Source organism: Mesorhizobium sp. CO1-1-7, assembly GCF_020164885.1.
Taxonomy (GTDB): Bacteria; Pseudomonadota; Alphaproteobacteria; order Rhizobiales; family Rhizobiaceae; genus Mesorhizobium; species Mesorhizobium australicum.
The window spans coordinates 509321-566238 of sequence record NZ_JAIUHA010000002.1; the positions used below are offsets into that span (position 1 = coordinate 509321).

50 protein-coding genes, 1 tRNA gene and 1 pseudogene (1 of these 52 cut by a window edge) are annotated in these 56918 nt (G+C 62.7%); 29 read left to right on the plus strand and 23 right to left on the minus strand.

Features of this window, described 5'->3' with window-relative positions; translation table 11 throughout:
• Positions 1-78 precede the first annotated feature (78 nt).
• Positions 79-975, minus strand: coding sequence for a LysR substrate-binding domain-containing protein (locus LB516_RS05985; RefSeq protein ID WP_015318635.1), 897 nt, complete (start codon positions 973-975; stop codon positions 79-81).
• A gap of 76 nt (positions 976-1051) precedes the next feature.
• On the opposite strand from LB516_RS05985, the gene LB516_RS05990 reads away from it, so the two are divergent.
• The 6 genes from LB516_RS05990 to LB516_RS06015 all read left to right on the plus strand — a co-directional run bounded on the left by LB516_RS05990 (position 1052) and on the right by LB516_RS06015 (position 8751).
• Positions 1052-2638: an amidohydrolase gene (locus tag LB516_RS05990; RefSeq protein WP_224719118.1), complete on the plus strand. Its 1587-nt coding sequence runs from the start codon at positions 1052-1054 to the stop codon at positions 2636-2638.
• A 41-nt stretch (positions 2639-2679) separates the two neighbouring features.
• The gene (locus LB516_RS05995; protein ID WP_224719119.1) at positions 2680-3612 is read left to right on the plus strand and encodes a dimethylarginine dimethylaminohydrolase family protein; all 933 of its coding nucleotides are present in this window, start codon (positions 2680-2682) and stop codon (positions 3610-3612) included.
• Positions 3613-3835: 223 nt separating this feature from the next.
• On the plus strand, positions 3836-5989 hold the full coding sequence (locus LB516_RS06000; protein WP_015318638.1) for a transglycosylase domain-containing protein: 2154 nt from the start codon (positions 3836-3838) through the stop codon (positions 5987-5989).
• 109 nt (positions 5990-6098) lie between these two features.
• Positions 6099-6683 (plus strand): DUF1214 domain-containing protein, encoded by a 585-nt coding sequence (locus LB516_RS06005; protein ID WP_015318639.1) that lies wholly within the window; start codon positions 6099-6101, stop codon positions 6681-6683.
• A complete protein-coding gene (locus tag LB516_RS06010) occupies positions 6676-7245 on the plus strand; it encodes a DUF1254 domain-containing protein (protein WP_224719120.1) in 570 nt (189 codons plus the stop codon). Before LB516_RS06005 ends, LB516_RS06010 begins: the two co-directional genes overlap by 8 nt.
• Before the next feature lie 480 nt (positions 7246-7725).
• Positions 7726-8751, plus strand: a complete 1026-nt coding sequence (locus LB516_RS06015) for a hypothetical protein (RefSeq protein WP_224719121.1) — start codon at positions 7726-7728, stop codon at positions 8749-8751.
• Here LB516_RS06015 and LB516_RS06020 read toward each other — a convergent pair.
• The 3 genes from LB516_RS06020 to LB516_RS06030 form a co-directional block, all read right to left on the minus strand.
• Positions 8729-9076: a DUF1491 family protein gene (locus LB516_RS06020; RefSeq protein WP_224719122.1), complete on the minus strand. Its 348-nt coding sequence runs from the start codon at positions 9074-9076 to the stop codon at positions 8729-8731. The two genes, LB516_RS06015 and LB516_RS06020, sit on opposite strands and share 23 nt — an antisense overlap.
• Before the next feature lie 71 nt (positions 9077-9147).
• Complete coding sequence (locus tag LB516_RS06025) at positions 9148-9930, minus strand: peptidoglycan-binding protein (RefSeq protein ID WP_140788184.1); 783 nt, start codon at positions 9928-9930, stop codon at positions 9148-9150.
• Complete coding sequence (locus tag LB516_RS06030; RefSeq protein ID WP_140726664.1) at positions 9905-11656, minus strand: sensor histidine kinase; 1752 nt, start codon at positions 11654-11656, stop codon at positions 9905-9907. Before LB516_RS06030 ends, LB516_RS06025 begins: the two co-directional genes overlap by 26 nt.
• A gap of 533 nt (positions 11657-12189) precedes the next feature.
• Between LB516_RS06030 and LB516_RS06035 the strand changes: the two genes are divergently transcribed.
• Both LB516_RS06035 and LB516_RS06040 read left to right on the plus strand, forming a co-directional pair.
• Positions 12190-12537, plus strand: a complete 348-nt coding sequence (locus LB516_RS06035; RefSeq protein ID WP_015318646.1) for a DUF5330 domain-containing protein — start codon at positions 12190-12192, stop codon at positions 12535-12537.
• A gap of 100 nt (positions 12538-12637) precedes the next feature.
• Complete coding sequence (locus LB516_RS06040; RefSeq protein ID WP_015318647.1) at positions 12638-13066, plus strand: SufE family protein; 429 nt, start codon at positions 12638-12640, stop codon at positions 13064-13066.
• Positions 13067-13152: 86 nt separating this feature from the next.
• Here LB516_RS06040 and LB516_RS06045 read toward each other — a convergent pair whose 3' ends face one another.
• Entirely contained in the window at positions 13153-13581 is a 429-nt protein-coding gene (locus tag LB516_RS06045) for a MucR family transcriptional regulator (RefSeq protein ID WP_015318648.1), read from the minus strand.
• A 450-nt stretch (positions 13582-14031) separates the two neighbouring features.
• The gene (locus LB516_RS06050) at positions 14032-14400 is read right to left on the minus strand and encodes an SH3 domain-containing protein (RefSeq protein WP_140618729.1); all 369 of its coding nucleotides are present in this window, start codon (positions 14398-14400) and stop codon (positions 14032-14034) included.
• A 113-nt stretch (positions 14401-14513) separates the two neighbouring features.
• On the opposite strand from LB516_RS06050, the gene LB516_RS06055 reads away from it, so the two are divergent.
• From LB516_RS06055 to LB516_RS06065, 3 genes are all read left to right on the plus strand, one after another.
• Positions 14514-16613, plus strand: coding sequence for a S9 family peptidase (locus LB516_RS06055; protein WP_224719123.1), 2100 nt, complete (start codon positions 14514-14516; stop codon positions 16611-16613).
• An 18-nt stretch (positions 16614-16631) separates the two neighbouring features.
• Complete coding sequence (locus tag LB516_RS06060) at positions 16632-17258, plus strand: LysE family translocator (protein WP_140618579.1); 627 nt, start codon at positions 16632-16634, stop codon at positions 17256-17258.
• 149 nt (positions 17259-17407) lie between these two features.
• Positions 17408-17809, plus strand: a complete 402-nt coding sequence (locus tag LB516_RS06065; RefSeq protein WP_015318651.1) for an SET domain-containing protein — start codon at positions 17408-17410, stop codon at positions 17807-17809.
• Here LB516_RS06065 and LB516_RS06070 read toward each other — a convergent pair.
• The 4 genes from LB516_RS06070 to LB516_RS06085 all read right to left on the minus strand — a co-directional run bounded on the left by LB516_RS06070 (position 17806) and on the right by LB516_RS06085 (position 21014).
• On the minus strand, positions 17806-18756 hold the full coding sequence (locus LB516_RS06070; RefSeq protein WP_224719124.1) for a cytochrome c: 951 nt from the start codon (positions 18754-18756) through the stop codon (positions 17806-17808). The two genes, LB516_RS06065 and LB516_RS06070, sit on opposite strands and share 4 nt — an antisense overlap.
• 9 nt (positions 18757-18765) lie before the next feature.
• Positions 18766-19203 (minus strand): c-type cytochrome, encoded by a 438-nt coding sequence (locus LB516_RS06075; protein ID WP_015318653.1) that lies wholly within the window; start codon positions 19201-19203, stop codon positions 18766-18768.
• 157 nt (positions 19204-19360) lie between these two features.
• On the minus strand, positions 19361-19963 hold the full coding sequence (locus LB516_RS06080) for a superoxide dismutase (RefSeq protein WP_224719125.1): 603 nt from the start codon (positions 19961-19963) through the stop codon (positions 19361-19363).
• A 172-nt stretch (positions 19964-20135) separates the two neighbouring features.
• Entirely contained in the window at positions 20136-21014 is an 879-nt protein-coding gene (locus tag LB516_RS06085) for a branched-chain amino acid aminotransferase (protein ID WP_015318655.1), read from the minus strand.
• Between the two features lie 155 nt (positions 21015-21169).
• Here LB516_RS06085 and LB516_RS06090 point away from each other — a divergent pair, with 155 nt between their 5' ends.
• Together LB516_RS06090 and LB516_RS06095 are read left to right on the plus strand one after the other, a co-directional pair.
• A complete protein-coding gene (locus tag LB516_RS06090) occupies positions 21170-21832 on the plus strand; it encodes a haloacid dehalogenase type II (RefSeq protein ID WP_015318656.1) in 663 nt (220 codons plus the stop codon).
• A 171-nt stretch (positions 21833-22003) separates the two neighbouring features.
• Complete coding sequence (locus LB516_RS06095; RefSeq protein WP_140726655.1) at positions 22004-22831, plus strand: L,D-transpeptidase; 828 nt, start codon at positions 22004-22006, stop codon at positions 22829-22831.
• Positions 22832-22884: 53 nt separating this feature from the next.
• Here LB516_RS06095 and LB516_RS06100 read toward each other — a convergent pair whose 3' ends face one another.
• A complete protein-coding gene (locus tag LB516_RS06100) occupies positions 22885-24432 on the minus strand; it encodes a helicase HerA-like C-terminal domain-containing protein (RefSeq protein WP_224719126.1) in 1548 nt (515 codons plus the stop codon).
• A 341-nt stretch (positions 24433-24773) separates the two neighbouring features.
• On the opposite strand from LB516_RS06100, the gene LB516_RS06105 reads away from it, so the two are divergent.
• The 4 genes from LB516_RS06105 (at position 24774) to LB516_RS06120 (ending at position 29015) form a co-directional block, all read left to right on the plus strand.
• Positions 24774-26216, plus strand: coding sequence for a methylmalonyl-CoA mutase subunit beta (locus LB516_RS06105; protein ID WP_224719127.1), 1443 nt, complete (start codon positions 24774-24776; stop codon positions 26214-26216).
• Complete coding sequence (gene scpA / locus LB516_RS06110; RefSeq protein WP_224683634.1) at positions 26213-28333, plus strand: methylmalonyl-CoA mutase; 2121 nt, start codon at positions 26213-26215, stop codon at positions 28331-28333. The genes LB516_RS06105 and scpA overlap by 4 nt, the downstream gene beginning before the upstream one ends.
• 74 nt (positions 28334-28407) lie before the next feature.
• On the plus strand, positions 28408-28629 hold the full coding sequence (locus LB516_RS06115) for an AbrB/MazE/SpoVT family DNA-binding domain-containing protein (RefSeq protein WP_135863661.1): 222 nt from the start codon (positions 28408-28410) through the stop codon (positions 28627-28629).
• Entirely contained in the window at positions 28626-29015 is a 390-nt protein-coding gene (locus LB516_RS06120) for a type II toxin-antitoxin system death-on-curing family toxin (protein WP_224719128.1), read from the plus strand. Before LB516_RS06115 ends, LB516_RS06120 begins: the two co-directional genes overlap by 4 nt.
• Here LB516_RS06120 and greA read toward each other — a convergent pair.
• On the minus strand, positions 29012-29485 hold the full coding sequence (gene greA / locus LB516_RS06125) for a transcription elongation factor GreA (RefSeq protein WP_140663181.1): 474 nt from the start codon (positions 29483-29485) through the stop codon (positions 29012-29014). The genes LB516_RS06120 and greA overlap by 4 nt on opposite strands.
• Before the next feature lie 117 nt (positions 29486-29602).
• Here greA and LB516_RS06130 point away from each other — a divergent pair, with 117 nt between their 5' ends.
• Positions 29603-30979 carry a TIGR03808 family TAT-translocated repetitive protein gene (locus LB516_RS06130; protein WP_224719129.1) on the plus strand — a complete coding sequence of 459 codons (1377 nt, stop codon included), beginning with the start codon at positions 29603-29605 and terminating at the stop codon, positions 30977-30979.
• Between the two features lie 9 nt (positions 30980-30988).
• Here the strand turns inward: LB516_RS06130 and LB516_RS06135 are convergent, their stop codons facing one another.
• A complete protein-coding gene (locus tag LB516_RS06135) occupies positions 30989-31993 on the minus strand; it encodes an asparaginase (RefSeq protein WP_224719130.1) in 1005 nt (334 codons plus the stop codon).
• A 27-nt stretch (positions 31994-32020) separates the two neighbouring features.
• Positions 32021-33187 (minus strand): acetyl-CoA acetyltransferase, encoded by a 1167-nt coding sequence (locus LB516_RS06140; protein ID WP_224719131.1) that lies wholly within the window; start codon positions 33185-33187, stop codon positions 32021-32023.
• 194 nt (positions 33188-33381) lie between these two features.
• On the opposite strand from LB516_RS06140, the gene betI reads away from it, so the two are divergent.
• From betI to betB, 5 genes are all read left to right on the plus strand, one after another.
• Entirely contained in the window at positions 33382-33972 is a 591-nt protein-coding gene (gene betI, locus LB516_RS06145; protein WP_224719132.1) for a choline-responsive transcriptional repressor BetI, read from the plus strand.
• Entirely contained in the window at positions 33969-35498 is a 1530-nt protein-coding gene (betC, locus tag LB516_RS06150) for a choline-sulfatase (RefSeq protein ID WP_224719133.1), read from the plus strand. Before betI ends, betC begins: the two co-directional genes overlap by 4 nt.
• Positions 35495-36499, plus strand: coding sequence for a threonine/serine dehydratase (locus LB516_RS06155; protein WP_224719134.1), 1005 nt, complete (start codon positions 35495-35497; stop codon positions 36497-36499). Before betC ends, LB516_RS06155 begins: the two co-directional genes overlap by 4 nt.
• Positions 36492-38144 carry a choline dehydrogenase gene (betA, locus tag LB516_RS06160; protein WP_015318670.1) on the plus strand — a complete coding sequence of 551 codons (1653 nt, stop codon included), beginning with the start codon at positions 36492-36494 and terminating at the stop codon, positions 38142-38144. The genes LB516_RS06155 and betA overlap by 8 nt, the downstream gene beginning before the upstream one ends.
• An 81-nt stretch (positions 38145-38225) precedes the next feature.
• Positions 38226-39689 carry a betaine-aldehyde dehydrogenase gene (gene betB / locus LB516_RS06165; protein WP_140726631.1) on the plus strand — a complete coding sequence of 488 codons (1464 nt, stop codon included), beginning with the start codon at positions 38226-38228 and terminating at the stop codon, positions 39687-39689.
• A 6-nt stretch (positions 39690-39695) separates the two neighbouring features.
• On the opposite strand, the gene LB516_RS06170 is transcribed toward betB, so the two are convergent.
• Positions 39696-41930, minus strand: coding sequence for a mannose-1-phosphate guanylyltransferase/mannose-6-phosphate isomerase (locus tag LB516_RS06170; RefSeq protein WP_224719135.1), 2235 nt, complete (start codon positions 41928-41930; stop codon positions 39696-39698).
• Between the two features lie 10 nt (positions 41931-41940).
• A pseudogene (locus tag LB516_RS06175) lies at positions 41941-43460 on the minus strand (phosphomannomutase/phosphoglucomutase).
• Positions 43461-43659: 199 nt separating this feature from the next.
• Here LB516_RS06175 and LB516_RS06180 point away from each other — a divergent pair.
• Positions 43660-43736, plus strand: a tRNA-Pro gene (locus LB516_RS06180).
• A gap of 661 nt (positions 43737-44397) precedes the next feature.
• Here LB516_RS06180 and LB516_RS28995 read toward each other — a convergent pair.
• Positions 44398-44724 (minus strand): hypothetical protein, encoded by a 327-nt coding sequence (locus LB516_RS28995; protein WP_318011807.1) that lies wholly within the window; start codon positions 44722-44724, stop codon positions 44398-44400.
• Positions 44725-45246: 522 nt separating this feature from the next.
• On the opposite strand from LB516_RS28995, the gene LB516_RS06190 reads away from it, so the two are divergent.
• From LB516_RS06190 to LB516_RS06200, 3 genes are all read left to right on the plus strand, one after another.
• Positions 45247-45462, plus strand: a complete 216-nt coding sequence (locus LB516_RS06190; RefSeq protein ID WP_015318676.1) for a hypothetical protein — start codon at positions 45247-45249, stop codon at positions 45460-45462.
• A gap of 2 nt (positions 45463-45464) precedes the next feature.
• Positions 45465-45902, plus strand: a complete 438-nt coding sequence (locus LB516_RS06195; protein ID WP_140717825.1) for a hypothetical protein — start codon at positions 45465-45467, stop codon at positions 45900-45902.
• Positions 45903-46047: 145 nt separating this feature from the next.
• Positions 46048-46383 carry a hypothetical protein gene (locus LB516_RS06200; RefSeq protein WP_224587694.1) on the plus strand — a complete coding sequence of 112 codons (336 nt, stop codon included), beginning with the start codon at positions 46048-46050 and terminating at the stop codon, positions 46381-46383.
• A gap of 39 nt (positions 46384-46422) precedes the next feature.
• Here LB516_RS06200 and LB516_RS06205 read toward each other — a convergent pair whose 3' ends face one another.
• From LB516_RS06205 to LB516_RS06220, 4 genes are all read right to left on the minus strand, one after another.
• Positions 46423-48042: an ABC transporter ATP-binding protein gene (locus LB516_RS06205; RefSeq protein ID WP_224525909.1), complete on the minus strand. Its 1620-nt coding sequence runs from the start codon at positions 48040-48042 to the stop codon at positions 46423-46425.
• 17 nt (positions 48043-48059) lie between these two features.
• Positions 48060-49181: an ABC transporter permease gene (locus LB516_RS06210; protein WP_015318680.1), complete on the minus strand. Its 1122-nt coding sequence runs from the start codon at positions 49179-49181 to the stop codon at positions 48060-48062.
• Positions 49174-50097 (minus strand): ABC transporter permease subunit, encoded by a 924-nt coding sequence (locus LB516_RS06215; RefSeq protein ID WP_015318681.1) that lies wholly within the window; start codon positions 50095-50097, stop codon positions 49174-49176. Before LB516_RS06215 ends, LB516_RS06210 begins: the two co-directional genes overlap by 8 nt.
• A 166-nt stretch (positions 50098-50263) precedes the next feature.
• Positions 50264-51856, minus strand: a complete 1593-nt coding sequence (locus LB516_RS06220; protein ID WP_015318682.1) for a peptide ABC transporter substrate-binding protein — start codon at positions 51854-51856, stop codon at positions 50264-50266.
• A gap of 282 nt (positions 51857-52138) precedes the next feature.
• Between LB516_RS06220 and LB516_RS06225 the strand changes: the two genes are divergently transcribed.
• Positions 52139-52585: a TadE/TadG family type IV pilus assembly protein gene (locus tag LB516_RS06225; RefSeq protein WP_140618623.1), complete on the plus strand. Its 447-nt coding sequence runs from the start codon at positions 52139-52141 to the stop codon at positions 52583-52585.
• Positions 52586-54340 (plus strand): TadG family pilus assembly protein, encoded by a 1755-nt coding sequence (locus LB516_RS06230; RefSeq protein WP_224719136.1) that lies wholly within the window; start codon positions 52586-52588, stop codon positions 54338-54340.
• A gap of 28 nt (positions 54341-54368) precedes the next feature.
• On the opposite strand, the gene LB516_RS06235 is transcribed toward LB516_RS06230, so the two are convergent.
• Both LB516_RS06235 and glgX read right to left on the minus strand, forming a co-directional pair.
• Entirely contained in the window at positions 54369-56003 is a 1635-nt protein-coding gene (locus LB516_RS06235) for an alpha-glucosidase family protein (RefSeq protein ID WP_224719137.1), read from the minus strand.
• On the minus strand, positions 56003-56918 hold the final stretch of the coding sequence (gene glgX, locus LB516_RS06240) for a glycogen debranching protein GlgX (protein ID WP_224719138.1). It continues 1082 nt past the right edge of the window; 916 of the gene's 1998 nt are visible here — the last part of the coding sequence; the start codon falls outside the window, past its right edge — the gene reads right to left on this strand; the stop codon is at positions 56003-56005. The genes LB516_RS06235 and glgX overlap by 1 nt, the downstream gene beginning before the upstream one ends.

Sequence of the window (56918 nt, forward strand, 5' to 3'; positions counted from 1 at the left end):
AAGCTCACCGCAACCGAATAGTTTTCGCCTGATCGGCAAATTTCATTCATCTATGGCGGGCTGGCGCCACGCTGCCTCTCAATAGGGCTGAATGCGGTTCTCGGAGAGAGTAGACCTCAGCCATCCCGCGAACGCTTCCAGGACCGGGTGCGAGGCCTTGGCGTGTTCGGAGACCAGAAAATAGGAGCGCGGCGATTTGATCGCGATGTCGAAAGGCCTGACCAGACGGCCTTCGCTCAGCGCACGGCGGCTGGTCAGTTCGTCACCCATGGCGATCCCCTGCCCGGCAATCGCCGCCGAGAAGACGAGGTTCATGTCGGAAAAGAAGATGCCGCCTTCGGTGTCCGGGTTTTCGACCTTGGACAGCGCCAGCCAGCGTGCCCAATCCTCGGTGTCGTCGAGATGGAGCAGATTGGCGCGCAGTACGTCCGCCGGCCGGGAAAAGCCGCCGACCTTGTTGAGCAGCGTCGGGCTGCAGAGCGGCGTGAACGAGATTTCGCACAACAGCTCGGCCATGCGGTTCGGCCAGTTACCCACGCCGAACGCGATGAAGGCGTCTGCGTCGGCATTGCTGACATCGTCGAGCCGTCGGGGCGTCAGGATGCGCAGCGCGACATCGGGGTACATCTGCCGGAACTCGCCGATATGGGTGCACAGGAACAGCGAGGCGAAGCCCGGTGTACAGGAGATGGCGAACGAGCCGCCGACGCCAGTGCCGGCATCGCGCGTCACCGCGTCACCCAGCACGGTCAGCGCCTTGCGCACGTCGCTGGCATAGCGCTGCCCACGCGGGGTGAGCGCCACCCCCTTGCCGATCCGCTCCAGCAGATCGAAGCCGAGATCTCGCTCGAGCAGCCGCAATTGGTGGCTCACCGCGCTGCGGGTCAGGTGCAGTTCGTCGGCGGCGCGCCAGACGCTGCCATGTCTGGCAAAACTGTCGAGCGCGCGTAGCGCCTGTGTCGATGGGATTCTCAAGAGGTGAACCGAATTTGCATGAACCAGGAAAACATATCACTTTTTGGCGAGCCGCTTCACTGCTTTCTTCTAGAGCATGGAGAAACCGGTGACGACATCGGCGCAAGAGACCGCGCTTGCCTGCCTGGGCGGCATCCAGCCCCTGCTGTCGGCATGGACACGCACCATTTTCGATTTCGGCGAGACCGCCTGGCGCGAGTACCAGTCGGCCGCCTGGTATGTCGATCGACTCAAGCGCGAGGGATTTTCGGTCGAGGAAGGCTCGGGCGGCATGCCGACCGCCTTTTGCGCCCATTGGACGAACGGTGCCGGACCGACAGTGGGCATGTATGCCGAATATGATGCCGTGCCCGGCAATTGCCAGGACGCCGTGACGGTGAGGCAGCCGCGACCTGGCCTTGGCGCCGAGGCCGGCGGCCATACCGACCCGCATTCGGGGCTCGGCATAGCAAGTCTCGGCGGCCTGCTCGCCACCAAAGCCGCCATGCAGCGCCACGACATTCAAGGCACTCTGCGCTTTACCGGCGAGCCGGCCGAAAAAGTGCGCGGTTCGAAGCCGATCCATGCGGCAAAAGGCTACTATGACGGCCTTGCCGGCATGATCTCCTTCCATCCCTTCTACATGCTGCCGCTCTGCAATACCGCGCGCTGGGATACGCATTGCGGCGCGGCCTACGCGATGATCTATCGCTTCGTCTGCGACGAACCCGAAAATTGGGTTCGCGCAAGCGACGGCGCACCGATCCCGCAGGCGCATTCGGCGGTCAGGGCACCGGGCGCCAACGATGCACTGATGACCATGTACATGGCTTCCAAGGCGTTGCGCGATTCCATGCTGCCACACCAGGGCGGCTGGTCGATCAGCGAGGCGATCCTGACGGCCGGCCAGGCCACGGCCGACAATCTGCCGGCGGGACTGGCCGAGATCCAGTACATGATCCGCGTGCCCGCCATCGGCATGGCCGAGCAGGTAACGGCGGTGCTCGACCGCAACGCCGCGGCCGCGGCCGCGATCAGCGGCTGCCGCTACGAGCGGCACTGGGTATCGAAGTCACGGCCTGGGCTCGCGAACCACGCCATGGCTGGGATTGCCCATGAAGCCCTGTCGACTGTCGGGCCGCCACGCTGGGACCAACTGGCCAGAACAATCGCGCGGGAAATCCAGGTCAATGCCGGCGGCACTGCTACCGAAAACCCCTTTATCGATGAGCTTGAGCGGCTGATTTCGCCACAAGAGGCTGAGGCGATCCTGCGCCGCGACCTGCCACCGTCCCAGGTGAACTCGACCTCCGACGACTACACCGACATGAGCTGGCACGCGCCGACCGCCCGCTTCTATGTCGCCCGCCCAGCGCTCCGCTCGGCGAATGGCGGTGCCTATCCCTCCTGGGTGATGAATGCGCTGGGTGGCATTCCCGCGACGATCGACCCGATGGTCATCTGCGCCGCCAAGACGGTCGCGCTGGCGGCGCTGCGCCTGCTCGAGGACCAGACCGCCCGCGACGCGGCAAAGGACGAGTTCATCACCCGTACCGGCGGTGGCGTCGGCGGCTCCAACTGGATCGCGCCGCTCTGCGACTACGAACCGCCGATCAACTTCCGCTGGCCGGAATATGTCACCACCGCGCGCGGCCGCGACTGGTGGATCCCAAGCAATGCATGACCTGACCAACCCTTTAGAACGAGCCCACGAGGAGAACCCGCATGACCGTCCATGACCGCATCATCGCCGAGCCGTTTTCGCTTCAACGCCGCAACCCCGCCGGTGGTACCAAGCCACTGACCGTCTGGGGCTTCGCCAACGAAACCGACGTGTTGACCGACGTGCTGCTCGGATCGCCGAATTTCCTGCGCCACCTGTCGACCAGTTCGCTGTCGCGCAAGCACCTGCGTGAAGCCCCTTGCAACGTTCAGATCGCGCAGGCACAGCACAAGGATCTTGTCGCGGCCTACGAGCATTTCGGCGTCAACATTCACTGGCACGAGCCGACGCCGGAACTGCCGATGCAGGTCTATTCCCGCGATTCCAGCGTGATGACGCCTTATGGCGCCATCATCACCGCCATGGCCAACTGGTGGCGGCGCGGCGAGAACTACGCCGCCATCCGCACCTATGAAAAGCTCGGCATCCCGATCTACGACATGGTTACGGCCGGCACTTTCGAGGGCGGCGACTTCAATGTCATCGAGGACGGCGTGGTGCTGATCGGCTGCGGCGGCGCCCGCACGCAGGAGGAAGGCGCCCGGCAGGTGCAGGCCTGGTTCGAGAAGGAAGGCTGGGAGACACGCATTGCCTTCATCGACGAATATTACGTCCATATCGACCTGATGGTGGTGCCGATCGCCGAAAAGCTCACCGCCGTCTGCCTCGCCTGCACCGAGCCTGGAATCGTCGACTGGCTGAAGGGCAAGGGGCACGAGATCATCGACGTTCCCTTCCAGGACACGATGGCACTCGGCTGCAACTTCATGTCGCTGGGCAAGGACCGGGTGATCGCGCCGACGTCCAGCAAGATGCTGATCGAAAAACTCAAGGCGCGCGGCTTCGAGGTCGCGGCCGTCGACATGAGCGAAATCTCCAAGACCGGCGGCGGTATCCATTGCATGGCACAGGCGCTGAAACGCGAGGCGGCCTGATAGTCGGGAAAACGGCAAAACTGCTCCCGCTCGCCGGATCGAGTACCTGGCGGGCGAGGAACCGGCCGCCGGGTACCTGGTTCTTCCATCAACAAACCGTGCCCCTGTGTCCTCCCCGCCCTTGTGAGTGTCCGTAAATGGATGAATAGTCGCACAGGGCGCCGCCCTGAAATTGCCCGCTTGCGGTTTTCAGGTCGCGCCAGAACCGAGCCGGGTTTTTTGAATGGTCAGCCCTGAACCACGCAAGAGAAGAGGTCCGATCGCCGCCTGGTTGCTGGCGCTGGACGCGTGGCTCGATTCCTCGCTCTATGAGATCGGGTTCAAGGCACGCCAGTTCTGGGAGGCCGCGACGATCTTCTCGCGGCGCTTCCGTCTCAAGGGTTGGCGCCGCGGCTTCATCGAACTTTTGAGCGAAGGTTTTACACTCGGCGCCGGCGGCATGGTGGTGATGCTGGCGCTGGCGATACCCGCTTTCCAAGACACCACCGGCGACTGGCGTGCCCAGGGCGACTTCGCCGTCACCTTCCTGGACCGCTATGGCAACGAGATCGGCCAGCGCGGCATCATCCAGCGCGATTCCGTGCCGGTCGACGAGATGCCGGACCATGTCATCAAGGCGGTCCTCGCCACCGAGGACCGCCGGTTTTTCGACCATTACGGTATCGATGTGCTCGGCCTGTCGCGCGCGATCTTCGAGAACGTGCGGGCGAATTCGGTCGTCCAGGGTGGCTCGAGCATCACCCAGCAGCTGGCCAAGAACCTGTTCCTGACCAATGAGCGCACGTTCGAGCGCAAGATCAAGGAGGCGTTCCTGTCGCTGTGGCTGGAGGCCAATCTGTCGAAGAAGGAAATCCTGCAGCTCTATCTGGACCGCGCCTATATGGGCGGTGGCACGTTCGGCATCGAGGCGGCGGCGGACTTCTATTTCGGCAAGAGCGTCAAGGACCTGAACCTTGCCGAGGCGGCGATGCTGGCCGGCCTGTTCAAGGCGCCGACCAAATATGCGCCGCATATCAACCTGCCGGCGGCGCGCGCGCGGGCCAACGTGGTGCTGTCCAACCTCGTCGATTCCGGCTTCATGACCGAGGGCCAGGTGCTGCAGGCCAGACTGCACCCGGCCGACGTCGTCGACCGCGGCGAACAGAAGAGCCCCGACTACTACCTCGACTGGGCCTTCGATGAGGTCAAGAAGATCGCCAAGCCAGGCCAGCACTCGCTGGTTGCCCACACCACCTTCGACGCCAACATCCAGAAGGCGGCGGAGGAGTCCGTCGAGTTCCACCTGCGCCAGTTCGGCAAGGAGTACAACGTCACCGAAGGGGCCGTGGTGGTGATCGAGACCAATGGCGCGGTGCGGGCGATCGTCGGCGGCCGCGACTACGGCGCCAGCCAGTTCAACCGCGCCACCAAGGCACTGCGCCAGACCGGCTCATCGTTCAAGCCCTATGTCTACGCCACGGCGATGGAACACGGCTTCACGCCGAACTCGATCATTTCTGGCGGGCCGATCAGCTGGGGCAACTGGTCGCCGCACAATTACAGCGGCGAGTCGGCGGGCAACATCACGCTGATTATGGCGATGGCCAAGTCGATCAACACCGTGCCGGTGCGGCTGGCCAAGGACCATCTCGGCATCGCGCCGATCAAGGCATTGGCGGAATCGTTTGGGGTGGAATCGCCGCTCGAAGGGCACAAGACGATGGTGCTCGGCACCTCGGGCATGACCGTGATGGACCAGGCGACGGGCTACAGCGTGTTCGCCCAGAATGGCTTCGTCGGTTCCCGGCACGGCATCACCCAGCTCGTAACCCGCACCGGCGACGTGGTGTATGACTGGACCAAGGACGCGCCGCCGCCGCATCGCGTCCTGTCCGAGCAGGCCCTGAAATCCATGAACACCATGCTGGCGGCCGTGCCGGTGATGGGCACGGCGCGGCGGGCGCAAATTCCCAACATCGTCGTCGCCGGCAAGACCGGCACCACGCAATCCTACCGCGATGCCTGGTTCGTCGGCTTTACCGGCAACTACACGGCAGCCGTGTGGCTGGGCAATGACGATTTCACCCCGACCAAGAACATGACCGGCGGCTCGCTGCCGGCGATGGTGTGGCAGCGGTTGATGGTCTACGCGCACCAGAACATCGACTTGAAGCCGATCCCGGGGATAGACAAGCCCTTCGTCGACGAGGAGGTCGCGGCAAAGGCCGCCGAGGCACAGAAGAAGAGCGAGGAGCAGGCAGCGGCTGACGCCGCCGCCGAGCGGCCGCCGGTGCTGTCCAGTCGAACCACACAGACGTTGCGGGACATGAGCCAGATGTTCCAGGCGGCCCCCAAACTCGACGCCCCCGCTTCACCCGAAACGTTGTCGGCACTGTGATATCCGCCCGCTGAGACAAGACCGACTGGCAAATCCATCACGCCTGCTTGCCACAAGGCCCCGCGCCGCGATATCCCCGAACGGCAATCCTGCGCGCACCTGGCCCTTCATGCTCAAGAACGCCTTCCTGATGCTGATTTCGCTTGCCATAGCCATTGGCGGAGGCGGTGCCAGCGTCTGGTATGCGCTGAAGATCCAGGACGGTGTCGGCGCAATCAGGATCGGCCAGTGGACTGCCTTCCCCGACATCGGCACACCGGCCGCGGACCCCTATTCCAAGGCCCGCGTGGCGCGCGAGGGCGTGCTGGCGCTTGGTCGCGCCGAGGGCCTGTCCTTCGTGGCGGAAAAGGATGCCGCCGGCGACCAGCTCAAGCGGGAATGCACCTACAGGATCGAGGGCGGATTTCCGACAGCGCGGTTCTGGACGCTTTATGCCGCCGATCAGTCGCTCGGCGTCGTCGAGACCGGCAAATCGCGGCTTGCGGCTCTTCAGTCCTACGAGGTGCTACGCCAACCGGACAATTCCGTGATTATATCCGTGGGCCATCACCCGATGCCGGGCAACTGGCTGCTGACCGACGGTTCTGGACGGATGTATTTCGTCCTGACCCTCTACGACACGCCGATCGCCAGCAGCACCGGCCTGTCAGACGTTTCGCTGCCCAGGATCGTCAAGGCGGGCTGCGATGCGTAGTTTGCGTGCCGCATTGCGCAGGCTTCTCCATGCCATCCTGCTCGGCCTCGTCGGCGCCGGCATCGTCCACATTGTCGTCCTGCTTCTGGTGCCGGAATTTTCGGAACGCGACGCCTGGTCGCGTCTCTCCATGGCTTCGGATCTCTACAAGATGAACCGGCTCGATGCCGAAGCGGGCGGCGCACCGGTGGTGAAATCGGTTGACCCGCTGTTCTACGCAACGGCCTGCCGCTTCGACCTCAAGGAAGGAATGGTCCGGATCAAGGCGCCGGGAGACGTCCCGTTCTGGTCGGTGTCGGTCTATGACCGCAGCGGTCACAACATCTATTCCTTCAACGACCACACGGCGGCGGGCGGCAAGCTGGATGCCGTCGTGCTGACGCCGGCGCAGATGATCGACGTGCGCAAGGACCTGCCCGAGGATCTTCAGGGAGCGATCTTCGTCGAGGCGCCCATCGATGAAGGCATCTTCGTCATCCGCAGCTTCGTACCCGACGAGAGCTGGAAGCCGATCGTGTCGCGCTTTCTCGATCAGAGTTCCTGCGAGTTGCAGGATTTCTAGGCCGCGATCCTCGATCGCGGATCCGGAGCAGAGGGCCTGACGGACCACACCATGGCTTCAGCAAAGCTCAGTGGTGGGGGACTGCTCAGTGATGGGGGACTGGCGTCCGTGGCGATCCCGGCTTGTCCGGCCCTGCAGGCCGGGCTTCGCCGGTGCTGGACCGCTCATAACGGATGCCGGGAAATATGATCACCGCCGCCGGTATTTCGGTGGTTTGCTTGGCTCGATTGGCCGGTGCCGCACGCGGCACGAAAGACAGTACCATGCCCATGATTCGCGCATTCCTCTCGGTTTCCCCGGAGCACAACGCAACGCCTCCAAATATCATTAAGGCCGGCAGAGGGTTAACGGAGCGCTAACGGATCGCGGCTAAATTGATCTTTGTTCCCGGGTCAGTGAGTTCTGACCGAGGCAATCGCGAAACCGACATAGTCCCGGTGCGCGAGGTCGAGTGTGTATCTGGTGTCAGGCGTATCCTTCGTGTCATCTTCGGATTTCAGGCAAATCGCGATAAGGACGCAATCGGGAAAAGCCGAAAGGCTGTTCCGCGCCGCCGTTTCCGCGTTCTGCTCGCTGACGCGGCCGTCGCGCCGGGAGATCGGCCAACTCGAAGACCTGACGCTGCCTCTGTTCGATGATGTATCCGTCGAATCGCGGCGCTACGTGGCAGCCGCCCTTTCCGAATGCGAATCCGCACCCGCGGCCCTGGTGCGGCGCCTCTGCGAGGAACCGGTCGACATTGCCGCTCCACTGCTCATCCGCTCGCGCGCCGTCAGCGACATCGACCTGATCGCGCTGATTGGCCGGCATGGGCTGCCGCATGCGCGCGCCATAGCGCGGCGCAAGGACCTGAACCCGACCATCGCCGATCTGATCAGGGCGCTCGAAAGGCCAACCCTGGTGCGGACGCGGGATCCGGAAGCAGCCCCGGCGCAGAGCCTTGTCGTGAAGGCGCAAGCGACGGCGGACAGCGCGGAAACTCAGCAGACACCCGGCGTTGCCGCCGAGAGCGCGCGGCGCAAGCTGCGCTCCATGATGCGCACCGGCGACCAAGCCTTGGCGGCGAAGGTCGACGCGTTCCCCGGCGCGGACACCTTTGTCAAACTGCGCGAGACGGCACTGACGGGAAACGCCGCGTTCTTCCACACCGCGCTGGCGGACGCTCTCGACATTGATTTTTCGATTGCGCAATCGCTGACCGCCCACCAGAACTATGCGCCGCTGCTTGCGGCGCTGCGTTCGCTCGACTTCAGCGAGGACCGGGCATTCCTGATCACTGTCGCCGTCTATCCCGGCCTGTTTCCGCATCCCCAGGCCATCCGCGCCTATCTCGACCGCTACCGCCTGCTGCATCGCGACGCGGCCCTGGATAAGGTGCGGGAGTGGAAGGCCGAAACCCTGTCCAAGACGGTTCGCGGCAAGCCACCGGCAAACGGCGACAGCCGCAGGGCCTCCAACAGCGACGAAGCCGACGCCCCCGGCCTCAGGGCGTCTTCACGGAAATAAGTTCCTCGATGGGAACGCTACCGGCCTCGATCTCGACCACCCAGATGTCGGGATCGAATTTTTTCTCGCGCTCCAGTCTCGCATCCAGCACGGCGGCATCGTTGCCGGCGGCGAGAAGGCTGAAAAAACGGTCTTCGGGCTTGGCCGAATCGTAGCTTGTCTGCGGTGCCGGCCCGTAGAGAGCCGTTTCACCCAGCCTGCCCCGCGCCAGGATGAACACGGCCCCGGCCTCCGTCGCGCCGCGATTGACCACGGCGGCAAATCCGCCGGCGCTGAAAACCCGGCGCAACAGGGCCGAGACCCACAGATCAGTGGTTACGCGCATGGAAGACTCCCGACGACATGCGGGCTCTCTACCGAAATTTCCCGTGGAGGGCGAGCCGTCGTTTTCGGCCGTCAGTTGGTGAGGCCGATCTCGCGCATCTTGACGTAGACGATCTCGTCGGGCTCGCCGGTCTGCGGCAAGCCGAACAGTGACTGGAACTCCTTGATCGCCGCCTTGGTGCGTGCTCCGACGACGCCATCCAGTTGCATGTCGTCATTGCCGAAGGCCTTCAGCCCGGCCTGGATCTTGACGATGCGGGGGTCAGGCCCCTGCAAGGCGGCATTCGCCTGTGCCTCGTTGGTCTGCAAGGACACGGGAACTGCGGCCGGCGGCATGTCAGGACGAGGTTGCGGTTTCGGCACGGCAGCCGTCTTCGGCGTTGCACCCAGTTGATCCAGGAGCAGTGCGTCGATCTCGCCCGAGGCGTTCAGCCCGACCTTCTGTTGATAGGCCTGTATGGCCTTGCGCGTGTTGGGGCCGGAAATGCCGTCGACGGTGCCGGAATAGAAATCAAGGTCCTTCAATATGCCTTGCACCTGCTCGACCACCGGGTCACCCTTGATCGGGGCGGGCGCGGCATTGGACCGCACGATGTTGATTGTCGTCTCGGGCTCGTCGGCGGCGGCGTGCGGAACGCCCTGGAAATTGCGTGTGGCGAAAAACGCCCCGGCGTGCGGGAAAGGCTGATACCATAGCGCATTCGCCGAGACATAGAACAGCGTCACCAGGAATGCGGTCGATCCTCCCACCAGGACGGGATTGCGCGAAATCATGCCGCCGACGGCGATGGCGCCGTCCTGAAAGGCATTGCCGCGGCGTTTGACCGCCTTAGCCTGTTTTGCGGAGCGAGCCATTTCCGTCCCCTTTCGCCCTCGTCACCGGCATTGTCAGCACTCCGGTCGGGTTGGCGGGGCGCCCCTTCGGCCCGCCGACCGGCAGGCTGATGGTGACCGTGGTGCCCTCGCCCGGCATGCTTTCGATCGACATGGTCCCTTCATGCAAGGCCACCAGCCCCTTCACCAGGGAAAGGCCAAGACCCGTGCCCTCAAAGCGGCGGGTATAGTCGTTCTGGATCTGCGTGAAGGGTTTGCCGAGATTGGCGAAATCCTCCTCGGCGATGCCGATACCGGTGTCCCTCACCCAGAAATGCAGACGTGAGCCGATCCGCTTGGCGCCGATGACGACATCGCCGCCGTCGGGGGTGAACTTGATCGCGTTGGAAACGAGGTTGATGAGCATCTGCTGTACGGCGCGGCGATCGGCATTGATATCGCCGGCGTCAGGGGCGATCTGCGTCTGCAGGTCGATATTCTTGGCCTGCGCCTGCAGCCGCATCATCGACTGGCACATGTCTGCGGCTTCCACGAACCGGAACGGCTCCGGCTCGGTGGCGTAAACGCCCGATTCGATCCTCGATACGTCGAGTATGGATGTCACGACTGCCAGCAGATGCTGGCCCGAGTCCCGCACCAGACCGACATATTCCTTCTGGCGCGGATCCTTGAAGGTGCCGAACATCTCGTGCAGCAGCATGTCGGAGAAGCCGATGATGGCGTTCAACGGCGTGCGCAGTTCATGGCTCACGACTGCCAGGAACCGGCCCTTGGCCACTTCGGCGGCGGCCGCCGTCTCATTGGCTTGCGCCAGTTCTTCGCGCAGTCGCGCGGTCTCGTCATTCTGGCGCAGGACAAGCGTGAAGACGTCGCCTTGTTTCTCGCCACGCACCAGTTCGAGCGCGAATGGCTGGTAATTGTCGGCCACAAAGCCACTTCCGTTGTGGGCGCCGTTGCCACTCTGGGGCAGCCTGATGCGCAATTCGAGGCGGCGCGACCGTGCGCCGTCACGCATGTCGGCCAGGGCGCTGAGATAGGAGACACGATCCGACAGGTGGACCCGATCGAAGAGGCCCGTTCCGGACAACAGCTCAGGCGGCAATTTCAGAAGCGTACGCGACTTGGCGGATGCATCCACGACCTCGCCGTGGCGGGCGACCCGCAAGACCACCGCGTCGATGATGTCTTCCAGTCGATCACCGGCATCGAGCGTATCGGCCGCGCCGGCGGTGCCGCGAAAAGCCGATATCCGCGGGATGAGGGCCAGCGCCCAGGCCAATGGCACCAGCCAATGCCAGGCGGCGATGTGCGCATCCGCCAATGGAAGGAAGGCGGCCGACAAGGACTGAAGGGCGATGGCGATGACGGCTGTCGCGCCCCCCCACAATGCCGCACGCCGTGACGCGCCGATCCACCAGGCTTCGAATGGCAGCGCCAGGGTAAGCATGGCGACAGGTGAACTCAATCCGCCGGCGGCACCGATGAGACCGGCAAGGGCAAGCGCCGCCATCGCCAGGGCGATCGGCCCCGCGGCAGCCATCTTGCCGGTAGCGGCTACCAGCAGGGCGACGAACCAGCACAGGCCGAAGGCCGCGAAAATGGCGGCCATGGTCACCGCGGCGCCCATCCCCGATGTAACCAGCGTGACCGCGGCACCCGCTGCAAAAAATGGCGCGGCCAGCATCACGCCGATGAAACGGCGCTGGCGCTCGCGGTCGCTCCGTTCGAGAACGCTGGGATGAACCATGCGCTCACAACCGGCCGCTATTGCACCAGGCAATTCAGCGTATCTGGCCTCGATCGGCATCAATTCAACGCACTCGCACTCGTCGTGAACAGCTCTGCTTTTGCAGATTGTCTTGGTTGGCTTTGAAACTCGCATCCAGCGTTTAAGGAATGGATAAGGCAGGGCCGACCAAGGCCCGCCCTGCGGCAAATATCGGGATGACGGCGGCCGAAAACCCGGTCAAATGCAGCCATAGTAAACGGAGGGTTATCCTGGCGGCCCTGTCGTCGGACCGCGGGCCAAGTCGTCGAAGCCGCTTTATTTCCTCGAAGACACAATTCATTCAACGGGATAGATGGTTATCGAATGGTGAGAAGAATCGTTCCGATATGAAACAAATCGACAGCAAAACGCTTCGTTTCGAATTTGCCTAAAATTTGAGGAAAATTCTCGGCGATCGTGCAAGCCGTCCTTTGTGCCTGTGTGTCAACATCCTGCCCATAAAAGAGGTCATGCCATATGATGCATGATCCGGTCACGACGAGAGGCAAGGCATGTTCTTCCTGATAAGAATGGCTTTCTGGTTTTCACTGGTGCTGCTGGCGCTGCCGCTGGGTGTCGGGTCCGATGAAACGGGCCAGGAAAGCGTCGGGCCGATCCAGGCCCTGTTCGCGGCGCGAGACGCCGTCGGCGACATCGCCGGTATCTGCGAACGCAAGCCCGATGTCTGCGAGACGGGCAAGTCGGCGATGCACACCATCACCGCACGCGCCAAGGAAACCGCCAAGATCGCGGCGGCCATGCTGGACGACAAGTCCGCCGGCCCCGATACCTCGACAATGACGGGCAGCGTACCGGAAGTCGTCCTGCCTGAAACGGTCAACCTGCCGATAAACAATTAAGCCGTCTCGACGGCGCACCGCGGGCAGTCTGCCCTCTCGACGCCCGCGGTGTCCTTGTTTTTTCCGTGACGCGGCGCCGCCGCGTGACTATATCCGGGTCATGACGACCACGATCCAGACGATCCGCGACGACTTCTCGTTCCTTGACGAATGGGAGGATCGTTATCGTTACGTCATCGAACTCGGCGAAGCGCTGCCGCCCTTTCCCGATGCGGAGCGCAACGCCACCAACAAGGTGCCAGGTTGCGTCAGCCAGGTCTGGCTGACCACCGAACGGGGTCCGGGCGCCGACCCCGTCATCACTTTCACCGGCGATTCGGACGCCCATATCGTGCGCGGACTGGTTGCGATCATGCTGGCGCTGTTTTCCGGAAAGACGGCCAGCGAAATCCAGAAAATCGATGCGGAAGCGACGCTGAAGGCACTCGGCCTCGACGAGCACCTGTCGCCCCAGCGTGCCAACGGTCTTCGCTCGATGGTCAAGCGCATCAAACGCGATGCCGAGATGGCGCTCGCCCAGACTGCCTGATCGACCTGTCGATCTTCCGCCCACCCCTGAAATCAAACGGCGCCCGAAGGCGCCGTTTGATTTCAATCCAATCTGGCAAGCAGCGACTACCGCGCCGCCTTGCGCTTGCGGCCGAGGCCCATCTTCTTGGCAAGCTGCGAGCGGGCCGCCGCGTAATTCGGGGCAACCATCGGATAGCTTGGGTCCAGGTTCCACTTTTCGCGATACTGATCGGGCGTCAGATCGTAGTGGGTCATCAGGTGACGCTTGAGCGACTTGAACTTCTTGCCGTCTTCGAGACAGACAATGTAGTCGTCATGAACCGAGCGCTTCGGGTTGACAGCCGGCTTCTGCTTGTCGGCAGGCGCCTGTTCGACGGTTCCGCCCACACGCCCGAGGGCGGCATGGACATCGGATATAAGGTTCGGCAGTTCGCCGACCGGCACCGGATTGTTGCTGACATAGGCAGCCACCACGTCGGCGGTGAGCTCGATCAGCGCATCATTGTTTCTGGAAGGTGTTTCGACAATATCCATGGTCTTCAGGCCCCAACAAGAGTTACGTCGGTCTGTGCCCCTTTTTACAGGCAGGGCATTGCACGAATTTGCGCAGATAGAGCTGCCGCGATTCGTGTCACGGGGACATCAATGCGGCCGCAGGTCAAGTAAGTCAATTCGTTGCGCGCATTATATTTATGAATCTTGATCAACTATTCCGCGATCAGCTTCAATCTTTCGTGCATCATGTAATTTTTCGATATTTCGCCCGCCAAACCGATAAAGCCTGACGTAAGGTCAGTTCACCGTTACATTCGCGATAACTCACAAATCAGGTTTCAATGCTCTCGTTTGCTTTGCCGTCGCTTCGGCAAACTTGGTTGTTCGCATCTGTCCTCAAAACCACAGGTTGCCGCTCCTCTCTGTCGGGCAGGCAACCAGGCGACATGCCCGTCGGTCGAACCCGTCGGGGCCAAAATCGATGGTCGTTCAATACGGGATGATATATCTGCCATAGGCCCAGCCGGTCACGAAGGTGCCGTTCTTGGCCGGCTCATGCCAGACTTCGCACCAGCGATAGCGAACCGTCTGCTGCTGTTTCCATGCCGGTTGATTGGCGATATCGAGCAGGTTTATGCCGCCGGTGCATCGTCCGGTCATCTGCAGGACGGTCCCGTTCGGGTATGCGACCTGCTTCTGGGATGTTCCCGACGGATATTTGCGCACATTGAGCGTGTCGCCGAACGGCACATTGGCCACTTGCCAAGCCGAAAATACGGTCGCATGAGACTGGCCGGCAAAGACCAGACTTAGCGAAGCGACGGCGAAAGCCGCAGCAATACGAGACCGAATAGTCATCTTCTCTCCCCCGGCCGTCGCATGGGCCGACACCAACTCTACGCCACAGCTCTTGAACCTGCCCTGATCGGCGTGTTCATTCGTCATTCAAGATATTTCCAGAGCGAGACGCAATGACCAGGACTTCCCGATTTCCAATCGCCAGCGCCCCTGCCCCCGAGAAAAGGCCCGTCTCGGACACGCATCACGGCATCACGCGAACCGATGAATATGCCTGGCTGCGAGCGGATAACTGGCAAGAAATGTTCAGGGATCCTTCCTTGCTCGATCCAGGTATCCGCGCCGAACTCGAAGCCGAGAATGCCTATCAGTCGACGCTGATGGCCGACACGTCAGATCTGCAAAAGCAGCTTTTCAAGGAAATGAAGGGCCGCATCAAGGAAGATGATTCTTCCGTTCCCATGAAGGACGGGCCTTATGCCTACGGCTCTTCCTTCAAGCTCGGCGGCGAGCAGCCGCGCTATTTCCGAACGCCGCGCGGCGGCGGACCCGAGCAGATCCTGCTCGACGGCGACGCCGAGGCCGAGGGCAAGGCCTATTTCCGGCTTGGCGGCGTCGATCATTCGGCCGATCATAGCAAGCTGCTATGGGCCTTCGACGACAAGGGTTCGGAATTCTACACGCTGCGTGTGCGCGACCTTGCCGACGGCAAGGAACTGGCGGACCAGATACAGGCCACCGGCGGTTCGGGCGTCTGGGACGCGGGCAATGACGGGTTCTTCTATACGCGTCTCGACCCAAACCACCGGCCGTCGAAGGTGCTGTTTCACGCACTGGGGCAGGCCCCTGAAACCGACCGGCTGATCTACGAGGAAACCGACCCCGGCTTCTTCATGAACGTCGACGGGACCCGCAACAATCAATGGATCATGATCGGCATCAACGATCACGAGACTTCGGAATATCGCCTCTTAAGCGCCAGCGATCCATTTGCCGAGCCGAAGCTGGTTTCGGCGCGCGAGACCGGCCTTCAATATGAACTTGAGGAAGGCGGCGATATCTTCTTCGTCCTGACCAACGCGGACGGTGCCAAGGACTTCAAGATCATGACGGCGCCGGCGAGCGACCCGGTCCGCGCCAACTGGCAGGAACTGGTGCCGCATGAACCCGGCCGGCTGATCCTGTCGGTGATCGGCTTCAAGGACCACATGGTGCGGCTCGAGCGCAAGGAAGGCCTGCCGCGCATCGTCGTGCGGGATCGGGCCAGCGGCGAAGAGCATCTGATTTCCTTCGATGAGGAAGCCTTCTCGCTCGGCCTTTCAGGGTCCCTGGAATACGACACCGAGATGATGCGTTTTTCCTACTCGTCGATGACGACACCGTCGCAGATGTTCGACTACAATATGCGCACTCGTGAGCGTGTGCTGCTCAAGACCCAGGAAGTGCCGTCCGGCCACGATCCGCACCTCTACGTCACGAGGCGGCTGATGGCGCCGGCGGCCGATGGCGAACTGGTGCCGATCTCGCTTCTGCATCACCGCGACACGCCGCTGGATGGCTCCGCGCCATGCCTGCTCTACGGTTACGGCTCCTACGGTATCACCGTGCCGGCCGCCTTCAACACCAACTGGTTCTCGCTGGTGGACCGTGGGTTCGTGTTTGCCATCGCCCACGTGCGCGGCGGCAAGGACAAGGGATATGGCTGGTACGACGACGGCAAGCGGGCGCACAAGATGAACACCTTCACCGATTTCATCGCCTGCGCCCGCCACCTCGTTGCCGAGCGCTATACCGCGCATGACCGAATCGTCGCGCAAGGCGGCTCGGCCGGCGGTATGCTGATGGGCGCCATCGCCAACATGGCGCCGGATTGCTTCGGCGGCATCGTGGCCGAGGTTCCCTTCGTCGATGTACTCACCACCATGCTCGACTCAACGCTGCCGCTGACCCCGCCAGAATGGCCAGAATGGGGCAATCCGATCGCGTCGGCCGACGATTACCTGACGATCGCCGCCTATTCGCCATACGACAATGTCGCCGCGCTCGACTATCCGCCGATCCTGGCGCTCGCCGGTCTCACCGATCCGCGCGTCACCTATTGGGAGCCGGCCAAATGGGTTGCGCGGCTGCGCGACCGCAAGAGCGGCGACAATCCGGTACTGTTCAGGATCAACATGGATTCCGGCCATGCCGGTGCCTCCGGCCGGTTTTCACGCCTGGAGGAGATCGCCTATACTTATGCCTTCACGCTGAAGGTGACGGACAAGGCATAGCTCACGGAGGACGCTGCGATGATCGATCTGGCCACAGCGATAGCTTACATCGCGGTTGTGCTCGGCTTTGTCTTCATTCCTGGCCCGGCCACATTGTTGACGATCGCCCGCGCAACGAGTTCGGGGACGAGAGTCGGAATCGCCACAGGCGGCGGGATCGCGGCCGGCGATGTGTTTCATACCGCCATGGCGATGGTTGGGATATCGGCGATCATCGCCACATCGGCGACGCTGTTCAGCATCGTAAAGTATATCGGCGCGGCCTACCTCGTTTACCTCGGCATTCGGGCCATCATCGAGAAAGCGCCAACCGATCCGACCGCCGGCGCGCTTGCAAGCTCCGCCGGCAAGGCGTTTCGACAGGCTGTCCTGACCGAGGTGCTCAACCCCAAGACCGCGCTTTTCTTCCTGGCGTTCCTGCCTCAGTTCGTGCGGCCCGAAAACGGATCAGTGATGGTTCAATTGGCCGTATTGGGGATCATCTTCGTCATGCTGGGGCTTTTCAGCACGGTCGTGTTTGCCGTGAGCGCAGGTCGGCTCGGCAGTTTCCTGCGCCGAAATCCGACAGTGCTGAAATGGCAAGGCAAGGTTGTCGGCGGCATCTACTGCGCCCTGGGTGTCCGCCTCGCCTTGCAAGAGCGCTGAGGCCAGGCGACCCACTCTGCTGGCAGGCCTGATGATCATCACTTTTTGAATTCCGCGCGGCTCATTTCCGCTCGCAATTGCGACGGTCGCGCGCTACCCAAGGCACGGTTTTCCCGGGCACGAAGTCCGCACTTGCACAAGGGTCCATTATGCTGCTCGTCGACGTCTATCTCGACAAATCGCCGATCCAGGGCATCGGTGTGTTTGCCAAGAACCATATTGCCAAGGGCACGCTGGTCTGGAAGCTCGACCCCCGGTTCGATCGGATCATCGACGTCGAGACCTATGAGAGCGAAACCGGGCCGGTGAAGAACTACCTCGACCGCTATTCCTACCCCGACCGTCGCGATCCCGCCTATATCGTCTTCGAAGCCGACGATGCCCGCTACATGAACCATGACGACGAGCCGAATTGCGATGTCTCGTCGCCCGAGGAGACCTACGCCTTGCGCGACATCGCGCCTGGCGAGGAGATGACCTGCAACTACAACCTTTTCTTCGAAACGGGCTTCGATTTCCTCGGCGATCGCCACCTGCAGTCCGAGGATTAGTTCGTACTTTTCTTGGGCGCCGGATAGCCGTTGGGATGCGGCGGCACCGCCTTCAGATAGGCAGCAATCGCCACACGGTCGTCCGCCGTCAGCTCGGCCATGTTGCGCTGCACATCGACCATGGCGCCGCCGACGGAATCGAAATCCGGTGTGAATCCGGTTTCGAGGTAGTTTGCGATGTCGGACGCGGACCAGCTGCCGATACCTCCCTCGCCCGAAGTGATGTTCGGCACGACGCCCGAGCCCTCGGCGGCCACCGCACCGGCCAGCCATTCGCTTTTCCTGGTTCCGCCAGCGAGGTCGCGCGGCGTATGGCATTCGCCGCAATGGCCCGGTCCTTCGACCAGGTAGCGGCCCGCCATCACGGGGTCTGGCGCGCCATCAGGCAGGGGCACGACAGGCTTGTCACTGAGATAGAGCCGCTTCCACAGGCCAATGCCGCGCCGGATGCTGAACGGGAACGCCAGCGAATTGCCGGGCGCCTTGCCGGCGACGGCGGGAAGCGTCTTCAAGAAAGCGTAGAGGTCGGCGACATCTGACGGTTTCATGCGAGCATAGGAGGCATAGGGGAATGCCGGATAGAAATGCTCGCCCGAAGGCGACACACCTTTCAGCATGGCGTTAGCGAGATCCCCGGCCGACCATGCGCCGATGCCGTCCTTAGGATCTTGCGAAATATTGGGCGGAACAAAGATCCCGAATGGCGTCTTGAGTTCGAGCCCGCCTATGAGCTGAAGCCGTGCATCGCCCTGCGACCCGGGCTTGGCATGGCAGGAGGTGCAGCCGCCGGCATAGAAGATGCGCTTGCCCCGGGCAACATCGCCTGGGCCGAGTTGCGCCAGAGTCGCCGCATCAAGCGTGACCGGTGCCGACAGCAGCCACCCCGCCGACGCGCCGGCGACGCCCAGGACGAGGGCCGCGCCGACGAGCTTCTTCAGCCATGCCATGGCTGGCGATCAGCCCTTTTTGACCCTGTAGCCCTGGTGGCAGGTACCACAGTCCGAGCCGATGGTGCCGATCTGCGTCTTCAGCGCATCGACGTCGGCCGGAGCCGCCGCGACCGCAGCCTTGACATCGGCGAGATACTTGTCCTCGGTCGCCTTGAAGCCGGCCATGTCTTCCCAGATTTTTGGCGCCGCCGTGGTGTCGCCGGTGTCGGTGCCCTTCGGGAACAAGGCCTCTACGTCGAACTTCTCGGCATTTGCCTGCAGTGCCTGCAACTGCGTCAGCACCGCGGCGGCATCAAAGGGCTCCTCGCCCTTGACCACTTTCGACAGGCCGCCGACGATCTTTCCGCGTTCCTTCATCAGAGCCTGCCGATCGAGGATCGGATCGGCAAAGGCCGCCGATGCGGCGAGTGCGAGCATGGAGATGGCGATGACAAGCTTTCTCATTCATTTGGCTCCGTGGTGAAGGCATTTCAGGACAGGACGTTAACGGATGCGGGAGGTGGAATATTCCCATTCTCCCGCATGAAATTGCATGACCCTAGCCGTGGGGTTCGAGACGAAAAGAAAAGGCCCGGGAGTGCCGGGCCTTTCGGAAGATTGATCAGGCATTCGCCTTTTCGTAGAGTTCAAGCACGTGATCCCAGTTGATCAGGCTATCTACGAAGGCCTCGAGGTATTTCGGCCGGGCGTTGCGATAATCGATGTAGTAGGAGTGCTCCCAGACGTCGACGCCGAGGACCGGCGATGCGCCATGAACCAGCGGGTTCTCGCCGTTCGGCGTCTTCGATATCGCCAGCTTGCCGTCCTTGACCGAAACCCAGGCCCAGCCCGAACCGAACTGCGTTGTGCCGGCGGCAATGAAATCAGCCTTGAACTTGTCGTAACCGCCGAGATCGCTGTCGAAAGCCTTCTGCAGCGCGCCAGGGAGCTTGTTGCCGCCGCCGCCCTTCTTCATCCATTTCCAGAAATGGATGTGATTGTAGTGCTGGGCAGCATTGTTGAAGAGACCGGCATTCTTGCCGAACGATTGCTTGACCACCTCTTCGACCGAAAGATCGCCAAGGCCGGCTTCGGCGGCGAGCTTGTTGCCGTTGTCGACATAGGCCTTGTGATGCTTGTCGTGGTGATACTCCAGCGTCTCTTTGGACATATAGGGCTGCAGGGCCTCATAGTCGTAGGGCAGAGCGGGCAATTCGAAAGCCATGGGTAGTACTCCCTCGTGGAAAATCCGGTGTGGATACCGGAGTAAGATAGGTCGGGATTGAGCTGGAGCAACTCCGGAAGTGAAGCGCCGGTTCCCTTTCTAAGCGGGTTCCCGGGAACTGTCACACGCTTTTCCTGTGACCAGCCGCGCGGCGACAAAAAGGCCGGCTATCTCAGCCAGCCGAGGTCGAATGCGCCCACTCCCAATAGAGTTCACGTGCCTTCTTGGCCACCGGGCCGGGTTGCAGATCACGGCCCTCCATGCGGGTGACCGGCACCACCTTGGAGTGGTTGCCGGTCGAGAAGATTTCGTCCGCTTCGAGGAAATCCCGCACCGACAGCGTCTTTTCAGTCGTCGTGAACCCATAGTCGCCAAGCAGCGTCATCGTGCGCGCGCGGGTAATGCCGGACAGGAAGGTTCCGTTCGGCGCCGGCGTCAGCACATGGCCGTCCTTGACCAGGAAGATGTTTGAGCTTCCGGTCTCCGCGACATTGCCCAGCATGTCGAGCACAAGCGCGTTGTCGAAGCCGCGCGCCTTGGCCTCGAGGATGGCGCGGCCGTTGTTGGGATAGAGGCAGCCGGCCTTGGCGTTGGTCGGCATGGTTTCGATAGTCGGGCGCCGGAATGGCGACACGGTCACCGAAAAGCCGGTCGGTGAGATCATCGGCGATTCATAGAGGCAGAGGCAGAAACGGGTCGAGGCGGGATCGGCCGGCACGCCCATGTAGCCGCCATGCTCGGCCCAGTACATCGGCCTGATGTAGACCGCCGTCTTGCCGTCGAATTTCTTCAATCCGTCCCAGGTCAGCCCGACGATCTGCTCGGGCGTCATGTTCGGCGCCAGCCCAAGCGCGATCGCCGAGGCATTGACGCGTGCGGCATGAAGTTCGAGATCGGGCGCCACGCCTTCGAACCACCGCGCGCCGTCGAACACGCTGGTGCCGAGCCACATGGCATGGCTGCGCGGCCCCAGAATGGCGACATTGCCTTCGTACCAATCGCCATCGACGAAAGTCCATGTCGCGGATTGCGCCGCCGCCGCCAGTGTCATCGCGTTTTCCCGTTCCGGTCAATCTTGTGTGACAACATTGGATGATGCTTTGACCGCCGCCGTCAACCAGCATCGGGGAGTTTTGTTGAGGCCAGCGACGGGTGCGCTGCAATCAAGGCTTGCACCTTGTCCCGCCTCGCCTCAAAACTGTTGCCATGCAATACGCCGCCTACGTGTTCGACGCCTATGGCACGCTGTTCGACGTGCACGCCGCCGTGCGCCGCCATGCGGACGCGATCGGCCCGGACGGCCAACTCCTGTCCGAAATCTGGCGCGCCAAACAGCTCGAGTATTCCTGGGTTCGCACGCTGATGGGCGCCTATGCCGATTTCTGGCAGCTGACCGAACAGGCGCTGGACTTCGCCTTGCGCAAGGTCCCTTCGGCCGATCCGAGCCTCAAGGCGAAACTTCTGGAAGCCTACTGGCGGCTGGACTGTTATCCCGAAGTGCCGGCCGTGCTGAAAGCGCTCAAGGCTTCGGGCGCCAGGCTGGCGATCCTCTCCAACGGTTCGCCCGAAATGCTGCAGGCAGCAGTCAAGTCGGCGGCACTCGACCAGGTCCTGGACGACATCTATTCGGTCGATGCGGTGCGTCGCTTCAAGACCGATCCTATTGTCTACGACATGGTCGCCACGGGATGGCGCCTCTACCCCGGCGCGGTCTCCTTCCAGTCCTCCAACCGCTGGGACATTGCGGGCGCCACCAAATTCGGCTTCCGCACGGTCTGGATCAACCGCTCCAACCAGCCGGAGGAATACCAGGACTTGCCACCGGCCCTGATCCTGCCATCGCTGGAGGCCCTCGTATCCGGCGCCTAGCTGACCTGTGGCCCCAACGCCACAGTGGCGGCGCAGTCACAGCTTCGCCTTTGTTTGTCCACGTTCGAGCCAGAATCGGAACCGCCTATCGCCTCAGGTGTTGTCAGGCACCCGCAGCGAACGTCCGCGTGTTGACGCTTTGTTGCGATTTGAGTCTTAAAGAAGGCAGCCATGTCCATAACCGAAATCGAATCCTATCGCCTGAGCCGTCGCGGCTTCCTCAACGCCGCAGCCCTGGGCGCCGCCTCGATCGCGGTTTCCGCATGCGCCACCACCGGACCGGGACCAGCCGAGCCGCCGCCGCCACCAACCTATGTCGAACCTCCGCTCGCCGACTATGCGTCGATGTACGCTGCGGTCAACGATGGCGGTTTCGATCTGCCGGCCATCCCCGTCGACAGGATCGATCCGCAGTTCCTGCGCCAGATCGTACCCGACCCGACCGGGCAGAAGCCGGGAACCATCGTCGTCGATACGACAGGCCACTTCCTCTATCTGGTTCGCCCGGGCGGCCAGGCCATTCGCTATGGTGTCGGCCTTGGCCGCGCCGGCTTCGAATGGTCGGGCGACGCTGTCGTCCAGTGGAAGCAGAAATGGCCGAAGTGGACGCCGCCGGATGAGATGATCGCCCGCCAGCCGGAATTGAAGCAGTACAGCGCCGACAATGGCGGCATGCCCGGCGGCCTAAAGAACCCGCTCGGCGCACGTGCGCTCTATCTCTTCCAGGGCAATGTGGACACGCTCTATCGCCTGCACGGCTCGCCGGAATGGCGCTCGATCGGCAAATCGGTGTCGTCGGGCTGCGTGCGCCTGATGAACCAGGACATTATCGACCTTTATGACCGCGTGCCCTCGAAAACGCCGGTCATCGTGACCAGCGACGCTCGCCAGCCGATGGTGGCGACGGCCAACCACAAGGCGATCCCGATCGATGCCGGCGTGCCGGATGGATCGGTGCTGCTCGGCCCAGTCAAAGCGGTCACGAACGCGATCTTCTGAGTTTCAGGGGCTTCTGAGTTTCAGGGGGCAGTGGCGTTGCGGCTGCCCCGATCCTACCGTCCCCGCGACAAACTACCCAGAATCCCGCGCACAATGGCACGTCCAACCGACGAGCCGACCGAGCGGACTACCGACTTGATCGCGGCCTCGGCCACCGTCTGGCGATTGGAGGGGCGCGGCGCCGGCGCGCGCCGGCCACCGGACTGCGGCGCGGGATCGTCATTACCGAAGCCTGGAATGGTCCAGCGCGAGCCGCCGGTGCCGGCCTGCTGCGCCTGCGCCTCGGCGTCCTGCGCCTGCTTGGCCTTCTTCTGCAGCATTTCGAAGGCCGATTCGCGGTCGATAACCTGGTCATACTGGCCGGTGACCGGGCTTTCCCCGATCAGCTTCTGCCGCTCGGCCGGGGTGATGGGTCCAAGCCGCGATGACGGCGGACGGATCAACGTGCGCTGGACCATGGACGGAATGCCCTTGGCCTCCAGGGTCGAGACCAGGGCCTCGCCGGTGGCGAGCTGGGTGATGGCGGTGGCGCAGTCGAAATCCGGATTGGGCCGGAAGGTTTCGGCCGCCGTCCTCACCGCCTGCTGCTCGCGCGGCGTGTAGGCGCGCAGCGCGTGCTGCACGCGGTTGCCGAGCTGGGCCAGAACCTTTTCGGGGATATCCAAGGGGTTTTGCGTGACGAAATAGACGCCGACGCCTTTCGAGCGGATCAGGCGGACCACCTGCTCGACCCGGTCGATCAGCACCTTCGGCGCCTCGTCGAACAAGAGGTGCGCCTCGTCGAAGAAGAACACCAGCTTCGGCTTGTCGGGGTCGCCAACCTCCGGCAGTTCCTCGAACAGCTCCGACATCAGCCAGAGCAGGAACGTCGCGTAGAGGCGCGGATTCATCATCAGCTTGTCGGCGGCCAGCACGCTGATGGCGCCGCGACCATCGCGGGTGGTGCGCATGATGTCGGCAATGCGCAAAGCCGGCTCGCCGAAGAAGTTCGCCGCGCCCTGCTGCTCAAGTACCAGCAGCGTGCGCTGAATCGCCCCCACCGACGGCTTGGTGACGTTGCCATAACGGGCGCTGATTTCCTCGGCGCGCTCCGCGATGTTGGCGAGCAGCGCCTGCAGGTCCTTGAGGTCGAGGAGAAGAAGGCCCTCTTCATCCGCAATGCGGAAGGCAATGTTCATGATGCCTTCCTGCGCGTCGGTCAGGTTCATCAGCCGCGACAGGAGCAGCGGGCCCATTTCCGAAATGGTGGCGCGGATGGGGTGGCCCTGCTCGCCGAACAGATCCCAGAAGATGACGGGAAATTCCTGGAAGTCGTAAGGGTCGAGCTTGACCTGTTCTGCCCGCTTGACCAGGAAATCCTGGGCGGTGCCCATCATGGCGATACCGGAAAGGTCGCCCTTGATGTCGGCGCAGAAGACCGGCACGCCGGCGTTGGAAAATCCCTCTGCCAGGATCTGCAAGGTGACGGTCTTGCCCGTACCGGTGGCGCCGGTCACCAGGCCATGGCGATTTCCGTATTGCAGCAGCAGGTTTTCGGCGCGCTGATAGCTGTCGTCGGGCTTGCGGCTGGCGCCGATAAAAATACTGGTGTCGTCAGCCATAGGTCGGGTCTCCGCAAAACTGATGTGTCTAAAGCCAGCCTTTGCCCGATGGTATAGTGAGGCTGCCGCACAGCGACAATGACAATTGTCCAAGGCAGGACAATCGTCCAATCAGGGCTATCGTCCAAATCGGACCAATCGCCAAAATCGGATTTTGGAACTTGCGGATTTCGATGGTGTTTGGCAATCGTTCATGGTCCGTCCACGCAAGCGACCTATATCAGGTGGATCGAATATCAGGTGGGTCGAATTCAAGCCCTGGGCGTGCATTGCGATAACTGACCGGGGACCGTAGATTAGGCTGCCCGGGCTGGTGCGGCCACATAGAACGAGGACGATGAATGGGCGCCGGAGCCTTGACCAGGGATGTTGAGCCAACGAATGCGGAGCGTCAGCGATGGCTGACCCTGGCGGAAAAAGCGTTGGCCGGCGCATCCTTCGAGGAAAAGCTGGTCTCGCATACCGACGACAACATCCGCGTCGAGCCGCTCTATGAACGCGCGACCGGAACGGAACCGATCGTGCGCGCCAATCCTCAATCGCCGTGGATCGTCAGCCAGCGCGTCGACGACCCCGATGTCGAACGCGCCAAGAGGCAGGTCCTGGAAGATGTCGCCCAGGGCGCGACGGGATTGTCGCTCGTCTTCGAGGGCGCCCCGAACGCGTTTGGCTACGGCCTGCCGAGGACGGCGCAGGCGCTTGAGACGGTGCTGGAGGGCGTGCCCCTCAACCGGGTCCAGATCCGTATCGACACCCACCCCTGGAGCCGCCCCATGGCCGACTGGCTGGTGGCGTTCCTGAGCAAGCGCCGCTCCGATCCGGCAAAGCTCAACCTTTCCTTCGGCATCGATCCGGCTGCTATCCTCGCCGGCACCGGCCGGTTGCGCATGTCGATCGAGGCGCTGCAGGAATCCATGCCGCAATCGCTGGCGCATTTCTTCTCGATGGGCGTTCCGGGTGTGCTTCTGGAGGCGGACGGTCGCGTCTTCCACAATGCCGGCGCCACGGAAGCGCAGGAACTCGGCATCATGCTGGCCTCGGCGGTCTCGTATCTGCGAATGTTCGAGAAGGCGCGGCAGCCGCTCGTCTATGCCGCGCCTCATATCGGTTTCGCGCTCAGCGTCGACCAGGACCAGTTCCTGTCGATCGCCAAAGTGCGAGCCCTGCGCAGGCTGTGGGCACGGGTGCAGGAGGCCTGCTCGATTCCCAATTCCACGGCCAACATCCATGCCGAGACATCATTTCGCATGATGACGGCATTGGATCCCGAAACCAACATCCTGCGCACGACGATCGGCTGCTTCGCCGCGGCGGCGGGAGGCGCCGATTCGATCTCAATCCTGCCGCATACGATCGCGCACGGCCTGCCGGCCGCCTTTGCCCGCCGCGTCGCGCGCAACGCGCAGCTGATCATGGCCAATGAAAGCCATGTCGATCATGTCGCCGATCCCGCCCATGGCTCCGGCGCCGTCGAAGCGCTGACCTCAGACCTTTGCGAAGCCGCGTGGGCGGAATTACAGGCCATCGAGGCTGAGGGTGGCGTGCTGTCCAGCCTTCGGGACGGACATATCCAGCAGCGCGTCCGCAACGCCGCCGCCCATCGCGCCATAGCCTTCAAGTCAGACGAGCGGGCCATTGTCGGCGCCACGCTTTATCCGTTGAAAAGCGAGCGCCCGGTCGAGACGCTGGACGCAGAGAAGCGACCTGCCTTCACCGAGGGCGTCGTCCTGTGCGAAGCGTTGTCTCCGGTCCGCATCGATCAATCCATCGGGGCCGCTTCTTGATTCCGGATTTCAGTCAGATCGGCTGGGTGCCGCCGCGCCGCGCGCCTGTCGAGGTCAAGGGACAGCGAACAACGCCGGAAGGCCTTGTCGTCAAGCAGCTGTACAGTCAGGGCGACCTCAAGGGATTGTCGCATCTCGACACCTATCCGGGCCTGCCGCCCTTCGTGCGCGGCCCCTACCCGACCATGTATGTCCAGCAACCCTGGACCATCCGGCAATATGCCGGTTTTTCGACCGCCGAAGAATCCAACGCCTTCTACCGGCGCAACCTTGCCGCCGGCCAGAAAGGCCTTTCGGTTGCCTTCGATCTCGCCACGCACCGCGGCTATGACTCAGACCATCCGCGCGTCGCCGGCGATGTCGGCATGGCGGGTGTGGCTATCGATTCCATCCTCGACATGCGGCAATTGTTCGACGGCATTCCGCTCGGCGAGATGACCGTGTCGATGACGATGAACGGCGCGGTGCTGCCGATCATGGCGCTCTACATCGTGGCGGCGGAAGAGCAAGGCGTCGCGCAGAAGGATTTGGCCGGGACCATTCAGAACGACATTCTGAAGGAGTTCATGGTCCGCAACACCTACATCTATCCGCCGAAGCCCTCGATGCGGATCGTCTCGGACATCTTCTCCTACACCTCGAAGAACATGCCGAAGTTCAATTCGATTTCGATCTCCGGCTATCACATGCAGGAGGCCGGCGCGACCGCCGACCTGGAGCTCGCCTATACGATCGCCGACGGGATTGAATATGCCCGCGCCGGCGTCGCGGCGGGGCTCGACATTGACCGTTTCGCGCCGCGCCTGTCGTTCTTCTGGGCGATCGGCATGAATTTCTTCATGGAAGTTGCCAAGCTCAGGGCCGCACGCCTGTTGTGGGCGACGCTGATGAAAAAGAACTTCGCGCCAAAGGACGAGCGGTCGCTGTCCCTGCGCACCCATTGCCAGACCTCCGGCTGGTCGCTGACGGCACAGGATCCCTACAACAACATCATCCGCACCATGATCGAGGCGATGGCCGCGACCCAGGGGCATACCCAGTCGCTGCACACCAACTCCTTCGACGAAGCAATGGCGCTGCCGACCGACCATTCGGCGCGCATCGCCCGCAACACGCAACTCGTCCTGCAGAAGGAATCCGGCACCACGCGCATCATCGATCCGTGGGGCGGTTCGGCCTATCTCGAACGGCTGACGCATGATCTGGCGGCGCGTGCGCTCGCCCATATCGAGGAGGTCGAGGCTCTCGGCGGCATGGCGGCGGCGATCGAAAAGGGCATACCCAAGCTGCGCATCGAGGAAGCCGCCGCCCGCACGCAGGCGCGCATCGATTCCGGCGAGCAGATGCTGGTCGGCGTCAATGCGCATCGCCCCGGGACCGATATTGAGGTCGACGTGCTGAAGATAGACAATGCCGAGGTCAGGGCCCGGCAACTCTCGAAGCTGCAACGGCTGAAAGGCACGCGTGACGTCGCCGCCGTCGAAAGCGCGCTCGATGCGCTGACCCGTGCCGCACAGAGCGAGGACAACCTCCTGGAGTTCGCCATCCGCGCCGCGCGCGCCAATGCCACTGTCGGCGAAATCTCGTTCGCCCTGGAAAGAGCTTATGGCCGCCATGTGGCCACGGTGCAGACCATTTCCGGTGTCTACCGCAAGGCGCTTGGCGACAGTCCGGTGATCGACCGCCTGCAGGACAAGCTCGGTGCCTTCGAAAAGAAAAACGGCGGCAAGCCGCGCATCCTCGTGGCCAAGATGGGACAGGACGGCCACGACCGCGGGCAGAAGGTGATCGCCACGGCCTTCGCCGATCTCGGCTTCGACGTTACCGTCGGCGCCATGTTCCAAACGCCGGAAGAGATCGCGAAACTGGCTGTCCAGAATGACGTCCACATCATCGGCGCCTCATCGCTGGCAGCGGGTCACCTGACGCTGATCCCAGAATTGCGCGACACGCTGAAGAAGCTCGGCCGCGGCGACATGCTGATCGTGGCCGGCGGCGTCATCCCGCCGCAGGACTATGATGCGGTGCTGCAAGCCGGCGCGGCGGAAATCTTCCCGCCGGGCACGGTCATTCCGGAAGCGGCGGAGCGGCTGCTGGATCGGCTGCTATCCTCGTGACGAATCTGTTATAATATCTGTTGCAACACCCGGCGCATCGCGTTATAATTAGCGTTGCAACAGGATGTTTCATCATGAACACCACAATTCGCAAGATCGGTAATTCCGAAGGTGTGATCCTGCCGAAGGACTTGCTCGATCGTCTGAATATGAAGACCGGTGATCAGCTCCAGATCGTCGAAACGGATAAGGGCATTGCCCTTGAGCCGGTGGATGACAGTTTCGAACGGCAGATGGAAGCTGCTCGCAAGGTCATGGACAAGTACAAGGTCGCGCTTCAGAAGCTCGCCGAATGAGTTGGGAGTTCCTGACCCGGCGCGCAGTCGAAGCGATGCATGCCGAGCAATTGCGCAGGCACGGCGGAGCACAAGGTCTGAGAGATGAAAATGCTCTTGAATCGGCGCTTGCCCGCGCCGAAAACAAGGCAAACTACGGAGATCCCTCGGTCGAGGACCTTGCAGCCGCCTATGTCTTCGGGATTGCCAGGAACCATGCCTTTGTCGACGGCAATAAGCGGACAGCGATCGTCGCCGCCGGCGCATTTTTGATCGTGAACGGCCATGTCCTGGTGGCCGACAACGGCACGCTCTACGAATTCGTCATGGCCGTCGCTGCCGGCGAGATCGACGAAGCGGGTGCGGCCGCGTTTTTCCGCGACCATGTCGTCAAGCTTGAAGACTAACTTTCGGAGAGCTTGACGATCTCCCACTCCTTGCCGTTGACGGTGGCCACGTCGCCAACCTTCTTGCCGAACAGCGCGACCGCCATCGGCGAGACATGCGAGATGCTGCCCTTGGCCGGATCGGCTTCATCCTCGCCGACGATCTTCCAGTGCACCTTCTTGCCGTCGTCACTTTGCAGCGTGACACCCATGCCGAAGCGGACGACATCGCTGCCGGGCTCCGGCACGGAAAGCTCGGCACTCTCGCGCCGTGCGGTCCAGTAGCGCAGGTCGCGCGACACGACCGCAATGCGCTCGCGGTCGGCTTTCCGCTCCGCTTTCGCCATGATATCGCGCAGATCGGCCAGATTGTCGTCGATCTGCGCAAGGCCGCGCTCCGTCACCAGGTTGCGGTGCGTGCTGATCGGCCGCTCGCCAACACCGGCGATCGCGTTTTCGCTGTCTTCTTCGCGGGTAAAAGCTCTGCTCATCCCCTGAACTTAGGCGCCGAGTGGCTGCCCGACAAGTCATTGCCGCCGAGAAGAGGCGCGTTGAACGTCTGGCATGATTCCTGCGGTGTCGGGGCTGAACACTGGGATTCTGTGCCGATGTTGAACAGACGAACGCTGCTGACGCAGACCGCCGGCTTTGCGGTCACGGGCCTCGCGCTCGGCAAGACGGCCGCCGCCGGCCTAACCGGCATCGAGAAAGCCTCGATGCGAGGCTCGATCAACGCCACCGAACTTGGCGTCCAGCCCGGTACGTTTGACGACCAGAGCAAGGCCTTCGCCAAGCTGCTGCGCGACGCGAATGGCCGTGACATGCCGGTCTTCCTGCCGCCCGGCACCTATGTGGTGTCCAATCTCTCGCTGCCTGGTCGCGTGCGTCTTTCCGGCGTGCCGGGCGCGACACGGATCGTCTATGGCGGCGACGGCCATTTGTTTATGGCCGAACACGCCGACCATATCGAACTCAGCGGACTGGTTTTCGACGGCGCGAATCGCTCTATGGGCGACTACGCGCAAGGACTGCTCGATCTGCGCCGGGTGGCGCATCTCGTGGTTGACAACTGCCAGATCACGGGCAGCGGCAAGAACGGGCTGGCGCTGGAACACGCCGCGGGCCGGATCGAGCGTTCGGACATATCGGGGGCGGCGGACGCCGGCATCTATTCGGTGGAGGCCGCAGGACTGGCGATATCAGGCAACACCGTCTCCGATTGTGCCAATGGCGGCATCCTAGTGCACCGCTGGCAAGCTGCGGAAGACGGCACCATGGTCACCGGCAACCGCGTCGAACGCATTGGCGCGCGCAGCGGCGGCACCGGCCAGAACGGCAACGGCATCAATGCCTTCCGCGCCGGCAATGTCGTCATCTCGGGCAATGTGGTCTCCGACTGCGCCTTCTCGGCGATCCGGGCCAACAGTTCCAGCAATCTGCAGATATCGGGCAACACCTGCTCACGCTCGGGCGAGACCGCGGTCTATTCCGAGTTCTCGTTCGAGGGTGCTGTCATCTCCAACAACATCGTCGACGGTGCCGCCAACGGCATCTCGATCGTCAACTTCAACGAGGGCGGCCGCATGGGTATCTGCTCCGGCAACATCGTGCGCAATCTGTCGACATCAGGCCCCTATACCGCGGATCCACCCGGCTTCGGCGTTGGGATCGCCGTCGAGGCCGACACCGTCGCTTCCAACAACGTCATCGAGAACGCGCCGCTCTACGGCATGTCGATCGGCTGGGGGCCGTATCTGCGCAACGTCGTGGCCACCGGCAACATCATTCGCAAGGCAGGCACCGGCATCGTCGTCAGTGTGGTCGAAGGTGCCGGCACGGCCGTCATCTCCGACAACGTCATCGATGGCGCGTCGAACGGAGCGGTTGTCGGCCAGCGCTGGGCCGAGCCGGTGACATCAGACCTCACCCAGACCAGCCGCAGCGGCTATGCGCACCTGACCGTGGAGCGCAACCGCGTCAGCTGATTGCCACCTTCAATTCAGGGCCGGCGTCGGCCTCAGCGCCCCGACCTTGGCGCCAATCCGGCTTTCGATAGGCGCATTCGCCAGTTCGAGCAGCTTCGCCGCCAAGGCCTCGTCCGCCCGCAGCAGCTTGGCGAGGACCGCGGCGGCGATTGCATCGCCGGCGCGCCCGGCACCGTCATCGCATTTGACCGCGATGCCGAGGCCGAGTTCCGGAATTGCGGCACAATGGACGCCCTCGGCCCCGCCTTTCGCGAAAATTCGCCCCGGAGCGGCTTCCATCAGCAACAGGTCCGCGCGGCCGGTGCCGGCCACGAAGAACGGCTCCGCCATGCAGGCCGAAAGCAGCCGCTTCGCGGCCTTCGCCCGCTCCGGGCCAAAGCCTTGGGCCGTGGCCATGCGAGCAAAGCCGAGCGCGAAACTCCTGAGCGGCACCGCATAGGTCGGAATCGAGCAGCCGTCGACCTCGCGTTCGTCGGGGCCGTGGACAGCGCCGGTGACTGCCTGCATGGCGTCGCGCACCATTTCCTGCAGGGCGTGATCCGGTCTGACATAGCCGCGATGCGCGATGCCCAAATGAACGCAGGTACAGAGGAAACCGGAGTGCTTGCCGGAACAATTGTTATGCAACGCATTCGGTGAGCCGCCGGCACGCGCGAGCGCAATCTCCGCGTCATGGTTCGAGGGCCAGTGGACCCCGCATTCGAGCGCCGACCCGTCCAGCCCGGCCCTGGCCAGCATGGACCGCGCCAGTTCGACATGCGCCGGCTCGCCGGAGTGGGAGGCACAGGCCAGCGCCAGTTCGCGGTCACCGAAGCCATAGGCATCCGCGGCACCCGTTTCGACAAGCGGCAGGGCCTGGATCGCCTTTACGGCGGAACGCGGAAAGACCGGCTTCGACGTATCGCCGATCTCCAGCACCGGCTTGCCGTCGGCATCGAAGACGGCAACGGCGCCGCGATGGGCGCTCTCGACAATGGCGCCGCGCAAAACTTCGATCAGAACCGGATTTGCCATGCTACCTCCCGCGAATGCCGGGGCGGTTTACCTGATCCGGTCGAGAATGGAAACGTAGTTGGCGACCGCCGCACCGCCCATGTTGAAGATGCCGCCGAGTTTCGCGCCCGGCACCTGGATGCCGCCGGCTTCGCCGACAAGCTGCATGGCGGTCAAGACATGCATGGAGACGCCGGTGGCGCCGATCGGATGGCCCTTGGCCTTCAGTCCGCCGGAGGGATTGACCGGCAGACGGCCGTCTTTTGCCGTTGTGCCATCCAGCGCCAGTTTGGCGCCCTCACCCGGCTTGGCCAGTCCCATCGCTTCATACTCGATCAATTCGGCGATGGTGAAGCAGTCATGCGTTTCGACGAAGGAGAGATCGTCGAGCGTTACGCCGGCGTTCTTCAGCGCGCGGGTCCAGGCCTGTTCGCAGCCTTCGAAGGTCAGGATGTCGCGCTTCGACATCGGCAGCAAATCCTGCACATGCTCGTTGGCGCGGAAGGCGACCGCGCGGCGCATCTTCAGCGCCGTTGCCGTGTCGGCAAGGACAAGGGCAGCGGCGCCGTCGGAGACCAGCGAGCAGTCGGTGCGCTTCAAGGGTCCTGCGACGAACGGGTTTTTCTCGCTCTCCTGCCGGCAGAAGTCATAGCCGAAATCCTTGCGCATCTGCGCATAGGGATTGTCGACGCCATTCTTGTGGTTCTTGGCAGCGATCATGGCGAGCGCATCCGACTGGTCGCCATAGCGCTGGAAATAGGCCTGCGCGATCTTGCCGAAGACGCCGGCGAAGCCGGCTGGCGTGTCGCCGTCCTCGGGCAGATAGGAAGCTTTCAGCAAATTCTTGCCGATTTCGGGCCCGGGCGTCGTCGTCATCTGCTCGGCGCCAACCACCAGCACGATGCGGGCGGCGTTTGCATCAATGGCGCGGATACCTTGCCTGACCGCCGCCGAACCGGTGGCGCAAGCGTTCTCGACGCGTGTCGCCGGCTTGAAGCGCAGCCGATCGTCCGCCTGGAGAACCAGGCTTGCCGTGAAATCCTGCGCCGAAAAACCGGCATTGAAATGGCCGAGCACGATCTCGTCGACCTCGTCCGGGCCAATGCCGGCATGGTCGAGCGCGTCCGTCGCGACCTTGACGATCAGGTTTTCGAGCGTCTCGCCCTCAAGCTTGCCGAAGCGCGAATGCGCCCAGCCAACGATGCATGCGGTCATGGCGGTCTCCATCCTTGGCGCCAGCGCCCATGGCTCGTGACGCACTTCGCTTTTATTGTTCAAATGTAAACATTCTCGCCCGGGCCGTGAAGGGCCGCAACGCAACAATCGCTTGGTACAGGTCGCGTCGAGGTCGATTTTTTATTGATTGACGCGTCAATAAAAAATAATCTCCCGCAAAAATCGGGAACGGCATGCCAAAAGTCGGAATGGAGCCATTGCGCCGCAGGGCGCTCATCGACGCGACGATCTCGGCGGTCGGCGAGCGTGGCTCGCTTGACGTGACCATGTCCGAGATCGCCGGACGCGCCGGTGTGTCTTCTGCGCTTGCGCACCACTATTTCGGCGCCAAGGACGAGCTGCTGTTCGCGACGATGCGGCACATCCTGGCCGAACTGACCATCGATATGCGCCGCGCCCTGCAGTGCGCCTGCACCGCGCGCGAGCGCGTCTCGGCCGTGGTCGCCGTCAACTTCTCCGATGTCCAGTTCCAGGCCGAAACCATTGCCGCCTGGCTCGCTTTCTATGTCGAGGCGCAGCAATCGTCTTCGCTGCGCCGGCTGCTCAGAATCTATGCCCGGCGGCTGCATTCCAACCTGATGAGTGGATTGACCGGTATCCTGCCGAGGACCGAGGCCGACCGCGCCGCGGAAGCGACGGCGGCGATGATCGACGGGCTCTACATCAGGCGCGCGCTGAAGGATGGCGTGCCTGACGCCGCGACCGCGATCGCGCTGGTCGAGGATTATCTCGAAACCAAACTTGGCGGACGGCACAAGCAGTGACAGCGAAGCGACCCAATTTCCTGATCGTCATGGTCGACCAGCTCAACGGGACCTTGTTCCCGGATGGGCCGGCGGAATTTCTGCACACACCGCATTTGAAGGCACTGGCGGCGCGTTCGGCGCGCTTTGCCAACAACTACACCGCCTCGCCACTCTGCGCGCCGGGCCGTGCGTCGTTTATGAGCGGCCAGTTGCCGTCGCGCACCGGGGTCTATGACAATGCCGCCGAGTTCGCCTCGTCGATCCCGACCTTCGCCCATCATTTGCGTGCGGCCGGCTACTACACCTGCCTGTCGGGCAAGATGCATTTCGTCGGACCGGATCAGTTGCACGGTTTCGAGGAACGGCTGACCACCGATATCTATCCGGCGGATTTCGGCTGGACGCCGGACTACCGCAAACCCGGTGAGCGCATCGAGTGGTGGTATCATAATCTGGGTTCGGTGACTGGCGCCGGCGTTGCGGAAACAACCAACCAGATGGAGTATGACGACGAGGTCGTGTTCCTTGCGTCTCAGAAGCTCTATCAGCTTTCGCGCGAACAGGACGATGCGAGCCATCGGCCATGGTGCCTCACCGTCTCGCTGTCGCATCCGCACGATCCCTATGTCGCGCGCAAGCAGTATTGGGATCTCTATGAGCATTGCCAGGTGCTGGATCCGGAAACCGGGTACATCGCCGAAGACGAGCAGGATCCGCATTCTCGGCGGCTGTACCATGCCAGCGACTATCCCTCTTTCGAGATCACGCCTGAAGAGGTGCGTCGTTCGCGGCGCGGCTATTTCGCCAACATCTCCTATGTCGACGACAAGGTCGGCGAGCTCCTCGACGTTCTCACGCGGACGCGCATGCTCGACGACACGATCATCCTGTTCTGCTCGGATCACGGCGACATGCTCGGCGAGCGAGGCCTGTGGTTCAAGATGAGCTTCTTCGAAGGCTCGGCGCGAGTGCCGTTGATGATTGCCGGCAAGGGCATTCGTGCCGGGCTGATCGAGGCGCCGGTCTCCAATCTCGACGTAGCACCAACGCTTTGCGACCTTGCCGGCATCGACATCGGGCCGATCGCGCCGTGGACCGACGGCCAGTCGCTGCTGCCGCTCACCAAGGGCGGGCAGCGCACGGCACCGGTGCTGATCGAGTACGCGGCGGAGGGCTCCTATGCGCCCTTGGTGGCAATCCGCGAAGGCAGGTACAAATTCGTCCATTGCGAACTCGATCCGCCGCAATTGTTCGATCTCGAAGCCGATCCGCTCGAGCGGGACAATCTGGCCGCCGACCCGGCCAATGCGAGTCTTGTGGCGGCATTCCTGGAAAAGGTCCGGGCGCGTTGGGACATGGCCGGCTTCGATGCCGCCGTGCGCGAAAACCAGGCACGCCGCTGGGTCGTCTATCCGGCGCTGCGCAACGGCGCCTACTACCCCTGGGATTTCCAGCCGTTGCAGAAAGCATCAGAGCGGTACATGCGCAATCACATGAACCTCGACAATCTCGAAGAGAGCAAAAGGTATCCGCGAGGCGAATGATGGCAGACCTTCTCGTTCCCACTCTCGACCATCTCAGGCAGGCCTATGCGGTAACGTCACGGGCGACACAGGTCACGCCGCTGCTGGAATCGGCGGCGCTCGCCAGGGAAACCGGCGCGGCCCGGGTCTTCATCAAGCCGGAATCGCTGCAATGGGCCGGATCCTTCAAGGTTCGCGGCGCTTATTGGCGGCTGAAGCGGCTTTCGCCCGACGAGGCGAAGAAGGGCGTCGTCGCCTATTCCTCCGGCAATTTCGCGCAAGGGCTGGCCGCGGCCGGCCAGGCGCTCGGCATTCCCGTGACCATCGTCATGCCGATCGACGCGCCGGCCGCCAAGCGCGATGCTACCGCGGGTTATGGCGCGCGCGTTGTGCTGACCGACCATGGCGATCGCGCGCGTGAAGAGGTCGCGGCGGCCAAGGCGCGCGAAATCGCTGAAACAGAAGGGCTAGCGCTCCTGCATCCATTCGACGATCCCGAGATCGTCGCCGGTCAGGCGGGTGCCGGCCTCGAGGCGCTCGACCAGCTGTCGGCTAAGGATGCCAGCGCCGATCTCTTGTTCTGCTCGGTCGGCGGCGGTGGGCTGATCGGCGGCGTTTCGCTCGCCTTCCACTATCTGTCGCCGGCGACCGAGATCATCGGCGTAGAGCCTGAAGGGTTCGACGGCATGGGCTCGTCACTGGCGCATGGCAGCATCGAGACCATGCCGATCGGTCCGAAATCGATCTGCGACGGACTGATGTCGCGCCGGCCCGGCGACGCGCCGTTCGCCGCGGTCAAGACCGCTGGCGTGCGCGGCATCACCGTCGACGATCGGTCGGTGCGGCGCGCGATGCGGATCGCTTTCGAGCGGATGAAGCTGGTGCTCGAACCGTCAGGTGCGGCGTCGCTGGCGGCATTGCTCGGTGGCAAGGTGGATGTGGCGGGAAAAACCGTCCTAGTGGTGGCTACCGGCGGCAACGTTTCGCTCGCCGATTTTATGGCGCATATGAACCATGCTTGAAGCGGATTTCGTCATCATCGGTTCCGGCTCCGCCGGCTCGGCCATGGCCTATCGCCTGTCGGAAGACGGCAAGCATTCGGTCATCGTCATCGAATTCGGCGGCACTGATATCGGGCCGCTGATCCAGATGCCTTCGGCGCTGTCGATACCGCTCAACATGAGCCTCTACGACTGGGGATTCGCCAGTGAACCGGAACCGCATCTGGGTGGCCGCGTGCTGGCGACGCCGCGCGGCAAGGTGATCGGCGGCTCGTCCTCGATCAACGGCATGGTCTATGTGCGCGGCCACGCCCGCGACTTCGACCATTGGGCCGAACAGGGCGCGGCCGGCTGGGGCTTCGCCGACGTGCTGCCCTACTTCAAACGCATGGAGGATTCAGATGGCGGCGAGGATGGCTGGCGCGGGCACGGCGGCCCGCTGCATGTGCAGCGCGGCTCCCGGCGCAATCCGCTCTATGGCGCCTTCGTCGAAGCGGGCCGCCAGGCAGGGTTTGAACTGACCGACGACTACAATGGCGCCAAGCAGGAAGGCTTCGGCCCGATGGAGCAGACCATTCTGGGCGGCCGCCGCTGGTCGGCGGCATCAGCCTATCTGAAGCCGGCGCTCCGGCGCAAAAACGTCAGACTGGTCAAAGGCTTTGCGCGCCGGGTGATCATCGAGAATCAACGCGCCATCGGCGTCGAGATCGAAGCTCACAAACAGATTCAGGTCGTTAAGGCGCGACGTGAAGTAATCGTCGCGGCGTCGTCGATCAACTCGCCGAAGATCCTGATGCTGTCCGGTATCGGCCCGGCCGGGCATTTGCACGAAAACGGCATTGCCGTTGTGGCCGACCGGCCTGGCGTCGGCGGCAACCTGCAGGACCATCTGGAGCTCTACATCCAGCAGGAATCGACCAAACCGATCACGCTGAATTCAGTGCTGAACCCGTTCTCCAAGGCGATGATCGGGGCGCAGTGGCTGTTCTTCAAATCGGGCCTTGGCGCCACCAATCATTTCGAGGCGGCCGCCTTCGTGCGCTCGCAGGCAGGCGTCGACTATCCCGACATCCAGTACCACTTCATCCCGGCGGCGGTGCGTTACGACGGCAAGGCGGCGGCGAAGTCGCACGGCTTCCAGGCGCATGTCGGACCGATGCGCTCGAAGTCGCGCGGCTCGGTGACGCTGCGCTCGCCGGATCCGAAAGCGAAGCCGGTCATCCGCTTCAACTACATGTCGCATCCGGACGACTGGGCGGAGTTCCGCCACTGCATCCGCCTGACCCGCGAGATCTTCGGCCAGTCGGCCTTCGATGCCTATCGCGGACAGGAACTCTCGCCGGGCAGCCATGTCCAGTCGGACGACGATCTCGACGTGTTCATTCGCGACCATGCCGAAAGCGCCTACCACCCCTGCGGCACCTGCCGAATGGGCCGCGTCGATGATCAATCGAGCGTGGTCGATCCGGAATGCCGGGTCATCGGCGTCGACGGATTGCGGGTCGCCGACTCCTCGATCTTCCCGCGCGTGACCAACGGCAACCTCAACGCGCCATCGATCATGACCGGCGAAAAAGCGTCCGATCACATCCTTGGCCGCACGCCGCTCGCGCCGTCCAACCAGGAACCATGGATCAATCCGCGCTGGCAGGCTTCCGACAGATAGGCCATGATCCGCCGATAGAGTGAGCTGCCCGACAGGCGCCCGCCCAATAGCCGTCTTGGGCACAACGATTGGAGACCTCCCATGCGCGCCCAGCCCACGGCTTCGCACTATGTCAACGGACGCTATATCGAGGACGAAGGCGGCGCGCCGCTCCCGGTGATCTATCCGGCCACGGGCGAGACCATCGCCATGCTGCGATCGGCGACGCCGAACGTGCTGGAACTGGCGGTCGAGGCCGCCCGCGCCGCACAGCCGGCCTGGGCGCGGCTTAAGCCGGTCGAGCGCGGCCGCATCCTGCGCCGAGCCGCCGACATTTTGCGCGCCCGCAACGCCGATCTTGCCCGCATCGAGACGCTCGACACCGGGAAGGCGATCCAGGAGACGCTGGTGGCGGATGCACCTTCCGCCGCGGACTGCCTTGAATATTTCGCCGGCGCGGTCGCTGTCTTCAACGGCGAAGCGGTCGACCTCGGCGGGCCATTCGCCTATACGCGCCGCGAGGCGCTCGGCGTCTGTGTCGGCATCGGCGCATGGAACTATCCGATCCAGATCGCCGGCTGGAAATCCGCACCCGCACTCGCCATGGGCAATGCCATGGTGTTCAAGCCATCGGAAAACACGCCGCTTTCGGCGCTGGCGCTGGCCGAGATCTACTCGGAAGCCGGCCTGCCCGACGGGCTGTTCAACGTCGTGCAAGGCTATGGCGACGTCGGCGCCGGCCTTGTCGGCCATGATGTGGTGGCCAAGGTCTCGGTGACCGGCTCGGTGCCGACCGGGCGCAAGGTGCTGTCGCTAGCGGGCTCCAGGATGAAGCACGCGACGATGGAACTCGGCGGTAAGTCGCCGCTGATCGTCTTCGACGATGCCGATCTCGAAAATGCCATTGGCGGCGCCATGCTCGGCAACTTCTATTCGACCGGCCAGATCTGTTCCAACGGCACGCGCGTCTTCGTCCAGAGCGGCATTCACGACCGCTTTGTCGAGCGGCTGGTCGAACGGACCAAGAAAATCCGCATCGGCGATCCGCTCGACCCGGAAACGCAGATGGGGCCGCTGGTCTCCAAGGCACAGCAAGACAAGGTCGTCGGCTATATCGAGGCCGGCAAGCAGGATGGGGCGACGCTGGCCTGTGGCGGCAATGTGCCGTCGCTGCAGGGCTTCCAGGGCGGCTTCTTCGTCGAGCCGGCCGTATTCACCGCTGTCACCGACACGATGCGGATCGCCCGCGAGGAGATTTTCGGCCCGGTCATGAGCGTTCTGAAATTCAACAGCGAGGACGAGGTGATCGACCGCGCCAACGACACCGAGTTCGGTCTTGCCGCCGGTGTTTTCACGCGCGACCTGCCGCGCGCCCATCGCGTCATCGCCGAGTTGCAGGCCGGAACCTGCTGGATCAACGCGTACAATCTGACCCCGGTGGAAATCCCCTTCGGCGGCGTCAAGCAGTCCGGCATCGGGCGGGAGAATTCGCTGGCGGCGCTGGCACTCTATTCGCAGCTGAAGTCGATCTATGTCGAGACCGGGGACGTCGCCAGTCCGTATTGATCCCGCCTACTTCTCCGCCGTTCCATCCAGATACCGCGTCAGCGCACAGACCAGATGGTAGAAGATGCTCGCCGGCACGTCAGATGCCAGCGAGCGGCCGCGCTCGTCGATGCGATCGATCCACAGGCCGAGCGGCGCCGGGTCGACGTGCCAGCGGAACAGCCGGCCGACCCTCGCCTCGATCTCCGGCTTCAGATCGGGGCCGCCCGAGCCATCCAGGGCGATCGCCGCCTTGAGCGCCTCGGCCTGCGGCCAGCTGCGCGATATCAGGTCGAGCGGCAGTCCTTGCCGCGAGACTGCACCATAGGCAAGGCCAGTGGCCCGGTTGAGGCCATTGGCGATTGCCGATGCGTAAAGTTTTCGGGCGAAGACGCTCAGCTCGGCCTGGCCGCTGCGGCCAGCGAAATCGACCAGCAGCGAGGCCCATTCGAAGTGATGGCCAGGTTCGGTCCAGCTCCCCTTCTCTCCCGGTACCGGTTTCCATTCTGCATCGAAATACTCGCCGAGCGTCCAGCTCTCGGCGTCGAAGAAATGGCTGCGGAAGAGGTCGATGATGCGCGACGCGCGACGCAGATGCGCACGCTCACCGGTCGCCTGGTGCCAGGCCAGGAAAGCTTCGAGCAGATGCATGTGCGGGTTGGAGCGTCGCTCGCCCGCCCAGTCCGAGGTGTCGAGGAAGCCGGTCATGCGGCTGTCCTCCAGATGCGCATCGAGGAAGGTGAAGGTCTCTTGGCCGAGCCGCAAGGCATCGGCATTGCCCGACATATGCGCATGCGCCAGCGCCAGCAGGATGCAGGAATGATCGTAGGCGTCCTCGACGGGATCGGCGACGGAGCCATCGACATTCAGCGTGCGCACCCAACCGCCCCGTTCGGTGCGGCCCTGCCCTGCCATGAAGTCGATGCCATGCGCGATCAGCCGGTCGGCCGGCCCGGTCCAACCACGCTCCTTGGCAACCGCGAAGGCATAGACCTGCCTGGCCTGGGTGCGCATGCGCTTGGGCTTGACGAGCGGCCTGGCGTCGAAACCCAGCGCCTCGTGGAAGCCACCGTGGCGCTCGTCAACGCCTGATGTCGACCACAACGGCAAGGTCTCCTGGAACAGCCAGTGATGCACGCGCCGCCGCCAGGCGCCACTTTCGATGACGCGGTCATGCGCCGGCGTGAACCTGGTTTCCAGCCGTCCCGATTTTTCGAGTTGTTCGACGATCTTCTTGACGTGCTGGCTGTGGCTCACCGGGGCAACGAAAGTGGCATCCGCCGTCGAGACGATGGCAACGTCCTTCATGCCGATCGCCGACAGCAGGCGGCCATCGCTGCGGATATAGGAATTCTCGCAATCGATGGCGACGACATCGCCGACAACGACGTTGCCCCGGTCGTCGGCGGGACCGACATCGAGGAGCGATTGCCAGGAGCCGAGATCGTTCCAGCGGAAGCCGGCCGGCACCATGGCTATGTCTTTTGCCCGCTCCATGATGGCATAGTCGATCGAGTTCGACGGGATCGCCGCGTAAAGTTCCAGCGGCATATAGAGGCCGGACAGGTCCGTCGTGGCCGCCTCGTAGGCCGCTTCGGTGGCGTGCCAGATGTCGGGCTGGAATGTCTTGAAGGCGTCGCGCATGGCACCGGCCCGAAACAGGAAGATGCCGGTGTTCCAGTAGAAATTTCCCGCCTTGAGATAGTCGTTGGCCGTCGCAAGGTCGGGCTTCTCGACAAAGCGCGAAACGTCGAACACCCCGCCCTTCTCGGCCGATACCTCGATATAGCCGTAACCGGTTTCCGGCTGGGTCGGTTTGATGCCGAACACCACCAGACGGCCGGCGCGCGCCGCCTGCGATCCCGCCTCGATACTTTGCCAGAATTGCCCTGCCGTCGCTATTTCATGGTCCGAGGGCACCACCAGAACCAGGCTGTCGCCGAATTCCGACAGCGTGCGCAGGGTCGCCAGTGCGACGGCTGCGGCCGTGTTGCGTCCCGCCGGCTCGAACAGCGGGCCGCCGCCGGCAAGATCGAGACCGGCCAAGTCGGCATGGACACGATCGGCATGACGCTCCGAAGCGATCAGGAAGATCGGCGTCTCGCCAGCCGGTCTCGCCGTCAGGCGGCGCAAGGTCTTGGCGAGCATGGAACCGTCGCCCGACAGGTCGTGGAACTGCTTGGGATTGTCCTCGCGTGACAGCGGCCACAGCCGAGAGCCGACGCCGCCGCTCATGATAAAACTGACGATGCGCTGGCCCATGGATGCCCTGTCAAAAAGTCTGGTTGTAAGCGCCGACTTCCGGACTGCGGCGCAGCACGGCATCGACGGCATCGAACATCTGCTGGCGACGCTCGGACGAGACCGGACTTTCGACGACCACGACCAGTTCCGGCTTGTTCGACGAAGCGCGCACCAGACCCCAGGTACCGTCCTCGGCAACGACGCGCACGCCATTGACGGTGACAAGGTCGACGATCTTCTGGCCGGCGAAACTGGAGCCGTCCCGCTTCATCGCCTGAAAATCGGAGACCACCCGCTCGACCACGCCGTACTTCACATCGTCCGCGCAGTGCGGGGACATTGTGGGCGTGCCGAAGGTCAGCGGCAGTGCCCCGTAGAGATCGGCCATCGAACTGGCCGGGTTACGGTCCAGCATCTGACAGATGGCGATTGCCGTGACCAGTCCGTCGTCATAGCCGCGCCCGATCGGGGAGTTGAAGAAGAAGTGGCCTGATTTTTCGAAGCCGGCGACCGCGCCGAGTTCGGCAACCCGGCGCTTGATGTAGGAATGGCCGGTCTTCCAATAGTCGGTAACGGCGCCATTGGCGCGCAGCACCGCGTCGGTGTTGAACAGTCCGGTCGACTTGACGTCGACAACGAAGGTCGAACCCGGATGGAGCCGCGAAATATCCCGCGCAAGCATGACGCCGACCTTATCGGCAAAGATCTCGTTGCCTTCATTGTCGACGACACCGCAGCGGTCGCCGTCGCCATCGAAGCCCAGACCGACATCGGCCCCTGTCTCCAGCACCTTGTCCCTGATTGCATGCAGCATCTGCATGTCCTCCGGATTGGGGTTGTAGTTTGGAAACGTATGATCAAGCTCGACATCGAGCGGGATCACTTCGCAGCCGATGCGCTGCAGGGCTTCCGGGGCAAAGGGGCCAGCAGTGCCGTTGCCGCAGGCGGCGACCACTTTCAGCTTTCGTGTGATGCGCTTGTCCCTTGTCACATCGTCGAGATAGGTGGCGCGAAAATTGTCGACGAAATCATAGGAGCCGCCGCCGGTAAGGTCGAAATCGGCGGCCAGCACGATCGCCTTCAGCGCGCTCATCTCCTCGGGGCCGAAGGTCAGCGCCCGCGCCGCTCCCATCTTGACGCCGGTCCAGCCATTCTCGTTGGCGATGCGGTGACCATGGCCACCGACTGCGTCTCCAGCGCGAATTGCGCGAAATAGGCCATCGGCGACAGCGCCAGACCGATATCCTTCACCCGTGCGCCGGCCGCCATCAGCCCGGAAACCAACGCCAGTTTGATGCCGAGCGAATAGGATCTGAAATCATGCCCGGTGACGATGTCAGGCCCGGCGCCGAGCCGCCGGATCAGCGTGCCGAGCCCCATGCCAAGCGCCTGGACCCCGATCAGATTGAGTTCAGGCGGCACTGCCGAACCGGGATGGCCGAACCACCAGCGCGCATCATATTCACGAAAACCGGATGGCTTGATCAGCGCCGCGGTTTCGAATTCGAAGCTGTTTGGCCACGCTTCGCCGACGATTTTTAGGGGCAAGACGGCAGGGCTCCTAGCGGCAGAAATACGATCCATCAAGGCAGCGGCTTAGCACACAAGGCTTTAAGCCACGTTTATCCCGGATGGAAATTCGGGCCTTCCGGCAACGCCCGCAGAAAGCGGACGAAATGCGACAGAAGGGCTGCCATTGCCGCTTGCAGGAACGATGTGTGGCGGCTATAAGCCCGCGATCTGGTCACGGAGTGTAGCGCAGCCTGGTAGCGCACCTCGTTCGGGACGAGGGGGTCGCAGGTTCAAATCCTGCCACTCCGACCAGAAAAAACAATGTGTTAGCGCATCCCGACTTTGGCGCTCCACCCGAGTAGAGCCTTGTCCAAGATGATGCCTGTTCCTAGGGAACGGACACGAGATTCGTTCCTCTTTGGGGGCATGGGCCACGAAGTCCCTGCCCCCATATGCAGGCGTTTAACGCAGGCCGAAAAAGCTCAATACCGCTATGACGACGACCACCGCTCCCACAAGCCAAATGATGTTGTTCATAATCTCACTCCTGTTGCCTGGTGAAGCCCGCGCCTCTGGCGGAGGACGCGGGCCGATCAGCCTTTGCCTGCTGATCTTCAGCGAACACCAAACCGTGATGTCCGCTGCGGGAAGAACTGTTAGGCCGGCCTAATGTTCCGTCGCTGACGGGGATCTGGCGACAGGTGGGCGAACTGTCTTAACAATTGCGGCAGAGCGTTCCTCCCTGGCAGTGACAGAACGCGGGTGACGTTTGCCGCCGCCTGGGCAGATGGCCGGAAGCAAGCCTCCTCTTTGCCAATCGTGGCGAGGCGATAGCCAGCCCTTCGCTTGCGTGCGGCTGTCCCCCGGGGAACCGGAACCAAAGGGATCAGCAGCAGTTGTAACCAACGAAGGGCTAATCAAAGCAGTTGGAGAACTTGCAATGAAAACAATGATCATGTGCGCTTTGGCGCTTTCAATGGGATTGCCCGCTTTGGCTTCGGCAGCCGAGGCCGACGTCGTCATCAGGACCCACCATCGGCACCACCACAACGTCAGGATCATCAATGAGGAAGGCCAGCGCCTGCATCACCGACACCACGGGACGGTGGCGTTCTATGACCATGGCCGCCGGCATCACGATCGGAATGCAGTCGTCGTCACCGGTTCCGTTTCCACCCACCACCGTCACCATCATCCGGTGGTAATGGAAAACGGCGGTTACTGATGCCCAACTGGTGGCCCGGCTCTCGCGAGCCCGGCCACCAGGTGACTTTGCCCAGCACGCTCGCGCGCGTTTCATGCGAATAGCTTCGAGTTCTCGCCCGCGGCTGAAATGCAGCCATGCGAAGCGATCGTTTCAACTTCGAATCTCCCATACCGCTCGGAAGCGTCGCGGGAATTCTGCTCGGTGACCAGGTCATTTGAGCTGGCCTGGCCAAGACTTCAGGGTTCGCCAGATCCATGCTCGCTCACGAAGCCTATCGGCCTGGGAAAGAACTGGGCTGCGCTAATGTGCCAAGAGATTAGCTGAGGACTATTCCAGCCACCATGAAGGTGATGGCAACCGCGAAAATCGGTGCGAGCAACCAGCGCGCCTGACCAACACTCTTCTCCATCAAATTCCTCCGGTATTGCAGCAGACGACGGTGACGAAGAGCGACTGTTCCGGCCGGCCCGCTTGGCAAGACCAATGCGTTCCAGGCCCAGACTTAGGTCCGACCTCCGCCCGACCGAAGCCCTGCCCTGGGAACGTTTCCGCTCGGCCCAAGTTCGAGATCGGGCGCGGGAAAACCAAGCGAAGCGGGAACGGATGAGCACCACCATGTCGAACCATGAGACTGTAACATCCCATGTGTTGGGGATGCGCATAGATAGCCTCAAAACCAGAATGCAACACGCTCAGATCACCGAGGGTGAAATGAAGACCTTCCAAAAGGTAGCGGCCGTGATTGAAGGCGGGCGAGGCCGCATCGACGGCGACGATCTGATCGCCGCATCCTTCGTTACCGACACGCTGACGGACGCGATGTCCGAGTAACCATGCCAACAATCAGTAAGCTTTTCGAATCCCATGCCGAAGCGGCGCGGATTGCCGGCGACCTGTTGGCGGCCGGGGTTCCGCGCGTACAGGTCGCCATTATCGGGCCCTATCGTGACGAAATCGATGTCCTGAGGTCTCCGGGTGTCATGCTGGGCGCTGCCGCCGGGCTGTTGGCGTGCCTCGGCGCCGTTGCTGTTTACGACATCAACCTTTTCCCGACCGGCCTATCGGCAATAGCCTTGGCCAGCGTGTTCTGCGGCGGCCTTGGCGGATTGCTCGAAGCCATTGTCGCGGCCGCCAGAAGACCCGAGCGGCCAAGTATTGGCGGGGGGATTGTGCTGGTAACGGCGCATGTCGACGACAATGCGACCGACATTGCCCAGATGATGCTCGGCGGTTGTGACTCCATGACCGAATTGGCCGCCCAAGCAGCGTAAAAATTCCGACAGCGATAATTGGCCGATAGCCAGTGCAGAACGCGAGCACTGGCCGGCCGGTGAAACTTTGACGAATTGGCTATCAGCGCTAGGTTGATCGATGAAGATCAGGGAGGCGGCAAAAACGGCCGGGCCGGACGCGCGCATGAGTTTGATTTCAAGGACAAGGTCGGCACCCGCTCTTCTGGCTGCGGCCTTCATGGTTGCCGGATGCTCATCGATCGGCAGGACGGCCGATCCGGCCAAATACGAGAGCATGAGCTGTAGCGACCTCAACAGTGCGCTGGGAAGCAGCGCGCGCGACATCTCGCAGACGGCGATCACCCGCGGCAAGGTCGCCAACACCAGCGTGCCGCGCTGGCTGCTGGGCGGATCGCGCGTCAAGACCGCGGTCGCCAACCGTGAAACGGCAAGGATCGACCGGCTGAAGCGACAGCAGGATGCCATTGTCGCTGTGCGCGCACGCAAGTGCGCGAGCTGAGCGACAGACGACGCCACGACAATTGCCCCTGCCGGCGCCTTACGCGCTCAGTCGAAACCGTGTGACGTCGATCGCGGCGTTCATCAGCGTCTGCGTATAAGGCGCCCGTGGATTGCTGAAGATCTCTTCCGTCGGCCCCTCTTCGACGATCTTGCCTTGCTTCATGACGATGATGTAGTCGGCCATGGCGCGCACGACCGACAGATCGTGGCTGATGAAGAGGTAGGACAGTTCGTGGTCGGCCTGCAGCTTGCGCAGCAGTTCGACGATCTGTTTCTGCACCGAGCGGTCAAGCGCCGATGTCGGCTCGTCCAGCACGACCATCTTCGGCTTCAGAATCATGGCGCGGGCAATGGCGATGCGCTGCCGTTGTCCGCCGGAAAATTCGTGCGGGTAGCGGTTGCGGGCATTGGGGTCGAGGCCGACCTCCCGCAGGGCCTCGACCGCGCGCTGGTCGCGCTGCTTTCCTGAAAGGTTGGGCTCATGCACCAGCAGCCCTTCGGTGACGACCTGACCGACGGTCATGCGCGGCGACAGCGAGCCGAACGGATCCTGGAAGACAAGTTGCATCTGGCGCCGCAGCGGCCGCATCTGCTGCCGGTCGGCAGTGGAGATATCGCGATCGCCGAACCGAATGAGCCCATCGCTCGGCAGCAACCGAAGCAAGGCGCGGCCGAGCGTCGACTTGCCCGAGCCGGATTCGCCGACAATGCCGATGGTCTGGTTGCGCTGCAGCCGGATCGAGATGTGATCGACGGCCCGCAGCATCAGCGGTTCGCCGGCCAGAAACCCACCGCCGATCCTGAATGTGACTTCGACATTCCGACCTTCGAGCACCACCGGCGCATCGGCTGGCGGCGGCGCCTTGGTTCCCGTCGGCTCGGCCGCCAGCAGCATTTTGGTGTAGGCGTGCCGTGGATTGGCAAAAATGGCTTCCGCCTCGCCTTCCTCGACCACCTCGCCCTGGCGCATGACATAGACACGGTCGGCAAAGCGCCGGACGATACCGAGGTCATGGGTGATGAAGACGATCGCCATGCCGAGTTTGCGCTGCAGTTCGGCCAAAAGCATCAGGATCTGCGCCTGGATGGTGACGTCAAGCGCCGTCGTCGGCTCGTCGGCGATCAGGATGTCGGGGTCATTAGCGAGCGCCATCGCGATCATCACGCGCTGGCGCTGGCCGCCGGACATTTCGTGCGGATAGGATTTCATCCGCCGTTCCGGATCGGGAATATGCACGAGCCGCAGCAGCTTGAGCGCCTCTTCATGCGCTGCGGCGGCGCTCAGGCCGCGATGGCGGCGGATCGGCTCGATCAGCTGGTTGCCGATCGAATAGAGCGGATCGAGCGAAGTCATCGGTTCCTGGAAGATCATGCTGATCTTGCGGCCGCGGACCTTGTTCAGCTCGGACTTGCTCAGGGTCAGCAGGTTGCGGCCGCGATAGTCGACATGGCCTGACGCTTCGCCATTGGAGGCCAGCAGGCTCATCGCCGCCATCATCGTCTGGCTCTTGCCGGAACCGGACTCGCCGACCACGGCAACCGTTTCGCCCGCGTTGACGTGGATGTTGATTCCCTTGACCGCTTCGACCGTACCGTCGAGCGTGCGGAAGCGGACGCGAAGGTCCTTGACGCTGAGGATCGTTTCGGAAGCAGCCATTTCAGCGGTCCCCATCTTTATCGATCCCGTGGGTCGAGCGCGTCGCGCAGGCCGTCGCCGACGAAATTCAAGGCGAACAGCGTCGAGACCAGAAAGAAGGCGGGAAACAGGAGCAGCCAGTTGGCGGTGCCGATGTTCTTGGCGCCGACCGAGATCAGCACGCCCCAGCTGGTCATCGGCTCCTGGATACCAAGCCCGAGGAACGACAGGAAGCTCTCCAGGATGATGACCTGCGGCACCAGCAGTGTCATGTAGATCACCACCGGGCCAAGCAGGTTCGGGATGACATGGCGGATCAGGATGCCACGCTGGCCAATGCCCATGGCTTCCGCCGCCTGGACATATTCCTGCCGGCGAATCGACAGCGCCTGGCCGCGCACGATGCGCGCCATGTCGAGCCACAGCACGGCACCGACCGCCAGGAACATCAGCACGAAGTTGCGGCCGAAGAACACCACCAGCATGATGACGAAGAAGATGAACGGCAAGGAATAGAGCACGTCGACGATGCGCATCATCACTTCATCGACCTTCCCTCCGGAAAAGCCGGCGGCGGCGCCGTAGATCACGCCGATCACCACCGCCACGACACCGGCCAGCAGACCGATGGCCAGCGATATGCGCCCGGCCATCAGCGTGCGGGAGAGAAGATCGCGGCCGGTATTGTCGGTGCCGAACAGGAAATACTGCTGCTTGACCGATGCGCTCATCGTCACTTCGAGGCCGTCGGGCGACTTGTTTTCGATCTTGGTGTCGTCGAAGGCATCGGACCGGTCGAGGTAGCGGATGTTGCGGTCGTCGATCGGCTTGGTCGACTTGACCGTGACGAAGACCTGGCTCCCCTCCTGGTGCCAGTCCTTGATGTCGACTCGCATGCGCTTGATCGCTTCGGTAAGTGCCGTCTCGATCATGTCGGGTTTCGGATAGGCTGAGAGGCTTGGCGGCATGCGCACATAGTCGGCGTAGATGGTCGTGTATTGATGCGGCACGAACCACGGGCCAAAGACGCTGATGATCCCAATCAGAACGAGGTAGTAGAGGCTGAACATGGCGGCGCGATTGGCCTTGAGGCGCGCCCAGGCATCGCCCCAAAGCGAGCGACCAACGATTGCGGGGGCCGTGGCTGCGATGTCAGTCATAGCGCACCCTCGGGTCGACGACCGCGTACATGACGTCGACGATCAGGTTGAAGACGATGGTAAAAATGGCGATCACCACCACCGTTCCCATCACCAGCGTATAATCGCGGTTGAGCGCGGCATCGACGAAATAGCGGCCGACGCCGGGAATGGAGAAGATCGTCTCGACGATGACCGAGCCGGTCAGCAGTGCCGCCGCCGCCGGGCCGGTGAAGGAGACGATCGGCAGGATGGCGCCGCGCAACGCGTGCTTGACCACCACCGACCAGTCGGAAAGGCCGAGCGCGCGCGCCGTTCGGATATGATGGGATCGCAGCGATTCGATCATCGAGCCGCGCATCAGGCGGGCAACGATGGCGATTTGCGGCAAGGCAAGTGTCAGCACCGGGCCGACCTTGTTGATGAAGGCGCCGTCACCCCAGCCGCCGATCGGCAGCAGCCTCCAGGTCAGCCCGAAGACAAGCTGGATCACCGGCGCGATGACGAAGGTCGGGATGGTGCTGCCGGCGGTCGCCAGGGCAATCACCGTATAGTCGCCAAGCTTGTTCTGGTTGAGCGCGGCGATGGTGCCGAGCACGCTGCCGAGCAGCAGCGCCAGGATCAGCGCCGAGGCTCCGAGCTGCACGGAAATGGGCAGGCCCTTGGCAAACAGTTCGGTGACGGTGAAATCCGGCATGTTGTAGCTCGGGCCGAAATTGCCGCGCAGCAGATTGCCGAGATAATGGACATATTGCAGCCAGAGCGGATCGTTGAGGCCGAACTGGGCTTCCAAGTTGGCCTTGATCTCTGGGCTCAGCCCCCGCTCCTGGTTGAATGGACCGCCCGGCGCGACGCGCATCAGGAAGAACGCCATCGTCACGATGACGAACAGCGTCGGGATGGCGGTCAAAAGCCGCCGGAATACGTATCGCAGCATCGGTGCCCCACTTGATCCAGAGCACGCCCTTCCACTCGGACGATTGCGCTCCAGCCTTCAAATCTTCACACCGGATTCTTCCGAAAATCGATTTCCGCTTCCCGGGCCGATGCGATGGCAAACCAGCACCGCCGCGCTCTTTAGAGCGCGGCGGCTTGGCCAGGGATCAATCCTTGCTGACGAAGCGCGACGGATGCACGTCCATCACATTGTCGACGAAGCCATGCAGCTTCGAGGAAACGATGTCGTGGTAGCTGTAGTAGAGAAGCGGGATCTGGCCGACATCGTCGATGAGGATGCGCTCGGCCGCTGAGAGGTCCTTCATGCGCTCTTCGGGCTTGCCGCCGGCGGCCGCGGCCTTGTCCATTGCCGCTTCGTATTGCGGGCTGTTGTAGTTGGAATAGTTGTTGCCGCTGGCCTTGCGCGTGATACCGAGGAAGGTCTCTGGATCCTTGTAGTCGGCAATCCAGGCGGCACGCGCCACGTCATAGTCGCCCTTCTGCTCGAGGAAGGAGTAGTGGGTCTTGGTGTCGGTGTTGAGCAGCGTGACGTCGACGCCAAGCGGCTTCAATTGTTCCTGGATCGCCACTGCCGTGTTCTTGTGGTTTTCCGAGGTGTTGTAGCGGATTTCCATCTTCAGCGGATGTTCGGGGGTGTAGCCAAGCTTCTCGAGGATCTTCTTGGCCGCGTCCTCGCGGTCGATCTGCGGCATGTCGGCGTATTTGGCCATTGCGGGCGTGTAGCCCTCGATGCCGGGGGGCACCATCGAATAGCCGGGCAGCATCGAATTCTGCCAGACCTTCTCGGCGATGAAATCACGGTCGATCGCCATCGAGATGGCGTTACGCAGTTCGGGGTTGTTCCACGGCGCCTTGTCGGTCTTGATGGCATAATAGTAGGTGCCGAGATACGGCCCGACATGGATCTGGTCGCCGAACTTGGTCTTGAGGTCGGCGAGCTGTTCGGTCGGCAGATCGTCATAGCTGTCGAGTTCGCCGGCCTCGAAGCGCTTCATCGCCGACGAACGATCCTCGGTCGGAATGTAGTTGACCACGTCGAACTTGACGGTCGCGGCGTCCCAGAATTTGGGATTCTTGACCAGTTTCATGTGATCGTTGGGAACCCATTCGGCCAGCGTATAGGCGCCGTTCGAAACCAGATTGCCGGGCTTGATCCAGTCGGCGCCAAGCTTTTCAATCGAGGCCTTGCTGACCGGATAGGTCGCCTGATGGGTCAGCATCTCCAGGAAGTACGGCGTCGGCGCCTTCAGCGTCACCTCAAGGGTGCCGGCGTCGATCGCCTTGACACCCATGTCCTCGGGCTTGCCCTTCTTGGTGTTGACATCCTCCGCGCCCTTAACCGGATACAGCATCGAGGCGTATTCGGCGCCGGTCGCCGGATCTTCCAGCCTGTGGAAGGCATAGACGAAGTCCTCCGCCGTCACCGGGCTGCCGTCAGACCACATGCCGTCCTTGCGCAGCTTGAAGGTGTAGACGGTGCCGTCATCCGATACCGTCCAGCTTTCGGCCGCGCCCGGAATGAGGTTCGCCTTCTGGTCCTGCATGACCAATCCCTGGAACAGGTCACGCAGCACATTGGCTTCATAGACCGTCGAGGTCTTGTGCGGATCGACCGACTCCGATTCAGCGGCGGTGCCCCTGTTATAGACACTCTCCGCGAAAGCCGGCGTGTAGAATGCGCCGGCGGTTACGGCCATGGTGGTGGCGAATACCGTCGCCTTCAGCATGTTTTTCAGCATGAAGTTCTCCCTGTCGGCGCTGCCATCGGCGCGCCTTACGTGTTGACGCCCCGAAGCCGATGACTGGCTCCTTTGAGCGCGCCCCCGGTTCCCTCCGGCGGCTGGTGGCAGGAGACTAGACAGGAGGTAAGCTCTTTTCAACCGAGTACTGATTGACCCTAAGTCAATCCCCATTGTCGAGAAAGCAACGGCTAAATTAGAGATTCGTTTTCAATCGACCGCACCCTTTGGTTGCACCCAGAGTTTTCGCTTTCTGCATGCGAATTTGGGCATGCTGGTGCCATGGTTCACCACCCCATTTTCGAGGCCCGAAGTCGCCGTTTCCGATCAGACAACTCGGGAACTTCAGCCGTCGAGTTCGCTTTGCTGTCACCGCTTTTCATTCTTCTTCTACTCGGAATGGTTGCATACGGCATCTATTTTGGCGCCGCCAATTCGATCCAACAAATTGCAGCCGACGCTGCCCGAACAGCCATCGCTGGGGTGAACCAGACCGAGCGGCAGACGCTCGTGGCCAGCTATCTCACCAACAATGCCGGCGGCTACCCCTTCGTGGACGCCAGCAAACTGACCTACCAGGCCAACGACAGCATCGCCGACGGAAGCCAGTTCGTGGTGTCCATCTCCTACGATGCCCGCAACCTGCCGATCTGGAACCTGTTCCCCGGCATAGCCATGCCAGGGACGACCATCAAGCGTCAGTCAACGATCAGGGTCGGGGGTATCTGAATGCTGCGGCGGGCGGGCAAGGGTATGGGTCGGCTTGCACGGTCGATGATGGGAGACAGGAAGGCGAACTTCGCCGTCATGACCGCATTGAGCGCGCCGGTTGCATTGGCGCTGGCAGCGGTGGCCATTGACGAAGCCTCCATCTATACCGAGCGCCGGGAAGCCCAGGCGATGGTCGACCTGGCGGCGATTACCGCCGCCTCGAACATCAACAACGTCAACACCGCGGTCGTCACCACACTGGCCGACAACGGCATGCCGGGCGTCGTCGTTCAAGCTTCGGGCCAGACCATTGCCCCGGCCACCGGCAAAACGGTGGTGACGGTCACGCAGGGCCGATATGCCTCATCGACCGCCAATGTCAGCCAGCGCTTCCAGGCGGGTGTGACGCCTTACAATGCCGTCCGCGTCACTTTGGCAAAGATTCCGAACCGCTATTTCGCAAGTTCGCTGATCCCCACTCCCGTCATCGGCACCCAGGCCACGGCCAGCATGACGCCGCTGGCGACGTTCTCGGTCGGATCGCGGTTGTTCAGCGTCAATGGCGGCATCCTCAACGCACTTTTGAGCGGACTTCTCGGCGGCAACATCTCGCTCAGCGTCATGGACTACAACGGGCTGATCTCGGCGGATGTGAGCGTGCTTTCCTTCATCAGTGCGCTCGCCACGCAACTGAACATCACGGCCGGTACCTATTCCGACGTTCTGGCATCGAAGGCGACGGTCGGCCAGATCGCTACCGCCATGGCCAATGTTCCCGGCCTCGGCAATACGGCCAAGGTCGCCCTGCAGACCATCGCCTCCAAATCGACCAGCACCGTCAAGATCCCGCTCAGCAGCCTTGTCGACCTTGGTTCGGTCGGCAGCCTGGGCCTCGGCCAACAGCCGTCCGGGCTTGGGGTAGACGCAAGCGCCATGGGCATGCTGACGGCAGCCGCCGTGCTCGCCAACGGTACCAACCAGGCCGCGATCGATCTCGGCGCCACCATCCCGGGGCTGCTCTCCACCAAACTCAGCATCGCCATCGGCGAGCCGATGCAGTCCTCGCCCTGGCTGGCGATCGATGGTATCGGCACTGTCGTGCGGACCGCCCAGACGCGCATCAAAGTAGCCGCGACAGTCGGCGGCGCAGGCGGCAATGTCGGTGGGGGCATTACTCTGGTGTCGGTCAACCTGCCACTGCATGTGGAAGTCGCCTACGCCGAAGCCAAACTCACCGACATAAGCTGTCCTACGGGTCCCGACAGCATCAAGGTCACCGTTTCTGCCCGCCCCGGTGTTGTGGAAGCGCATTTGGCCGACAGCAGTAGCTCCGGCTTTGCCGATTTCACCAAACCGGAATCGTTCTCCGACACTGAAATCGCAAAGGTCAGTCTTCTGATCAATCTACTTTCAGTGACGGGCTCAGCGGCATTTGAAATGGCCAACAACGCGCCGACCGCATTGACCTTCAACAAGGCCGACATCGACGCCAAAACGATAAAGACAGTCTCCACGCAAAACCTGACACAGTCTTTGACGACCTCCCTGATCACTGATCTGTCGCTGACGACCAATTTGCTGGGCTTGCCGCTGCTGAATCTGAATACCTTGCTTTCCACCGTGCGGCCGGCAGTGGTTGCGCTCTTGAACGGCGTGGCGGCGCCGGTCGACGAGTTGGTTTACAATTTGCTCGGAGCCCTTGGTGTGCGTGTCGGCCAGGCCGACGTGCGCGTCACCGGCGCGACCTGCGGCCGGGCGGTGCTCGTTCAGTAGGACCGCCTAGCCACAACCGAAGTGCCAATCAGTCGAGCCGACCGAGAAAGCAGCCGAGAGTTGGCAGCGAGAGGGTGTTTTCCTCGACAGAAGCGGTCCCGCCGAAGATAGCCGTGACGGGTCCGATATTACCCACCAACGGCAAGGTCGCCGGCTCCTCAGCGAAATTGAAGACACAGATCAACCTCTCCCCGCCACCTTCGCGGATGAAGGCGAGCACGTCGCCCTCGGTATCGAGAAAGCGGATCGAGCCGCCGACCAGCGCCGGATGCTGTTTGCGCAAGGCAAGCGCCGAGCGGTAGGCCAACAGCACCGATTGCTCGTCGCCGATCTGCGCATCGACAGCGCGGGCGCGATGGCTTGCCGGCACAGGCAGCCAGGGTTTTGCAGTGGAGAAGCCCGCATTGTCGGCGTCGGCCTCCCAGACCATCGGCGTGCGGCAACCATCCCTGCCCTTCACGCCGGGCCAGAAGCGGATGCCGACCGGATCGCGCAGATCCTCGTAGGCAAGCTCCGCCTCTTCAAGGCCGAGTTCCTCGCCCTGATAGAGGCAGATCGAGCCGCGCAAGCAGGCGAGCAGCATGATCGAGAATTTGGCCACAAGATCGGGATCGCCACCAGGCCGCATCCAGCGGCTGACATGGCGCACCACGTCATGGTTGGAAAACGCCCAACAAACCCAGCCGTCGGCCACCGCGCTTTCGAAGGCCTCGACGCAGCCACGCACATGCGCCGCCGAAAATTGCGAACCCAGCAGGTCGAAAGTGTAGCTCATCTGAAGCTTGTCGCCACCGGAGGTGTAGGCGGCGAGCGTCTGCAGCGAGCGGCCCTCGTCGCCGATTTCGCCGACGGCTGCGCGGTCGCCATATTCGTCGAGCAACGCGCGGAAGCGCCTGAGGAACGCCAGGTTTTCGGGCTGCGTCTTGTCGAACAGATGCTCCTGATAGAGGTAGGTGTTGGTCTCCGTGTTGGTGCCGGCGACGCTCGAGGCCAAGGGCGGATTGCCGCGCAGCCAGCGGTCGTGGACATAGTAATTGACCGTGTCGAGCCGGAAGCCGTCGACACCGCGATCGAGCCAGAACCGCACCGTGTCAAGCAACGCATCCTGGACTTCCGGGTTGTGGAAATTGAGGTCTGGCTGCGAGGCGAGGAAATTATGCATATAATATTGGCGGCGGGTCGCGTCCCATTCCCAGGACGGCCCCCCGAAGACCGACAGCCAGTTGTTGGGCGCGCCGCCGTCGGGCTTCGCATCGGCCCAGACGTACCAGTCGGCCTTGGCATTATCGCGGCTGGCCCGGCTTTCGATGAACCATTCATGCTTGTCGGATGAATGCGACAGCACCTGGTCGATGATGATCTTCAGGCCGAGCCGGTGGGCTTCGGCGACCAGCGCATCAAAATCGGCCAATGTGCCGAACATCGGGTCGACGTCGCGATAATCCGATACATCATAGCCCATGTCGGCCATCGGCGACTTGAAGAAGGGCGACAGCCAGACAGCGTCGACGCCGAGCGAGGCGATATAAGCGAGCCTTGACGTAATGCCGCCGAGATCGCCGCTGCCATCACCGGTCGTGTCCTGAAAAGAGCGCGGATAGACCTGGTAGATGACGCAGCCGCGCCACCATTCGGCTCCCTGCCCCAAACTCTCACCGGTCATCACGAACCCTTCCTGACGCCGCCGTTTCCGGTTCGGCTCTCGATCACGAAATTGACGCTGCGCCCCGGCAGCGGGCGCGCAAGGTCAGTCACGTGCGTTTCGATCGCCGGATGCCATCGAAAACCTTCCCGCGCCGGCAAGGTGAAGACGCATTGGCGGCGGTCGCCATTGATCAGGACGGCAAGCCTGCGTTCCTCGCCGCCAAGCAGCATGACGAGGCGATGCCGGCTGGTATCGTTCCAGTCGGTCGCGTCGAGCGGCTCACCGGTCTCGGTCAGCCAAGCGACGTCGGGAACGCCTGATTCCGCAATCGGTTCTCCGGTCAGGAAACGCGTGTCCGACAATGCGGGCACCGCCTGGCGAAGTGCCGCGAGTACGAATGCGTAACGCTCCAACTTCTGATCGCGGCCTGCCCAGTCAAGCCAGGTGGTGGGGTTGTCTTGTGCGTAGGCGTTGTTGTTGCCCTTCTGGGTGCGACCGAATTCATCGCCCGCGGTCAGCATGATGGTGCCGCGCGAGGCGAACAGCGTGGCGAGCAGAGCGCGCTGGTCGTCGAAACGGGCCTTGACGATTGCCGCGTCGTCCGTCTCGCCTTCGACGCCATTGTTCCAGGACAGGTTCTCGTTATGGCCGTCGCGGTCCTGCTCGCCATTGGCCGCGTTGTGCTTGCGCTCATAGGCGACGATGTCAGCCAGCGTCATGCCGTCATGGGCGGCGATAAAATTCACGCCGCGGCTTGCCGGCTCCCCTGCCCTGTTAAACACGTCGGACGAACCAGCAAGGCGCGTTGCGAGAGCACCGACCATGCCGGCATCGCCGCGCCAGAAGCGTCTGACATCGTCGCGATAGCGGTCGTTCCATTCAAGGAAAGGCGGCCGGAAATTGCCGAGTTGATAGCCGTTTGCCCCGATGTCC

Excerpts from the sequence above, each read along its gene's own strand:
- LB516_RS06130 (WP_224719129.1), top strand. The coding sequence starts at position 29,603 with ATGTTGAACAGACGAACGCTGCTGACGCAGACCGCCGGCTTTGCGGTC.
- LB516_RS06195 (WP_140717825.1), top strand. The coding sequence starts at position 45,465 with ATGCCAACAATCAGTAAGCTTTTCGAATCCCATGCCGAAGCGGCGCGG.
- LB516_RS06170 (WP_224719135.1), bottom strand. The coding sequence starts at position 41,930 with ATGGGCCAGCGCATCGTCAGTTTTATCATGAGCGGCGGCGTCGGCTCT.
- LB516_RS06100 (WP_224719126.1), bottom strand. The coding sequence starts at position 24,432 with ATGGCTGACGACACCAGTATTTTTATCGGCGCCAGCCGCAAGCCCGAC.
- LB516_RS06085 (WP_015318655.1), bottom strand. The coding sequence starts at position 21,014 with ATGACACTGGCGGCGGCGGCGCAATCCGCGACATGGACTTTCGTCGAT.
- LB516_RS06070 (WP_224719124.1), bottom strand. The coding sequence starts at position 18,756 with ATGGCATGGCTGAAGAAGCTCGTCGGCGCGGCCCTCGTCCTGGGCGTC.
- LB516_RS06010 (WP_224719120.1), top strand. The coding sequence starts at position 6,676 with ATGCGTAGTTTGCGTGCCGCATTGCGCAGGCTTCTCCATGCCATCCTG.
- LB516_RS06235 (WP_224719137.1), bottom strand. The coding sequence starts at position 56,003 with ATGACCGGTGAGAGTTTGGGGCAGGGAGCCGAATGGTGGCGCGGCTGC.
- LB516_RS06120 (WP_224719128.1), top strand. The coding sequence starts at position 28,626 with ATGAGTTGGGAGTTCCTGACCCGGCGCGCAGTCGAAGCGATGCATGCC.
- LB516_RS06210 (WP_015318680.1), bottom strand. The coding sequence starts at position 49,181 with ATGACTGACATCGCAGCCACGGCCCCCGCAATCGTTGGTCGCTCGCTT.
- LB516_RS06215 (WP_015318681.1), bottom strand. The coding sequence starts at position 50,097 with ATGCTGCGATACGTATTCCGGCGGCTTTTGACCGCCATCCCGACGCTG.
- LB516_RS06050 (WP_140618729.1), bottom strand. The coding sequence starts at position 14,400 with ATGACTATTCGGTCTCGTATTGCTGCGGCTTTCGCCGTCGCTTCGCTA.
- betI (WP_224719132.1), top strand. The coding sequence starts at position 33,382 with ATGCCAAAAGTCGGAATGGAGCCATTGCGCCGCAGGGCGCTCATCGAC.
- LB516_RS06060 (WP_140618579.1), top strand. The coding sequence starts at position 16,632 with ATGATCGATCTGGCCACAGCGATAGCTTACATCGCGGTTGTGCTCGGC.
- LB516_RS06075 (WP_015318653.1), bottom strand. The coding sequence starts at position 19,203 with ATGAGAAAGCTTGTCATCGCCATCTCCATGCTCGCACTCGCCGCATCG.
- LB516_RS06230 (WP_224719136.1), top strand. The coding sequence starts at position 52,586 with ATGCTGCGGCGGGCGGGCAAGGGTATGGGTCGGCTTGCACGGTCGATG.
- LB516_RS06115 (WP_135863661.1), top strand. The coding sequence starts at position 28,408 with ATGAACACCACAATTCGCAAGATCGGTAATTCCGAAGGTGTGATCCTG.
- LB516_RS06065 (WP_015318651.1), top strand. The coding sequence starts at position 17,408 with ATGCTGCTCGTCGACGTCTATCTCGACAAATCGCCGATCCAGGGCATC.
- LB516_RS05995 (WP_224719119.1), top strand. The coding sequence starts at position 2,680 with ATGACCGTCCATGACCGCATCATCGCCGAGCCGTTTTCGCTTCAACGC.
- LB516_RS06105 (WP_224719127.1), top strand. The coding sequence starts at position 24,774 with ATGGGCGCCGGAGCCTTGACCAGGGATGTTGAGCCAACGAATGCGGAG.
- LB516_RS06040 (WP_015318647.1), top strand. The coding sequence starts at position 12,638 with ATGACGACCACGATCCAGACGATCCGCGACGACTTCTCGTTCCTTGAC.
- LB516_RS06035 (WP_015318646.1), top strand. The coding sequence starts at position 12,190 with ATGTTCTTCCTGATAAGAATGGCTTTCTGGTTTTCACTGGTGCTGCTG.
- betA (WP_015318670.1), top strand. The coding sequence starts at position 36,492 with ATGCTTGAAGCGGATTTCGTCATCATCGGTTCCGGCTCCGCCGGCTCG.
- LB516_RS06045 (WP_015318648.1), bottom strand. The coding sequence starts at position 13,581 with ATGGATATTGTCGAAACACCTTCCAGAAACAATGATGCGCTGATCGAG.
- LB516_RS06135 (WP_224719130.1), bottom strand. The coding sequence starts at position 31,993 with ATGGCAAATCCGGTTCTGATCGAAGTTTTGCGCGGCGCCATTGTCGAG.
- LB516_RS06000 (WP_015318638.1), top strand. The coding sequence starts at position 3,836 with ATGGTCAGCCCTGAACCACGCAAGAGAAGAGGTCCGATCGCCGCCTGG.
- LB516_RS06090 (WP_015318656.1), top strand. The coding sequence starts at position 21,170 with ATGCAATACGCCGCCTACGTGTTCGACGCCTATGGCACGCTGTTCGAC.
- LB516_RS06225 (WP_140618623.1), top strand. The coding sequence starts at position 52,139 with ATGGTTCACCACCCCATTTTCGAGGCCCGAAGTCGCCGTTTCCGATCA.
- greA (WP_140663181.1), bottom strand. The coding sequence starts at position 29,485 with ATGAGCAGAGCTTTTACCCGCGAAGAAGACAGCGAAAACGCGATCGCC.
- LB516_RS06190 (WP_015318676.1), top strand. The coding sequence starts at position 45,247 with ATGTCGAACCATGAGACTGTAACATCCCATGTGTTGGGGATGCGCATA.
- LB516_RS06095 (WP_140726655.1), top strand. The coding sequence starts at position 22,004 with ATGTCCATAACCGAAATCGAATCCTATCGCCTGAGCCGTCGCGGCTTC.
- LB516_RS05990 (WP_224719118.1), top strand. The coding sequence starts at position 1,052 with ATGGAGAAACCGGTGACGACATCGGCGCAAGAGACCGCGCTTGCCTGC.
- LB516_RS06005 (WP_015318639.1), top strand. The coding sequence starts at position 6,099 with ATGCTCAAGAACGCCTTCCTGATGCTGATTTCGCTTGCCATAGCCATT.
- LB516_RS06025 (WP_140788184.1), bottom strand. The coding sequence starts at position 9,930 with ATGGCTCGCTCCGCAAAACAGGCTAAGGCGGTCAAACGCCGCGGCAAT.
- LB516_RS06140 (WP_224719131.1), bottom strand. The coding sequence starts at position 33,187 with ATGACCGCATGCATCGTTGGCTGGGCGCATTCGCGCTTCGGCAAGCTT.
- LB516_RS06220 (WP_015318682.1), bottom strand. The coding sequence starts at position 51,856 with ATGCTGAAAAACATGCTGAAGGCGACGGTATTCGCCACCACCATGGCC.
- LB516_RS06055 (WP_224719123.1), top strand. The coding sequence starts at position 14,514 with ATGACCAGGACTTCCCGATTTCCAATCGCCAGCGCCCCTGCCCCCGAG.
- LB516_RS06155 (WP_224719134.1), top strand. The coding sequence starts at position 35,495 with ATGATGGCAGACCTTCTCGTTCCCACTCTCGACCATCTCAGGCAGGCC.
- LB516_RS28995 (WP_318011807.1), bottom strand. The coding sequence starts at position 44,724 with ATGAAACGCGCGCGAGCGTGCTGGGCAAAGTCACCTGGTGGCCGGGCT.
- betB (WP_140726631.1), top strand. The coding sequence starts at position 38,226 with ATGCGCGCCCAGCCCACGGCTTCGCACTATGTCAACGGACGCTATATC.
- LB516_RS06205 (WP_224525909.1), bottom strand. The coding sequence starts at position 48,042 with ATGGCTGCTTCCGAAACGATCCTCAGCGTCAAGGACCTTCGCGTCCGC.
- LB516_RS06080 (WP_224719125.1), bottom strand. The coding sequence starts at position 19,963 with ATGGCTTTCGAATTGCCCGCTCTGCCCTACGACTATGAGGCCCTGCAG.
- LB516_RS06030 (WP_140726664.1), bottom strand. The coding sequence starts at position 11,656 with ATGGTTCATCCCAGCGTTCTCGAACGGAGCGACCGCGAGCGCCAGCGC.
- LB516_RS06200 (WP_224587694.1), top strand. The coding sequence starts at position 46,048 with ATGAGTTTGATTTCAAGGACAAGGTCGGCACCCGCTCTTCTGGCTGCG.
- LB516_RS06020 (WP_224719122.1), bottom strand. The coding sequence starts at position 9,076 with ATGCGCGTAACCACTGATCTGTGGGTCTCGGCCCTGTTGCGCCGGGTT.